Here is a 57,671-nt window from a genome sequence, read left to right as displayed (position 1 = left end):
TCGGGGAGCGGGCGAGCCTGCGCACCGTGCTCGCCGCCGTCACCGCCGCCTTCGGCGTCGGCATGGTGGTCCTCACCGCCGAGGCCCGGCTCGACCTGGTCGGCGTCGTTGCCGGCGTCGTCTCCTCCGCCTCGATGGGCGCCGGCACCGTCATGACCAAGCGCTGGGGCCGGCCCGACGGCGTGGGCCCGCTGGCCGTGACCGGCTGGCAGCTCACCGCCGGCGGGCTCGTCATCCTCCCGGTCGCCGCCCTCGTCGAGGGGGCCCCGCCCGTCCTCGACGGCGGCGCGCTCCTCGGCTACGGCTACATGATGCTGATCAACACCGGCATCGCGTACTGGCTCTGGTTCCGCGGCATCGGCCGCCTCACCGCCACCTCGGTCACCCTGCTCGGCCCGCTCTCCCCGCTCACCGCCGCCGTCATCGGCTGGGCGGCCCTCGGGCAGGCGCTGGCGCCCGTACAGCTCGCGGGCATGGCCATCGCCTTCGGCGCCACCGTCGCCGGGCAACTGGCCGCCGCCCGCTCGGCCCGGGCCGCTGGAACGTTCACTTCCCCTGAAAGGAACGATCAGAACATTTCGATGGACCTGACCGATCCTCCGGTGCGACGGTAGTCCTCCGCCCGACGACAACCCACCCCGAGGGGACACGCCCAGTGGCCGTCATGGACCGCGCCCGTACCGCTGCGCAGGCACAGCAGCACCGCACCACGGGCAGGAGGGGAGCCGCAGCCGGGCTCGGCGCCGGCGTCCTCCTCGCCCTGCTCGCGACGGTCGTCTGGTCCGGCAGCTTCGTCGCCACCCGGGGGATGGCCGGGACCGTCCCGCCCGTCCAGGCCGTCTTCTGGCGCTGGATCATCGCGCTGGCCGCCGTCGCCCCGTTCGCCGGCCGCCAGGCGTGGCGGCAGCGGGCCCTGATCCGCGGGCACCTCGGCTACGTCGCGCTCGCCACGCTGTTCGGCGTCACCCTCTACAACACCCTCGTGCACCAGGCCGGACTCACCACCTCCGCCTCCAACATGGGCATGATCATGGCCGCCTCGCCCGTGATCATGGCGCTCTACGCCCGGCTCGGCGGCGAACGGCTCGGCGCCCGCCGCACCGTCGGGATGCTGCTGGCCGCCCTCGGCGTGCTGCTCCTGGTCGGGGACGGCTCCCTCGGATTCGACTTCGGCGCCGGCGACCTGTGGATGTTCGGCGCCGCCCTCTCCTTCGCCACGTACAGCGCCCTGCTCAAACGCAAGCCCGCCGAACTGGGCGGCCCGGCCTTCCTGGTCGCCACCTTCGTACTCGGCGCGCTGATGCTGGCCCCCGCCTACGCCGTCTCCCTCGCGGTCCAGGGCGGCTTCGCCCTCACCCCCGGATCGGTCGGCCCGCTGCTGTACGTCGGCGTGTTCTCCTCGGCCGTCGCCTTCTTCGCCTGGAACAAGGCGGTCTCGGTCATCGGCGCCGCCCGCGCCGGAGTCGTGTACTACCTCCAGCCGGTGTGCGTGGCGGGCTTCGGCCTGCTGCTGCTGGGCGAGCGGACCGGACCGGCGCAGCTCCTGTGCATGGCGCTGATCCTCGGCGGCGTGGGGCTGGGCGCCCGGCGGTAGGTTCGCTCCCATGACCGAGTGGGACATCAAGAAGCTGCGGATCCTGCGCACCCTGGCCGACCGGGGGACCGTGACCGCGACGGCCGAGGCGCTGCACATGACGCCCTCGGCCGTCTCGCAGCAGCTCACGAACCTCGCGCGGCAGTTGGGCGTGGCCCTGCTGGAGGCCCAGGGCCGCCGGGTCCGGCTCACGGACGCGGCGCACCTCGTACTGCGGCACACGGAGGCGGTCTTCGCCCAGTTGGAGCGGGCCGACGCGGAGCTGGCCGGATACCTCGCCGGGGACACCGGCGAGGTGCGGATCGGCGCCTTCTCCACCGCCGTCCCGGCCCTGGTGGTCCCCGCGGTGGCGGCGCTGCGCGCGAGCCGCCCGGGCGTGGAGGTCCGCGTCCGCGAGACCGAGGCCGCCGAGTCCTACGAGCTGCTGTCCGCCGGGGTGGTGGACCTGGCGCTGTCGCTGGCGGCGCACGCGCCGACCGCGCGCGACGGCCGCTTCACCCGGCTGGCCCTCCTGGAGGACCCGCTGGACGTGGCGCTGCCGCCGGGCCATCCGCTGGCGGCCGCGGCGGACCTGCGGCTGGCGGACCTGTCCGGAGACCCTTGGATCTACGGCGGCAGCGGTCCCTGGTCCGAGATCACCCGCAGTGCCTGCGAGGCGGCGGGCTTCGTACCGGAACAGGCGCACTCGGCCTCCGGCTGGACCGCGATCCTGGCGATGGTCGGGGCGGGCATGGGCGTGGCCCTGGTTCCCCGGATGGTGTCGCGCCGGGCGTCGGGGCCCGTGGTGCGGGTGCTGTCCTACGAGCGGCCGACCCGGCACGTGATCGCCGCCGTCCGCCGGGGCGCCGAGGCGGGGCCGGCGGTCTCCGGTGTCCTGGACGCCCTGCGCGTGGCGGCGGCCGCCCGGCCGTAGGCCGTCTCCCGGGACCGCTGCCGCCCCTGAGCTGCGGCACCGGACGCCGCGGGCCCGGCACGATCCGAAGAGGGACAGCCCGGACCGCGAGCCCCCTCGGCAGCCCGCCGCGGGGGCTCGCGGCCCCCGCAGCGGCGCCGCGGGTCAGCGGGCGGCCACCGGCGGGCGGGAGGAATCCGGCCCGCCGGCGGGGGTGTCAGGCCCCGGGGGCGGCGGCAGCGGCGGCGGCGTCGGCGGCCTGCGCGCGCAGCGCCCGCTCGACGCCCGCACGCGACTCCGACACCAGGCGGCGCAGGGCCGCGTTCGGCTCGGCCGAGGCCAGCCAGGCGTCCGTCGCGTCCAGGGTCTCCTGCGAGACCTGGAGCGAGGGGTAGAGCCCCACCGCGATCTGCTGGGCGATCTCGTGGCTGCGGGTCTCCCAGACCTCCTTGACCGCCGCGAAGTACTTCGCGGTGTACGGGGCCAGCAGCTCGCGCTGGTCGGTCTGGACGAAGCCGCCGATCACCGCCTCCTGCACCGCGTTCGGCAGGTCGCCGGACTCCACCACGGAGGCCCACGCACCGGCCTTGGCCTCCGCCGTCGGGCGCGCGGCCCGCGCGGTCGCCGCGTGGCGCTCACCGGCCGACGTCGCGTCCCGCTCCAGCTCCGCCGCGATGGCGGGCTCGCCGGCGACACCCGTGGCGACCAGGCGCTCCAGGAACGCCCACCGCAGCTCGGTGTCGACGGCCAGGCCCTCGATCTCGGCGGCCCCGTCCAGCAGCGCCGACAGGTAGGTCAGCTGCCCCTCGGTACGGGCCGTGGCCGCGAAGGCGCGCGCCCACGCCAGCTGGTGGTCGCTGCCCGGCTCGGCGGCCCGCAGGTGCTCCAGCGCGGCCTCCGTCCAGGCGGCCAGGCCCTCCTCGCGCCACGCCGGGTCGGCGTACAGGTCGACCGCCAGCTTGACCTGGCGGTGCAGCGACTGGACGACGCCGATGTCCGACTCCTTGCCGATGCCCGACAGGACCAGCGCGAGGTAGTCACGGGCGGCGAGCTCGCCGTCGCGGGTCATGTCCCAGGCCGACGCCCAGCACAGGGCGCGCGGCAGGGACTCGGTGAAGTCGCCGAGGTGCGCGGTGACGTTGGCGAGGGACACCTCGTCCAGCCGGACCTTCGCGTACGACAGGTCGTCGTCGTTGAGCAGCACCACCGTGGGTCGGGCGCGGCCCACCAGCTGCGGCACCTCCGTCAGCGCGCCGTCGATGTCCAGCTCGACCCGGTCGGTGCGCACCAGGCGCCCGTCGCGGAGCTCGTACAGGCCGATCGCGATCCGGTGCGGGCGCAGGACGGGCTCGCCCTTGGCGCCCGCGGGCAGCGCCGGGGCCTCCTGGCGCACCGCGAAGGCGGTGATGACGCCCTGGGTGTCCGTCTCGATCTCCGGCCGCAGGACGTTGATGCCGGCCGTCTCCAGCCATGCCTTCGACCAGGCGGTCAGGTCGCGGCCCGAGGTCTCCTCCAGGAAGCCCAGCAGGTCGGACAGGCGGGTGTTGCCGAAGGCGTGCGCCTTGAAGTACCCCTGGACGCCCTTGAAGAAGGCGTCCATGCCGACGTAGGCCACGAGCTGCTTGAGCACCGAGGCGCCCTTGGCGTACGTGATGCCGTCGAAGTTGACCAGGACGTCGTCCAGGTCGCGGATGTCCGCCATGATCGGGTGCGTGGACGGCAGCTGGTCCTGCCGGTACGCCCAGGTCTTCATGGAGTTGGCGAAGGTGGTCCACGCGTGCGGCCACTTCGAGCCCTCGGCGTAGGCCTGGCAGGCGATCGAGGTGTACGTCGCGAACGACTCGTTCAGCCAGAGGTCGTTCCACCACTCCATGGTGACGAGGTCGCCGAACCACATGTGGGCGAGCTCGTGCAGGATCGTCTCCGCGCGCACCTCGTACGCCGCGTCCGTCACCTTCGAGCGGAAGACGTACTGGTCGCGGATGGTGACCGCGCCCGCGTTCTCCATGGCGCCCGCGTTGAACTCCGGGACGAAGAGCTGGTCGTACTTGGCGAAGGGGTAGTCGTAGGCGAACTTCTCCTGGAACCAGTCGAAGCCCTGCCGGGTCACGTCGAAGATCGCGTCGGCGTCCAGGAACTCGGCGAGCGAGGGCCGGCAGTAGATGCCGAGCGGCACGGACTGCCCGTCCTTGCCCTCGTACGAGCTGTGCACCGCGTGGTACGGGCCCGCGATCAGCGCGGTGATGTACGAGGAGATGCGCGGGGTCGGCTCGAAGGCCCACACCCGGTCGTCCGGCCCCGTCCCTGCGGACGTGTCGCGCGGGGAGTTCGAGACGACCGTCCAGCCCTCGGGGGCCGTCACGGTGAACCGGAACGTCGCCTTCAGGTCGGGCTGCTCGAAGCTGGCGAAGACCCGGCGCGCGTCCGGCACCTCGAACTGGGTGTACAGATAGGCCTGCTGGTCCACGGGGTCGACGAAGCGGTGCAGGCCCTCACCGGTGTTGGTGTACGCGCAGTCCGCGACGACGCGGAGCTCGTTGGCACCGGCCGCCAGGTGGTTCAGGGCGATCCGCGAGTCCCGGAAGACGGCGGCCACATCGAGCGCCTTGCCGTTGAGCACGGCCTCGTGCACGGCCGGGGCCACCAGGTCGATGAACGTCTCGGCGCCGGCCTCGGCGGCCTCGAAGCGCACGGTGGTCACGGACCGGAAGGTGCCGCCCTCCTGCGCACCGCTGAGATCGAGTTCGACCTCGTACGAGTCGACGGTGAGCAGCTGTGCCCGCCGCTGGGCTTCTTCACGGGTGAGGTTCGTGCCAGGCACGCGGTCATCTCCTTTGATGGTGACGTTGCCCGGCCATCCTTCCACGCGGGCCGTGTCCCCGCGCCGGAGTAATCCACGGGCGAACGCGAGGGGGCGGGCGCCCTCCGGCGCCCGCCCCCTCCGTGTCCGCCGCAGCGGGATCAGCCGCGCAGCTCCTCGGCCACCAGCTCCGCGATCTGCACCGCGTTCAGCGCCGCGCCCTTGCGCAGGTTGTCGTTCGAGAGGAACAGCGCGAGGCCGTTCTCCGCCGTCTCGTCCAGCCGGATGCGGCCCACGTACGAGGCGTCCTTGCCGGCCGCCTGGAGCGGGGTCGGGATCTCCGAGAGCTCGACGCCCGGGGCGTCCTTGAGCAGCTCGTAGGCGCGCTCGACGCTCAGCGGGCGCTCGAAGCGGACGTTGACCTGGAGCGAGTGGCCGGAGAAGACCGGCACGCGCACGCACGTGCCGGAGACCTTGAGCTCCGGGATCTCCAGGATCTTGCGGGACTCGTTGCGGAGCTTCTGCTCCTCGTCGGTCTCGAAGGAGCCGTCGTCGACGATCGAGCCCGCGAGCGGGAGCACGTTGAAGGCGATCGGGCGCTTGTAGACGCCCGGCTCGGGGAAGACCACGGCCTCGCCGTCGTGCACCAGCGCGGTGGCCTCGCCCGCGACGGCCTTGACCTGGCCGTCGAGCTCGGCGACGCCCGCCACGCCCGAACCGGACACGGCCTGGTAGGTCGTGGCGATCAGCGCGGTCAGGACGGCCTCGTCGTGCAGCGGGCGCAGCACCGGCATCGCGGCCATGGTGGTGCAGTTCGGGTTCGCGATGATGCCCTTGGGGCGGTTCCTGATCGCGTGCGGGTTGACCTCGGAGACGACGAGGGGGACGTCGGGGTCCCTGCGCCAGGCCGAGGAGTTGTCGATCACGACGGCGCCCTGCGCGGCGACCTTCTCGGCGAGGGCCTTGGAGGTGGCGCCGCCCGCGGAGAACAGCACGATGTCCAGGCCGGAGTAGTCGGCCGTCGAGGCGTCCTCGACGGCGATCTCCCGGCCCTCCCACGGGAGGGTCGAGCCCGCGGAGCGGGCCGACGCGAACAGCCGCAGCTCGTCCACCGGGAACTTCCGCTCGGCGAGGATGGCGCGCATGACCGCGCCGACCTGTCCGGTGGCTCCGACGATTCCGACCCTCACGGTGACTCCTCTGGTTGCGTACGGCGCGGGCGCGTGTGGAGCCATCATGCGTTCGACCCCACGAGCCTTGTCCAATCCATTGTCCGAGGAACGGACGGTGTCCGGAATGTGAACCATTCTGGCGCGTCCGCGGCGGGCGTGCCGCGGGCCGCCCGGGGGAAACAGGAGGGGACGGCGCTCTGACGAGCACCGCCCCCTCCGCCGCCCTCGGCGGCCCGGGTTCCTACCGGGTTCCTACCTGGTTCCTACCGGGTTACGGGAGGACCTTCTCGATCTGCACGCTGCCGGTGCCGGCGGCGGTGCCGCGGGCGTTGAGCAGCTGGACCTGGCCGAAGAACTGGCGGCCCTCGGGGGCCGCGCTGTTGACCAGGACGTTCGCCGAGACCTGCGCGGTGGCGCCGTTGGCGAGGTTGACCGCGGCGGCCTCGTCGACCTGGACGGAGCCCAGAGCGGCCGAGAAGTAGACGTCGCGGTAGTCGTACGTGGTGGAGCCGGACGGGACCGCGTAGCCCAGCACCTCGACGGTGTAGGTGCCCGCGGCCGGGTTGGCCAGGCTCACGGCCTCCTCGGAGTCGCCGTCGGCGGAGCTGCCGACCTTGACGCCGTCCTTGTACACGTCCAGGTCGAGGTCGGCGCCCGTGTCGGACGTCTTGCCGATGGCGATGTCGAGGCGGGAGACGCCCTCGCCGATCGTGACCTCGGTGGTGTGGGTCTCACCGGTGGCGATGGTCGGCTTGGCGACCTTCGCGGAGCCGAGCGGGCCGCCCTTGAGCTTGCCGCCGGAGATGGCCGCGGCGTCGTTCTTGACGGTCCACTGGACCGGCGCCGGGGTGCCCTGCTTGACCTCGGGCAGGACCTTGACCGCGGGGTCGAAGGCCGCGCCGAGCACGGAGACGTCGAGCTTGTACGGGTTGTCCAGCAGCGGCGACGTACGGCGCGACTCGACCTCGATCTCCCAGACGCCCGGCTGCGGGTCCGCGTAGGAGCGCAGGTCGGGGCGGCAGGTGTTCGCCGGGTTGTCGTAGTTCGGGTAGCACTGCGTGGTCGCGCTGTCCTCGACGCCCAGACCGTACGGGTGGATCGAGATGAAGCGCGTCTGGCTGCCCGGCTGCAGGCCGCCGAGGGCGACCTCCAGGGTCTTGGCGCCCTGCGGGACGGTGACGAAGTAGGACTTGTGGCTGTTGCGCTGCACGGAGGAGGTGTCCGACAGCGTGAACGACGGCTTGGCCAGCGGGGCCGCGGCGACGACCGTCGCGAGGACCTGCTTGTCGATGCCCTCGGTGGTCGCGTCGTCCAGCTGCAGGATGCCGCTGTGCACACCGGCCGACGTGGCCTTGGCCTCGACCTTGATGGTGACGGGCTTGTTCAGCGGCAGGGTGACGTAGTCGTAGCCGCCGATGACCTTGAAGGTCCCGTCGTTGGTGCGCCAGCTCAGGTCGTGCCGGGTGCCGTACTTGACGCCCGTGGTGCGGGTGACGACGACGTTGTAGACCTTCTTCTGGCCGACCTTGAGGCCGCCCTCGCGGTCGTAGAGGCCGGTGCCGAAGCCCGGGGTCTTCAGGAACTGGTCGATCGCGGTGTCGACCGGCGCCTTGACGGAGAACTGGTTGGCCTTGGCGCCGCGCTGGATGGACTCCCACGCGCCGACGACGTCGATCAGACCGGAGCCCTGGGCGTGCGCCGGGACGTCGGCGATCTTCTTCGCGGTGCTGGTGAGGGCCACGCGCAGACCCGCCGGGTCCAGCGCGATCTTCTGCTGCTTCGCGGCCGAGATCAGCAGGGCGCCGGCGCCCGCCGCCTGCGGCGAGGACATCGAGGTGCCCTGGAGCATCGCGTAGCCGGGCGGCAGGGCGTAGCCCGCCTCCTTGACCGGCGAGCCCGGAATCCAGGTCTGTGCGGTGTTGATCGCGGCGCCGGGGGCGGTGATGGTCGGCGTGAAGCCGCCGTCCTCACGCGGGCCGCGCGAGGAGAAGTTGAACATGTTGTACTTCTTGGCCACGCCCGAGCCGTAGTTGGCGGCCCACGTCTCCTTGGAGACCGCCGCGCCCACGGAGATGACCTTGTCCGCCAGGGCGGGGTCACCGATCGTGTTGACGCCGGGGCCCTCGTTGCCCGCCGAGATGACGAGCTGGACGCCGTACTTGTCGATCAGGTTGGAGTAGAGCTCCGAGCGGGCGTTGTTGCCGTCGTTGAGCGCCGGCAGGCCGCCGATGGACATGTTGACGATGTCCACGCCGCGGTTGACGACGAGGTCGATCATGCCCTCGGTCAGCGCGATGTTGGTGCAGCCGCCGGTCCAGGTGCAGGCGCGCGAGGAGACGAGCTTGGCGCCGGGGGCGGCGCCGTTCATCTTGCCGCCGAAGAGGCTGTGGGCGGCGGTGATGCCGGCGACGTGCGTGCCGTGCGTGCCCTCGATGATGCCGATGTTGACGAAGTCGGCCTTCTTGCCGACCCAGTCCCCGCCCAGCGGGTCCATCGGGACGTCCTTGCGGATCTCGATCACGAACGGGATGCGCTCGACGACGGGGGTCGCCGGGTTGTCCGTGCCGAAGTAGCCGACCTGGTAGCCGTCCTTGTACGGCTTCATCGGCTCGTTGTTCGTGAAGTCGAGGTCCTGGTCGGTGTCGACGCGCACGGTGCCGGTCGCCGGGTCGTACAGCATGCCGAACCGGTCGGTGGTGTCGCCGTCGCGGTTGACGTCACCGGCCATGTCGCCGTTCGCGGTGATCGACTCGGTGAAGCGGCTCCACTGGAACGAGCCCTCGGGCGCCTTCCACGTCGAACCGCCCGCGGCGAACGAGGCGCCGGCGACCGGGGTGATCTGCGCCCGCCAGGTGCCGTCGTTGTCCGTGATCGGGTCGGTCGCCGTGACCCAGTCGACGATCTTGCGCTCGCCGGTCGTGGTCGTCTGCAGCGCGGGGTGGCCGAGGTCGACGCCCGAGTCCATGATGCCGATGGTCACACCGCGGCCGTCGGCCTGCGGGTTCTTCGCGACGAAGTCGACCGCGCCGGTCTCGAAGGACGGGTTGTACGGGTTCTTCGCCGGGGTGTTGGCGTCCGGCGCGGGGTAGGCCTCGGCCGCGGTCTTCTTGGCCGTGCCGCTCGCGCGGTCCGCGTCCGGGCGCGGGTCCGGCAGCTGGATCTCGTGGCGCAGGTCGATCCCGTGCACCGAGTTCAGCTTGACGGCCGCCTTGAGCGCGGCGTCCGCCTTCCCGGTGGGAAGCGTGGCGCGCACGTAGCCGAGGTCGTCGTACGTGCGGCCCACGGAGGCACCCTCGACGGCGCCGAGCTGCTCGGCGACCTGCTTGGTCTGGCCGGGCGCGGTGGCGACCATGACGGTGACGGTCTTGTCACCCTTGGCCTTGGCCTCCTGCAGCAGCTCGGCATCGGCGGAGCCGAGCTTCTGGTCGGCGGACTTCACGGCCGCCGTGGCTCCCGGGGTGTCCGTGCCGGTGGCTGCGAAAACGGGCGCGGAGCCGGTGGCCGCGAGGGCGGCAACCAGGCCGGCCGCGGCCGCGACGCGCACGGCGCGTCTGGCCCCGGGTATGGAGCTGGGGGATTCGAGGGTCATCTGCATCCCTGGTCAGTGGAAGAAATGGTCCGGAATTCGGTGCCGGATGACCGGTCAGCTTTGCGCAAGAGCAAGGTCTTTGGGGAGAGTTGTCATCGACTGAGACCTGCCATGGCGGACTCTCGCCAGTGCAGAGCATGCGCCAGCACGGCCGTACCGGGACAGACCGGGACGGACGAGAGGGCGGGGGAGTGGATTTGTCGACTCTCTGACGGCGGGTCAAGGGTGACGTGAGACGCGGCGTCAGATCAGGTGTGACAACTTTCGTGCTTTCAGCGCTCGCGCGTGCGCGCGTAGTGCCGGGAGGCCTTCGCCCGGTTTCCGCAGGTGGACATCGAGCACCAGCGCCGGGTGCCGTTGCGCGAGGTGTCGTGGAAGTGCAGCACGCAACTCCCTGAGGCGCACCCGCGGATCCGGTCGGGCGCGGAGTCCAGCAGTTCCAGGTAGTTCCGGGCGGCCGTCCAGGCCGGACCCCAGGTCGGGTCGTCGAACTCGGTGCGCTCGGCCGGGCCCCGGTCGGTCAGCGTGGGCCGGATCCGGCCGTGCTCCAGCACCGCGTCGACCAGGGCGCGCGCGCTCCGGTCGGCCGGGTCGGCCACCGCGCGGGCCAAGGCCTCGCGGGCGGTGAGCAGGTGGACGAGGGTCGGGGCGTCCGCGCGGAAGCGGTCGGCCAGGCCGGTGGTCTCCAGCCAGACGGCGAGCCCTTCGACCCGGGACAGGCCGGCGGCTCCCGCGAAGAGGTCGAGCGGTCCGCCGTCGGCGACCCAGCGGGTGTTCAGCAGGTCGAGGGCGACCGGCTCCCCGGTCAGGGGTCGTGGGTCCGCCGCCGCCATGTCTCCACACCTTCCCGCCGCCCCGCCGCTAACCCCTCAAGAATACGTGACCGGTTGACACCTCCGCCCCTAACTCCTAATCTCAGATTAGAAGGTTAGATGAATCCTCTGGGGAAGGTACTTCCATGACGAGCGTCATCAGCGGGCTCCGCACCGGCCACGTGGGGCTGAACGTCACCGATCTCGACCGGTCGCTCGCCTTCTACCGGGACGCCCTCGGCTTCCCGGTGCTGGGCGAGGGCAAGGAGGAGGGGCGCCGCTTCGCCTTCCTCGGCCAGGGCGGCGAGCTGGCCCTCACCCTGTGGCAGCAGGCCGACGGCGCCTTCGCCCCGGCCTCGGCCGGGCTGCACCACCTGGCCTTCTCGGCCGGCACCGTCGAGGAGGTGCGGGAGTACGAGGAGCGGCTGCGGTCGCTGGGCGTGGACTTCGCCTACGAGGGCGTCGTCTCCCACGGCGAGGGCGCGGCCTCCGGCGGCATCTTCTTCCACGACCCCGACGGCACCCGCCTGGAAATCTCCGTACCCGTCGGCGCCGAAGGCGCGCCCGCCCCGATCGCCGGGGCTCCGACCTGCGGATTCTTCTAATGGGCCGCGGCGTCTACCACTGGGGCTCGCTGGCCGTGCAGGAACGGGTCGGCGTACGGGACGCGGCCGAGCACGTCGGCCGCTCGATCGGCACCGGCATCCGGGACGTCGCCGCGGCGTTCCTCGGCCTCCAGCCCCACCTGGTCGTCGGCGCCGCCGACGGTGCGGGGCGGGTGTGGGCCTCGCTGCTCACGGGGGCGCCCGGTTTCGTACGGGCCACCGGGCCGGACCGGATCGCGGTCGCCGGCGGACTACCGCAGGGCGACCCGCTCGCGGAGGCGCTGGCCACCGCCGGAACCAGGGTCGGCACCATCGCGCTCGATCCCCGCACCCGGCGCCGGATGCGGCTGAACGGAACGGTCGAGGTGACCGGACGCGGGTTCGCCGTCCACGCCGAACGGGTCTTCTCCAACTGCCCGAAGTACCTGCAGAAGCGGCAGCCGCTGGACCGCGCTGCCGAGGGAGCCGGTGTCGTGTGGCGCGGGGACGTGCTCACCCCGGACCAGGAGCGGGCCGTCCGCGCCGCGGACACCTTCTTCGTCGCCACCACGGCGGAGGCGGACGGGGCGGACGGGGCGGACGGGGCGGGCGGGGTGGACGCCAGCCACCGGGGCGGGCTGCCGGGCTTCGTGGAGGTGTCCTCGCCGGGGGAGCTGACCTGGCCGGACTACGCGGGCAATGCCATGTTCCTCACCCTGGGGAACCTGGCGGCCGATCCGCGGGCCGGGCTGCTCTTCCCGGACTGGGAGAGCGGGGCGCTGCTCCAGCTCAGCGGCCGGGCGGAGACCGAGTTCGGGGCCGGCGGGGAGCGGCGGGTCCGCTTCCGTGTCGAGTCGGTGGTGGAGAGCCTGCATCCGGGGCGGCTGAGGTGGAGCGTCCCGGAGTACTCGCCTCACCTCGGGAGCACCACCACGTAGGCGGCCGGCTCGCGGTCGCCGGCCGCCGTCAGGGCGGTCCGCAGGACCGCGGCCTGCTGCTCGGGCCAGTCGCGGAGCTTGCGCGGGGTGACGTGCAGGACGGTGATCCCGAGCCGCTCAAGGGTCTCCCGCTTGCGGACGCACTCCGACCACTGCTCGTCCTCGCCCTGGCGCGGGGCGCGGGTGTCGATCTCCAGGGCCACGGCCTGCTCGGGCCAGAAGGCGTCCACCCCGCCCAGGTGCGGTCCGTCCGGCAGTCGCAGGTCCACGTTCCAGACCGGCTCGGGGAGGTCGAAGCCGTGTACGAGCCGGTACAGCCGGTCCTCGGCGATCGCGCGCCCCTCGGCCAGGAGCGACTCGACGGCGCCGACCACGTGCGGGCGGTCCAGCAGCCGGGCCACCGTCAGCTCCCTTACGACGGCGGCCGGTTCGCAGTGCCCGTCGCGGACAGCCTCGCTGAGCACGCGGCGCACGGCGGCGGCGTCCGAGAGCTGGGCGACGGCGTCCGCCACGGCCCGCGCCACGGGGGCCACCGGGAGCCCGGTCACCTCCTGCGGGCGGGGCGTGGTGTGTGCGCGCACGATCCGCACGTCCCCGGTGGACCGCAGCCGGCGGGTGCCCGGGACGAGCACGTCGACGTGGGAGAGGGCGAGCAGCGCGGGTACGGAGGCGAAGCGGTACAGGGCCAGCGCCGCCAGGCCGGTGATCATGGACTCGCCGTTGCCGCGCCGCTCGGCGTACAGCAGCGCGGCGTGCAGCCGCTCCTCGCTGGTCGCGGGTCCGGAGTGGAGCAGGAACACGCCGGGCAGGACCTGCTGCCAGGGCCGCTCGGCGGCGTCGGCGGCGGAGACGCCGTGCTCGCGCAACTGGGCGAGGGTCAGCACGCGGGGGCGGCTGCCGGTGAGGTGGGCGAGGGGGAGGGGCGCGTCGTGGTTCATGACGCGGTGATTCCCTCAGGCCATGGCCTTGCTAACCCCTGTTACACGCTCGTCGACAAACCGGGACAAGCCAGGGCTAAAGTACGGGCGTTCGACTGCCGATGAGGGGTACTCGTCTCCGGCTGGCCGCCGGGGCCCGGGAGAGCCGCCGGGGGGCCGAGGGGTCGGCCCCCCGGCCCCTCGCCCCCCCGGCCTCCCGCCCCCGGCTAACCGCCGCGGGACCGGCCCGGCGTCAGGCGCCTGCGGCCGCGTCGCACCGCTGGGCGCGCAGGGCGCGGGCCAGGTCGTCCCGGGACTCCAGGACCAGCCGCCGCAGCGCCGGCGGAGCCGACGGGTGGGCCGCCAGCCAGGCGTCGGTGGCTTCCACCGTCGCCTGAGAGTCCTGGAGCGAGGGGTACAGGCCCCGCACCACGTGCATCGCGATCTGGATCGAGCGCTGCTCCCACACCCGTTCGAGCACCTCGAAGTACGGCCCGGTGAAGCCGGCCAGCAGCTCCCGCTGCGAGGGCTGCTGCATGCCGGCGATCGTCGCCTCCACCAGGGCGTTCGACAGGGCGTCCGACTCGACGACCGCCGCCCACGCCTGGTCCTTCACGGCGGCCGACGGCCGCGCCGCCAGGCACCGCACCTGGTGCCGCTTGCCCGACGCCGTGTCGTCGCGCCCCAGTTCGGCCGTCAGCACGCCCTCGTCCACCGCCCCGTGCGCGGCCAGCGGCAGCAGGAAGTCCCAGCGCAGCTCCTGGTCCACCTCCAGCCCGTCGATGCGCGCCGACCCCTCCAGCAGCCCCAGCAGCAGCTGGAAGTCGCCCTGGGTCGCCGCGCCCGCCGCGAAGAAGCGGGCCCACGTCAGCTGGTGCTCCGAACCGGGCGCGGCCAGCCGCAGCTCGTGCAGCGCACCCGCCGCGAGGTCCCGCCCGCCCTGCTCGCGCCAGTCGGGCGCCGCGTAGTGGCCGACCGCGGTCAGGGCCTGTGCGTGCAGCATCTGGAGCACGCCGACGTCCGTCTCCCGGCCCGCGTGCGCCAGCACCAGCGACACGAAGTCCCGCGCCGGCATCAGGCCGTCACGCGTCAGGTTCCACATCGCCGACCAGCACAGGGCACGGGCGAGGGGGTCCGTCAGGCCGCCCAGGTGGGCCCGCAGCGTGGCCAGCGAGCCCTCGTCGAAGCGGACCTTGCAGTAGGTGAGGTCCTCGTCGTTGACCAGGATCAGGTCGGGCCGCTCGCGTCCGGTCAGCTCGGCCACCACGGTCCGTGCGCCCGCCACGTCCACCCCGGCGCGCGCGTACCGCACGAGGCCGCCGTCCGGCTCCAGCCGGTAGAGGCCGACCGCGACCCGGTGCGGCCGCAGCTCCTCGCCCTCCTGGACCACGGCGAGCTCGGTCACCCGGCCGCCCGCGTCGTAGGTCACCACCGGGGTCAGCACGTTCACGCCCGCGGTCTGCAGCCAGGCCCGCGACCACTCGGCCATGTCCCGCCCGGACACCTCCGCCAGGACCGACAGCAGGTCGTCCAGGGTGGTGTTGCCGTAGGCATGGGCCTTGAAGTAGCGCCGCGCGCCCTCGACGAACGCCTCCCGGCCCACGTAGGCGACGAGCTGCTTGAGCACCGCCGCGCCCTTGGCGTAGGTGATCCCGTCGAAGTTCAGCTTCGCGTCCTCCAGGTCGCGGATGTCGGCCGTGACCGGGTGCGTGGACGGCAGCTGGTCGGCCCGGTAGGCCCACGCCTTGCGGCTGTTGGCGAAGGTCACCCACGCCTGGTCGAAGCGGGTCGCCTCGACCAGCCCGAAGGAGCCCATGAAGTCCGCGAAGGACTCCTTCAGCCACAGGTCGTCCCACCACTTCATGGTGACCAGGTCGCCGAACCACATGTGCGCCATCTCGTGCAGGATGACGTTCGCGCGCCGCTCGTAGGAGGCCTGCGTGACCTTCCCGCGGAAGATGTACTCCTCCCGGAAGGTCACCATCCCCGGGTTCTCCATCGCACCCAGGTTGTACTCCGGCACGAAGGCCTGGTCGTACTTGCCGAAGGGGTACGGGTAGTCGAACAGCTCGTGGAAGAGGTCGAATCCCTGCTTGGTGACGAGGAAGACGTCGTCGGCGTCGAAGTGCTTCGCCAGCCCCTTGCGGCACATCGCGCCGAGCGGGATCGTCAGGTCGCCGCGGGTGTAGGAGTCGGTCACGTAGTGGTAGGGCCCCGCCACCACGCAGGTGATGTACGTGGAGATCGGCCGGGTCTCGGCGAACCGCCAGACCCCGGCCTCCCGGGACTCCTCGGCCCCGTTGCTCCACACCTGCCAGTCCTCGGGAGCGGTCACCTCGAAGCGGTACGGCGCCTTCAGGTCCGGCTGCTCGAAGTTCGCGTACACCCGCCGGGCGTCCGCCGGCTCGTACTGCGTGTAGAGGTAGACCTCGCCGTCCTCCGGGTCCACGAAGCGGTGCATGCCCTCGCCGGTCCGGCTGTACGCGCAGTTCGCGTCCACCACCAGGACGTTCTCGGCGGCCAGCCCGTCCAGGGCGATCCTCGCCCCGTCGAAGACGGCGCCGGTGTCCAGCGCGCGCCCGTTGAGGGTCACCGAGTTCACCGAGGGGGCGATCAGGTCCGCGAAGGTGGCGGCGCCCGGAGCGGAGGCCCGGAAGCGGATCGTCGTGACCGACCGGAAGGTCCGGGGACCCTCGGCGGGTTCGGCCTCCTCCACCGCGGACCTGAGGTCGAGGGCGACCTCGTACCCGTCGACGGACAGCAGCCGGGCCCGGGAACGGGCCTCGTCGCGGGACAGATTCTCTCCGGGCACCTGCACTCCTTCGTGCGTGATCGCGTTCGTGCGACGAATCCTCGCACGGGGGAATGCGCGCGACTCCGGACTGGTTGCCGACGGAGGAACGCGGTCCCCGTGATGCCTTTGCCAGACTCGAGGAGAGACATGACCGACACCCAGGTGCGCGAGAAGACCCCCGTCGACTTCTGGTTCGACCCGCTCTGCCCGTGGGCCTGGATGACCTCCCGCTGGATGGTGGAGGTCGAGAAGGTCCGCGACGTCGAGGTCCGCTGGCACGTGATGAGCCTGGCCGTGCTGAACGAGAACAAGCTCGACGAGCTGCCCGAGGTCTACCGCGACCTGCTCGGCCCCAAGGGCTGGGCTCCGGTGCGCGTGGTCACCGCGGCCCAGCAGAAGCACGGCGAGGAGATCACGGGCAAGCTGTACACCGCGCTGGGCACCAAGATCCACAACGAGGGCCAGGGCCCGACCCGCGAGGTCATCGCCGCGGCCCTGGACGAGGTCGGCCTGCCGGCCGAGCTGCTCGCCTACGCCGACTCCGACGAGTACGACGAGGTGCTGCGGGCCTCCCACAACGACGGCATCGACCGGGTGGGCCAGGAGGTCGGCACCCCGGTCATATCCGTACCCGGCGCCGACGGCGACGACGTGGCCTTCTTCGGCCCGGTCGTCACCCCGACCCCGCGCGGCGAGGCCGCCGCCCGGCTCTGGGACGGCACCCTGCTCGTCGCCGCCACCCCGGGCTTCTACGAGATCAAGCGCAGCCGCACCCAGGGCCCCTCCTTCGAGTAGCCCCGCGTCCTGCCCCCCCTGACGCCCCGGTGGACACCGGGCGGGCCGGGGGAGGGCGCGCGGGACACAGGAGACCCCCGCGAGTCACGTCCTCGCGGGGGTCCTCCGTCACACACGCCCGCACGTGAAGGGTGAGAAGACGATCACGGGGCGGACGGGCTGGTGGCGCCGATCAGGCCTTGGAGGCGGGGATCAGCAGCGGGGTGTTCGCCTTGGCGTCGGCGTAGCGCCGGGCCACGTCCTGCCAGTTGACGACCTTCCACATGGCCTCGATGAAGTCCACCTTCTGGTTCTTGTACTGAAGGTAGAAGGCGTGCTCCCAGGCGTCGAAGACCAGGATCGGCACGGATGCCTGGCCCACGTTGCCCTGGTGGTCGTAGACCTGCTCGACGATCAGACGGCCGCTGAGGGGCTCGTACGCGAGCACGCCCCAGCCGGAGCCCTGCGTCGCGGAGGACGCGAAGGTCAGCTGCTTGCGGAAGGCGGCGAAGGAGCCGAAGGACTCGGTGATCGCGGCCGGCAGGTCGCCCAGGCCGTCCTTCTCGTCCGGCACGCCGCCGCCGTCGCCGGTCTTCGGGCTGGCCATGTTGTGCCAGTAGATGCTGTGCAGGATGTGGCCGGAGAGGTGGAACGCGAGGTTCTTCTCCAGGCCGTTGAGGGCGCCCCAGTTCTCCTTGTCGCGCGCCTCCTCCAGCTGCTCCAGCGTGGTGTTGGCGCCCGCGACGTAGGCCGCGTGGTGCTTGTCGTGGTGCAGCTCGATGATCTGCGGATTGATCACGGGCTCGAGCGCTGCGTAGTCGTAAGGAAGCTCAGGAAGCGTGTAGATGGCCATGCGTGTATCCGGTCCCCTCGGCATGCGAAGTGCTTATTGCAATCAATGCGCAACTGCACGCTAGCAGTATCTATTCCGGCTCACATGTAAGGCTTGCCTCTCTTCCCCAGGCCCGCGGAACGGCGAAGGCCGGTCCCGCGCGCTCGCGCGGGACCGGCCTCTGACGTTCCGTCCGGCGGGGGTGTCGCGCCGGACGGGAGCTCGGGATCAGTGCGGCCGGGCCGCTCCGCGCGCCGCGGCCCGGCGCTGCAGCACGTACCCGGTCGCCGCGAGGGCCGCGGTCAGTCCGCCGGTGAAGACCACCTGCACCCGGGTGTCCTCGCCGAGCGCCATCAGCACCAGCACCCCGACCACCCCGGCGAGCGCCGCCCACGTCAGGTACGGGAAGCCCCACATCCGCACGACCAGCTTCCCGGGTGCCTCCCGCTCCAGCCGGCGGCGCAGCAGGAACTGCGAGACGGCGATGAAGCCCCAGACGACGAGGATGACCCCGCCGACCATGTTCAGCAGCCAGGCGAACAGCGTCTGCGGGTACCAGTAGGAGAGGAGCACGGTGACGAAGCCGAAACCGGAGGAGGCGAGCACCGCGCGGCGCGGGACCCGGCCGGTCACCTTGCCCAGTGCCTTCGGTCCCTGGCCGCGGGAGACGAGGGAGTAGGCCATCCGGGAGGAGCCGTAGATGTTGGCGTTCATGGCGGAGAGCAGCGCGATCAGGATGACCACGTTCATGATCTCACCGGCGGCCGGGATGCCCAGGTGGTCCAGGGTGGCCGCGTACGGGCCGTCGGCCGTGACGGCCGGGTCGTTCCACGGGAGCAGGGTCACGATGACGAGCATGGAGCCGACGTAGACGATCGCGATCCGCCACATGGTGGTCCTCACGGCCGTGGCGACGCCCTTGACCGGGTCCTGCGACTCCGCGGCGGCGATGGTCACGGTCTCCAGTCCGCCGTAGGCGACGACGGAGGCCAGCAGTCCCACGAGCAGGCCGTCCACGCCGTTGGGCAGGAAGCCGCCGTCGTGGAGGAGGTTGGCGGCGCCGGGGGACCCCGTGCCGGGCAGGAGATCCAGGACGGCCAGCACGCCCAGCGTGAGGAAGAGCCCGATCGCGCCGATCTTCAGGGCGGAGAACCAGAACTCGAACTCGCCGAAGTGCGAGACGGCGGCCAGGTTCGACCCGCAGAAGACCGCCATGAAGAGCAGCACCCACATCCAGGAGGCGGTGCCCGGGAACCAGCCGGTCATGATGTGCGCGGCGCCGATCGCCTCGATGGCCACGCCCACGCACAGCAGCGTCCAGAACATCCACCCGGCGGTGAAGCCGGCCCAGGGGCCGATCGCCCGCTCGGCGTGGACGGAGAAGGAGCCGGACGCGGGATCGGCGGCGGACATCTCGCCGAGCATCCGCATCACGAACATCACCAGCAGGCCGGACGCGGCGTACGCGAGCACGATCGAGGGTCCGGCGGCGGCGATGCCGGCGCCGGAGCCGACGAAGAGGCCGGCGCCGATGACCCCGCCGAGGGCGATCATCGAGAGGTGGCGCTGCTTGAGGCCGTTGCCCAGGGGGGAACCGGCGTCGCCGTGCGGGGAACCGGGCGCGCCCTGCGGGGGCGTCTGCCGATCGGGGGATGTCGTCGTGCTCTGGCTCATGGGGCCAGTCTGCCGATCGTCCGATAACCGGACGTTACGTGTCCATCATGCGGACACCGGTTCCACCGGCAGCGGTCCCCCTCCCACGGCGGCCCCGGCCCCGCCCGTGTCAGGCGGCCCGGCGCTCGCGGATCTCCCTCGCCCACGCCACCAGCAGGACGAGGGCGGCGGCCCCGGTCGACCACAGCAGCTGCGGCCGGGCCGCGTCGTCGAACAGCATCAGGACCAGCACCGCCGCCATGCCGAACAGGGCGGCCCACGTCAGGTACGGGAAGAACCACATCGGCAGGGTGAGCCGCTCCGGCATGTCCCGCTCGATGATCCGGCGCAGTTTCAGCTGCGAGACCGCGATGAGCGCCCACACGAACAGCAGTACCGCGCCGACCGCGTTGAGCATGTACAGGAAGATCGTGTCCGGCCACAGCAGGTTCAGCACCACCGAGACGAACCCGAAGGCCACCGAGGCGAAGACCGCCCGGCGCGGTACCCCGCCGCCCGAGACCTTCAGCAGCGCGCCCGGCGCCTCGCCCCGCTCGGCGAGCGAGAACACCATGCGCGAGGACCCGTACAGGTTCGCGTTCAGCGCCGACAGCAGGGCCACGAAGACCACGATGTTCATGATCTGGCCCGCCGCCGGAATGCCGATGGAGTCGAGGACGGCGACGTACGGGGACTGCCCGGGCTCCAGCGAGTCCCACGGCAGCAGCGTCACGATGACCACCATCGAGCCGACGTAGAAGAAGAGGATGCGCCACACCGCGCTGCGCACCGCTCGGGCCACGGACCGGGCCGGGTCGTCCGACTCGGCGGCCGCGATCGTGACGACCTCCAGGCCGCCGAAGGCGAAGACGACCGCGAGCATGCCCGCGACCACCCCGCCGAGACCGGCCGGGAAGAAGCCGCCCCGGCCGGTCAGGTTGGCGGTGCCGACCGGGTCCGTGTCGGGGAGCAGGCCGAAGACCGCGAGGGTGCCGAGGATCAGGAAGAGCACGATCGCGCCGACCTTGAGGGCGGCGAACCAGAACTCGAACTCGCCGAAGTTCTTCACGGCGGCCAGGTTGGCCACGGTGAAGACCACCATGAAGATCAGCACCCAGACCCACTGGTCCACCGACGGCACCCAGCCGTTCGCGATCTTCGCGGCCCCGGTCGCCTCCACGGCGAGCACCACGACCAGCAGGAACCAGTACAGCCAGCCCGCCGAGAAGCCCGCCCAGCGGCCCAGCGCCCGCTCCGCGTACACGGAGAAGGAGCCCGAGGCGGGCATGGCGGCGGACATCTCGCCCAGCGCCCGCATCACCAGCATCGCGAGGAGGCCCGCGAGCAGGTACGAGCAGATGATCGCGGGGCCGGCGATGCCGATGCCGGCGCCGGAGCCGACGAAGAGCCCGGCACCGATCACGCCGCCGAGGCCCAGCATGGTCAGATGGCGCTGCTTGAGGCCGTGGCTCAGGGGTTCCGCTGCGAGTCCGGGCAGGGGTGCTTGTGACATTCCGACAGTCTCGCCGAGTGGGGAGCGGCGAGGCAAAACGAATGTCGCACGCTTTTCCCGGGGGTGATCCGCATCACTTCGTACGCTCGGGATACCGGGTGGTAGAGCATTTTTGTGCACTCCCCACCACGGTGGGGATCACTGCTTTGTGCCCGCGCGACGGTGGGGCCGGGGCCGGGCCGGGACTAACGTCGCGGTGTCCCGTCGAACCACCCACCCTCGGAGCCACGATGAGCACCGCTTCCGCCTCGTCCGCCGTCTTCCGGCCCGGCGCCGTCCTCGCCGACCTGCTGCCCGCGAGCCGCGTCCGCGACATCGCGCTCGTCGTCGGCGGAGCCGCGCTCACCGGGCTTGCCGCCCAGGTGGCCGTCCCGGTCCCCGGCTCCCCGGTCCCGGTCACCGGCCAGACCTTCGCGGCCCTCCTCGTCGGCGCCTCCTTCGGCGCCCGCCGCGGCTTCCTCGCCCTCGCCCTGTACGCGCTCCTCGGCACGGCCGGGGTGCCGTGGTTCGCGAACGGCACCTCCGGAGCGAGCGGCGCCTCCTTCGGCTACGTGCTCGGCATGCTGCTCGCCGCCACCGTCGTCGGCGCCTTCGCACAGCAGGGCGCCGACCGGTCGGTCCTGCGCACCGCGGGCACGATGGTGCTCGGCTCGGCCGTGATCTACGCGGTGGGCGTGCCCTACCTGATGGCCGCGACCGGCATGTCCCTGTCCGCCGCGGTCGCGGCGGGCCTGACCCCGTTCCTCATAGGCGACGCGCTCAAGGCCGCGCTGGCGATGGGCGCGCTGCCGGCCGCCTGGAAGCTGGCGGGCCGCCGCGGCTGAGCCGACGGCTCCCGTACGACAGCAGCCCCGGACCGCGAGTGGCGGTCCGGGGCTGCTGTCGTCCCGCGTGCGGGCAAGGACGTACGGGGTGGGGGCTAGACGCGCTCGCGCTCGGCGGCCTTGCGGCGCACGTCGCGGATCACGCCGATCGCCACCACCACGGCGGCCACGAGCACCGACAGCAGGACGACCTGGCGGTTGGCGTCGTCGAAGAACATGTAGCCCAGCACCAGGACGATCATCGCGGCCGTGGCCCAGGTCAGGTACGGGAAGAACCACATCTTCACGGTGACCTTCTCCGGCGCCTCGCGCATGAGGATCCCGCGCATCCGCAGCTGCGTCAGGCAGATGACCAGCCACACGAAGAGGGCGATGGCGCCCGAGGAGTTCAGCAGGAAGTCGAAGACCGTGTCCTTGAAGGCGTAGTTGAAGTAGACGGCGACGAAGCCGAAGACCACGGAGCCCAGGATCGCGGCGACCGGTACGCCCCGCTTGTTGACCTTGGCGAACGCCTTCGGGGCGTCTCCGCGCTCACCGAGCGAGAAGGCCATCCGCGAGGCGGTGTAGAGGCCGGAGTTCAGGCAGGAGAGCACGGCGGTCAGGATGATGACCTCCATGATCGTGCCGGCGTGCGCGATGCCGATGGAGTCGAGGGCGGCGACGTACGAGCCCTTCTCGGTGATCGAGGGGTCGTTCCACGGCAGCAGGGTGAGCACGATGAAGATCGAACCCAGGTAGAAGATGCCGATGCGCCAGATCACCGAGTTGGTGGCCTTGGTGACCGCGCGGCGCGGGTCCTCGGACTCGCCCGCGGCCAGCGTGACGATCTCGCTGCCCATGAAGGAGAAGACGACCATCAGCACGCCGGTCAGGATGGAGCCCGCGCCGTTCGGCATGAAGCCGCCGGTGTCGGTCAGGTGGGCGAAGCCCGCACCCGGGTTGTCGGAGCCGGGCAGCAGGCCGAAGACGGCCAGCATGCCGACGACCACGAAGGCGCTGATGGCGACGACCTTGATCCCCGCGAACCAGAACTCGAACTCGCCGTACGAGGCGACGGAGCCGAGGTTCGTGACGGTGAGCACCGCCATCACGATCAGGGCCCAGGCCCACTGCGGGACGGCCGGGATCCAGCTTTCGAGGATCGCCGCACCGGCGGTGGCCTCCACGGCCAGCACCACGACCCAGAAGAACCAGTACAGCCAGCCGATGGAGAAGCCGGCCCAGCGGCCGAGCGCCCGGTCGGCGTAGGCGGAGAAGGAGCCCGAGTTCGGGCTGGCGGCGGCCATCTCGCCGAGCATCCGCATCACGAAGACCACCATCGCGCCGACGAGCGCGTAGGAGATCAGGATGGCGGGGCCGGCCTTGGCGATGCCGCCACCGGAGCCGACGAAGAGGCCGGCGCCGATGACGCCGCCGATGGCGATCATGGACAGGTGGCGGTTCTTGAGACCGGCCTTCAGACCGTCTGACGGCTGGGCGCCCCCGGGTTCACCGGAGGAGTCGCCTGCCTTCTGAAGGGTCGTCGTGGAGCTCATGGACGGATCCTTAGGTTCTCGGGTTGCGAGCCCCGGCATTCAAACCTGAGATGAACGCAGACGGAAGACCTCAATCCGGATCGTTGCGAGGGGGCGAACGTCCCGGACCCGGCCCTGCCGTGTCCCATCTGCGTTCTTTGGGTTTACTTGAGCTTTAGACGTGACTTACGCGACACCCGCCGCCCGCCGCCGGACCCGCCCGTGCCACACTCGACCCATGCGCGTGTACCTCGGATCCGACCATGCCGGCTTTGAGCTCAAGAACCACCTGGTGGACTGGCTCAAGAACAACGGCCACGAGCCCGTCGACTGTGGGCCCCACATCTACGACGCGGTGGACGACTACCCGCCGTTCTGCCTGCGCGCCGCGGAGAAGACCGCCGCGGACGCCGACGCCCTCGGCATCGTGATCGGCGGCTCCGGCAACGGCGAGCAGATCGCCGCGAACAAGGTCAAGGGTGTCCGCGCCGTCCTGGCGTGGAGCGTCGAGACCGCCCAGCTCGGCCGCGAGCACAACAACGCCAACGTGATCTCCGTCGGCGGCCGGATGCACACCCAGGACGAGGCCGTCAGCTTCATCGAGGCCTTCCTGGCGACCCCGTACTCGGGCGAGGAGCGCCACACCCGCCGCATCGAGATGCTCTCCGCCTACGAGCAGACCGGCGAGCTTCCCCCGATCCCCGCCCACCACCCGCAGGGCTGATCCCGCTTCCGGCCGCGCCGTCCCCGCGGGGGGCGGCGCGGCCGTTTTCCTTCCCATGGAGGTTCGCCGTGCCCGAGGGGCATACGATCCACCGCCTCGCCCAGGACCACACCGAGCGGTTCGCCGCCCGCCCGGTCCGCGTCAGCAGTCCCCAGGGCCGCTTCGCGCAGAGCGCGGCCCTGCTCGACGGGCGCGAGCTGGCGGGCGCCGAGGCGCACGGCAAGCACCTCTTCCTCGAGCTCGGCGACGCCTGGATCCACATCCACCTCGGCCTGTTCGGCAAGCTCGGCTTCGGCCCCGCCCCGGCACCGCCCGCGGCCGAGACGGTCCGGCTGCGGCTGCTGAACGAGGAGCACTACGCCGACCTGCGCGGCCCCACCGCCTGCGCGCTGATCGGCGAGGGCGAGAAGAAGGCGGTCCACGACCGGCTCGGCCCCGACCCGCTGCGGGCCGGAGACGACCCCGAGCGGGCCTGGAAGCGGATATCCCGCTCCCGCACCACCGTCGCCGCCCTGCTCATGGACCAGAAGGTCGTCGCGGGCATCGGCAACGTCTACCGGGCCGAGGTCCTCTTCCGGCACGGCATCGACCCGTACCGGCCGGGCAGGGACCTCACCCGCGCCGAGTGGGACGCCCTGTGGGCGGACCTGGCCGTCCTGATGCGCCAGGGCGTGCGGAACAACCGGATCGACACCGTCCGCGACGAGCACCTGCCCGAGGCGATGGGCCGGCCGCCGCGGGTGGACGACCACGGCGGCGAGGTGTACGTCTACCGCCGGGCGAACCAGCCCTGTCACGTCTGCGGGGGAGAGATCCGCACCGCCGGCCTCGCCGCCCGCAACCTCTTCTGGTGCCCCGCCTGCCAGTCCCGCTAGCGCTGTGACCGCGGGTGGTGAGCGGCCCGAGGGTGCCGCGGGAGGCCGGGGGGCCTTTCGGAGCGGGCGCCGGAGCCCGGGGGGCGCGGGTGGTGCCGGGCCCGGGGTCGCCCCCGGGGCAGGGACCTAGAACCCGTGCGGGAGCCAGGGGGCCACGTCGCCCGCGAAGGCGCGGGAGGCCGCCGCCAAGGCGCCCGGACGCAGCTCGCGCACCCGGCCGGCCGCCGCCAGCGAGGCGAGGGTGGGGCCGCCCAGGTACGCCGAGCCCAGCTCCCGCGTCGACAGCGCCAGCTCCGCCGGCTCCCCGGTCCGCGCGCAGCGCGCGCCGCCCTTCGCGTCGGCGGTCAGCCGCCAGCGCCCCTCGTTCCACGGACAGAACGCGTCCGACACCTCCAGGACCACGTCCAGCGCGGCCCCGTACGTCCGGGCCTCCAGCGCCGCCGGCAGGTCCACCAGCCGTACGTGCAGGGAGTCCCGCACGCGCGCCTTCGCGCGGCGGACGTCGCTGACCAGGTGCAGCACCGCATCGTCCACCGGACGCTTGCGCGCCCGCACCGACCAGGTCAGGTCGATCCCGCACAGGTAGCGCCACAGCGCCGCGTACGCCGCCGGGTCGAGTGCGTCCAGGTCGCCGACGTCCACCCCGCCGTCCGCGCCGGTCCAGTCCCAGTCGGCCTTGACCCGGTAGCGGGCGTACCCGACCACCTCGCCGTCCGCCCGCTCGGCGACCACGCACTTCAGCGGCGACCCGCCGCCGCGCATCGCCGGCGGGTCCAGCAGCGCCTGCCGCTCCCAGCCCCGCTGCCGGGCCGGCATCCCGGGCCGGCCCGGGACCAGCGCCGCGTACACCCGCTCGCAGTCGGCCAGCGCCTCCCGCGGGTCGACCAGGCGCAGCCGCACCTCGTCCGTGCCCGGCGGCACGTCCAGGCGCACCCGGCTCGTGTCGATGTCCACGCCCAGGTCGTACGCCGCGGTGCCGTAGCCGAAGCGGCTGTAGATCGCCGGGTCCGAGGCCGTCAGCACGGCGAGCGGTTCGCCACCCTCGCGGACGTCGTCCAACTGGCGCCGCATCAGGGACGTCAGGACCCCGCGCCGCCGGTGGGTCGGGGAGACCCCCACCATCGTCACCCCGGCCGCCGGGACCAGCACGCCGCCCGGCACCGAGAGACGGAAGGAGAAGGCACCGGCGGAGCCCACGCACGTCCCGCCGTCCCAGACGCCGAGGGAGCGCTCCGGCTCCGTCAGCGCTTCGTAGAGCGTCCGCTCCTGCGGAGACTCGGGCACACCACCGAACGCCAGTTCCAGCTGGTCGTACCAGACATCCCACTCATCAGGCTGCAATACGCGCATCTCAAGGGCCATGAGGCCATCCCTATCAGGGCGTTCCGGCGCAGTCGAAGCGTTTTCGGGCGCCGCGGGAATCCCAGGTCCGGGGGTACCCCTGCGCATCCACAGCCATGATGGATAAGGTCCCGGAGCAATGGCCGGAGCACGCGTGGAGACCCTTACGGCCCGGATGCGCATGCTGTCGCACCGGGCCCGCACCGCCCTGCGCAAATCCGCCGTCGACTACTTCCGCGGCGACGCCTCCGACTGGCTCGCCTTCGGCGGCCTGCTGCTCACCGTCCCGGCCATAGCCTGCGGCACCCTGATGATGCCGGTGTGGTTCTCGCCCTCGGCGCTCGTCCTGCCGATCGTCGCGGGCGGGCTGCTGCTGCGCCCCGCCAGCCTCCTCGCGCTGTACGCCGCCTCCGCGACCGCACTGATCGTCGAGGCCCTCGTCCTCGGCCCGTACACCCAGGGCCCGGCGCGGGTCACCCCCGGCACCGTGCTGGTCGTCGCCGCCTGCGGGTTCTTCGGCCTCGTCATCGCCCAGTTCCGCAGCCGCGTCGGCGTGCCCTGGCGGCGCGGCGGGACCATGCTCTTCGACCTGCGCGAACGCATCCGGGTGCAGAGCAAGCTGCCCGCCCTGCCGCGCGGTTGGCACCGCGAGATGGCCCTGCGGCCGGCCGGCGGCCAGTCCTTCTCCGGCGACTTCGTCGTCGCCGCCCGCACCAACGGCGGCCGCACCCTGGAGATCGTCCTCACCGACGTCTCCGGCAAGGGCATGGAGGCCGGCTCCCGAGCCCTGCTGCTCTCGGGCGCCTTCGGCGGACTCCTCGGCGCGCTGCCGCCCCACGGCTTCCTGCCCGCCGCCAACGGCTACCTGCTCCGCCAGGACTGGGACGAGGGCTTCGCCACCTCCATCCACCTGGTCCTGGATCTGGAGACGGGGGACTACGAGCTGCTCTCGGCCGGCCACCTCCCCGCCCTCCAACTCTCCGCCGGCACCGGCCGCTGGCAGGAGAAGACCGGCGACGGACCGCTGCTCGGGGTCTACGACGGCGCCGAATTCACCCCGGCCCGCGGGAACCTGCGCCGGGGCGACGTCCTGATGCTCTTCACCGACGGCCTGGTCGAGACCGCCGAGCGGGAGATCAGCGAGGGCATCGACCGGCTCACCGGCGAAGCCGACCGCTACGTCGCCGCCGGCTGGGAGGGCGCCGCCTGGCACCTGATCGAAAAGGTCGCCAAGGACGTCAACGACGACCGCGCCCTCCTCCTGATCCGCCGCTCGGCCTGACCCCCCCTCGGACCTGCCGGGTGCCCCGCACCGCGCACCGCGCACGCCGCGCGCCGGGCGGCACGCGGCCGGGCGTGCGGTGCCGTGTACGCCGGGCGGTGCCCTGTGGGACGTGCGGGATGTGCGGTGCGTTGTGGGTCGCGGGGTACGTCGCGCGGCCGCGTCGACAGGGGCCGCGACGGCAGCGGCGACGCCGGCCGGGGCCGGTCCGTAACCGGCTCCGAATCCGGGCCCGTCTGATTGCCCCGGCCCGTAACCCGTCCGCTCGCCCCGCCGCGGCCCTGGCCCGTACGGCTCAGCCGACCGCAGGTCCCGCCGCGGGAGCCCCGGACTCGCCCTTGCCCCTCAGGAGCGGCCACCGCGTCCACCCGTCCGAAGGCCGGCGAGTGGCGACAGGCCAGACAGGCCGGCAGGCCAATGGGTCGCTGGGTCGACGAGTGAGCGGGTCAGTAGGCCAGCGGGTCGGCGGATCGGCGGGTCGGCGGGTCAGCGGGTCAGCGGGTCAGGGGCTGCCACGCACCCGTACCCAACTGCCCGGTGTTCCCGAGATCGACGGGCCGGCTCAGCCGCAGCGACACCCGGGGCGCGCCCGGCCTCGGGCGTACGTCCAGCACCCAGCCCTCCACCGCCGGCACGGTCACGTCGGTGACCCGGTTGCGCCACACCATCGTGACCGAGGCGGCTGCTCCCGGCGCGAGCACCACCCGTACCGGCGGCGCGTCCACGGAGGGCACCTCAGAGGTGACGGGAGCCGAGCCGTTCCCCACCTCCACCGCCACCGGCCGGTTCTCCCCGTCCGACAGCCGGACCTCCGGGTAGCCGTTCAACTCGTACACGTCCGAGCCGCAGTTGACCAGTCGGAAGCTCTGCAACCGCAGTCCCATCGCCGCATCCCCCGGGCCGTCCTCCAACAGCCGTACCCCGCCCTCGGGACACACCGACGTGGGCCGCTCCGGCTGCGTACCCCACAGCCCCGCGTCCGGCGTCCCCGATGCCGATGCCGACGCCGACGCCGTCGACTCGGGCACCCGCACCGGACCGGGCGCCGCAGCAGGCGGGGGAGGCGTGGCACACCCCGCTGCCCCCGCCAGCACCCCTGCCGCGACCCAGCCCCCGACCATGCCCCGCACCCGCCGCTTCACTCTCACCCGCCGACCCTACGGCCACCCCGCCCCGGGCTCCAGGAGTCCCCAGCGGATGCGCAGAGCAGCGCCGAGGCCGCGCCGTCGCCGCCCACCCGACACGGACTGAACGCGGGCCGACGGACCAGGACGTTCGGCACACGGGCCAATCACCCCCGATTGGCCCGTCCGCGCCACCCCCGCGCGGCCTACGGTGCCCCCATGGACCGCACGCTCGCCGCCGACCTCGACCGGCTCCCCGAACTCCTGGACGCCACCCGCCGCGCCGCCGTCGACGCGCTGGCGACCCTCGACGCCCGGCCCGTCGTACCCACCGCCCCGACCCCGACCCCGCTCGGCCCTGAGCCACACCCCGAGCCCGTCCCCGAACCCCTCCCCGAGCGGGCCTCCGGCGCGGTCGCCGCCCTCGCCGCCTTCCAGGACCGCTGGGCACCGCGCCTTTCGGCCTCCGCAGGCCCCCGCTACCTCGGCTTCGTCACCGGCGGAGCGACCCCCGCCGCCCTCGCCGGAGACTGGCTCACCGCCGTCCACGACCAGAACTCCAACTCCTCCCTCGACGGCGGGGGCCAGGACCTCGAACGCGAGACTGTCGGCTGGCTCCGCGAGCTCTTCGGCCTCTCCACCGCTCACGCCGGCACCTTCGTCAGCGGCGCCACGATGTCCAACACCACCGGCCTGGCCATCGCCCGCGAATGGCTCGGCGAACGCCTCGGCGTCTCCCCGTCCGAGGACGGCGCGGCGGCCCTGGGCCCGGTCCGGGTCCTGTCCGGCGCCCCGCACTCCTCCATCGCCAAGGCCCTCTCCGTCCTCGGCCTCGGCCGCGCCGCCCTCGTCCCGGTCCCCACCCTCCCCGGCCGCGAGGCCGTGGACCCCGCCGCCCTCGACCGCGCGCTCGCCGACGCCCCCGGGCCGGCCGTGGTCGTCGCCAACGCCGGAACCGTCAACACGGTGGACTTCGACGACCTCCCGGCGATCGCCGCGCTGCGCCCCCGCCACGACTTCTGGCTGCACACCGACGCCGCCTTCGGCGCCTTCGCCGCCCTCTCCCCGGACCACGCCCACCTCGCCGCCGGCCTCGACGCCTCCGACTCCCTCTGCGTCGACCTGCACAAATGGCTCAACGTCCCCTACGACAGCGCCGTCCAGTTCACCCGCCGCCGCGACCTCCAGGCCCGCGTCTTCCAGAACTCCGCCGCCTACCTCGGCCCCCTCGGCGACCACCCCGACCTGGTCCACCTCACCCCGGAGAACTCCCACCGACTGCGCGCCCTCGCCGCCTGGTTCACGCTCCGCGCGTACGGGCGTCAGGGCCAACGGGAGATCGTCGAACGCGACATCGCCTGCGCCCGCGACCTGGGCGACCGGCTCTCCGCCGATCCCGCGTTCCGGCTGCTCGCCCCGGTCCGCCTGAACGTGGTCTGCTTCACCCTCGCCGCCGGCCCCTCCCCGGACCGGCTCGCCGCCCTCGCGCGCGCCGCCTCCGCGGAGGTGTTCGTCACCCCCACCCGCTACGGGGGAACCCCGGCCCTGCGTGCGGCGTTCTCCAACTGGCGCACCACGCACGCGGACGTGCGGCGCGCCGCCGAGGCCCTCCGCAGGGCAGCAAGGGAGACCGCATGACGCAGCAGCCGCTCACCCTCCTCGAAGTCGAAGCCCTCGCCCGCGCCGCGCACGAGGGCCAGACCGACAAGGCCGGCCGCCCGTACGCCGAGCACCTGGCCGCCGTGGCCGAGGGAGTCCGCCAGCGCGGCGGCAGCCCCGACCAGCAGGCGGCGGCCTGGCTCCACGACGCGATCGAGGACGAGGCCCTGAGCCTCACCTGGCTGGACGCGGCCGCCCTCCCGCAGCCGGTGAAGGACATGGTCCTCGCGGTCACCAAGCGCCCCGACGAACCGGTCGAGCGGTACACGGCCCGCATCCTCGCCACCCCGGGGGCCCTGCTGGTCAAGGAGTCCGACCTCGCGCACAACGCCGACCCCGCCCGCCTGTCCGTACTGGACGCCCCCACCCGGGAGCGACTGTCCGCGAAGTACGCGTATGTCCGCTCCCTCCTCGGCCTCCCCACCCCGTGACCCCCGCGCCGTGCCCGAAATATGCCCGTCGAGGGTGCGGTTGGCGAAAACGGAACGATGGTGATTCGTCACAGAGCGGATAGCCGGGGCACGTTGGTGGGAGGATGAAGCATGTGGGGGCGCGCACGGCCGCGCGCCCCGGGCCGACCAGGGGACGACCGAAGGTGTGATCAGTAGTGGCCATTTCGCTGTCAGTGGTGGTTCTGTTGGCGGTCATCCTGGTGGTGCTGATCCGCGGCAACCACATCAAGGCGGGCCCGGCCATCATCGCCGCCCTCTTCGGCTTCTTCCTGGCGTCCAGCTCCATCGCCGACGACGTCAACCGCTTCCTGAACTCCCTGGCAACCATGATCGCGAACATCAAACTCTGACCCCTCGACCGCGCCCTGCGCACCCCTGCCGCCGTCCTCCACCACGCCCGCACGGGGAGTCCGCCGGTCAGGGTGCCTGTGCGGCGGGCACCCGGGAGAGCCGACCGCCCGGCAGCGCGAAAAGACTCGGCGGGGCTGCGGCACGCGTTCGCGCCGTCGTTGACGCGGCGGCCGCGGCAGCCTCCCTCTCGGGCCAGAACAGGCCCGCCCCCACGAAGTGCCCGTCGTCCCGAACAAGGGGCCCGACCCGCTCCCGGGCGGGGATCACGCCGACCCGGGAACGACGAAGGGCCAGGCGGAAGAAACATCCTCTGACCTGGCCCTTTTCGCTTCAGAGCGGGTGACGGGAATCGAACCCGCGTAGCTAGTTCGGAAGATCGCGTACCTGCCCACCCTGTGACCGTCCACGCCGTTGACCTGCACCTTCCCTGCACTCTTGCCGCAGTTCCCCGCGACACCCCGCCATGCACCCGCGCGACGTCGGTGGGACCGGCCATCATCCTGGCCAGTCCCACCGGCACCCTTACCCGGCCATCCCGCTTGCGTCAGCAGCAGCTAGCGGGCGATATTCCGCACGATTCCCGGGTCACGCATTGGATGATCTTCTCTGCGATCTCATGCCGCCATGGCCAGCAAGTCCGCGACTTCCGGCGGCTTCCTGCTGGCAGGGTCAGCTCAATGTGGCGCATTCCGCGACGGCGCGGAAGGTGGTTTGCTCATTGGGGTCGATGGTCACTTGCCACGAGTTGCCCGTACCCCTCTGGTTCTCAAGGACGAAGAATTCGATGTCCGCCCCCGGCTCCGGAACGACGACGAACCCGCCGCCTGTGACGACACTTCCGGTGGGGCACGTCGCGATGGACGTCGCATTGGTGCCCGATGGCGCTACGACCAGTGTTCCCTCCACCTGGAAGGTGGTCAGAACGGCACCTGGTCCGGGGGGTCCGGGAGGTCCGGGAGGTCCGGGGGGTCCGGGCTTGCCTTTGCACCTGTCTGCGCCACTATCTCCGGTGGAGATCGAGCCGTCACCGTGGGAGTGTCCCGGCCTGTCGCACTTGTCGCCGGCTGACGACAGGCTCGCCTCCTCTGCCGTCCGGTGGGTGGGTGCAGCTGCCAGAGCGGGGCTGGCGAAGCCCAGCATCACAAGAGCCAGTGACGCCATCGCGGTGCCGGTGAGCAATGTGCTCCGCTTCGGAATCGGGCCGAGATCGGCCCCGGCTCTGCTTTCGAGACTCATGAAAGCCCTCTTTCCTGGTGGGTACAACATCCATTCGAGGGTCGGTGAAGCCAGGGAGAACGCCTGCGCGCCTCCTTCCGGCATCATGCGCTTGCATGGTGAGCCAGCATGAGAGGCGCGCTTAGCAATCAACGCATCGGCCGAGCATGAGCGATCCAAAGGGTTTGTTCATCCGGAGAGCCCCTGTCTCCACCGGGCGTAGCGTTTGATTGCTGCTGGTCAGGCATGGTTTCAACGAGGGCGTGGACGGCCTGGTCCGCAATTTCAAGCGCTACACGTCCTTCTTCGAGCGCCTCGACCCGAGTGCGGACAAGAGCAGGACGTGTGGCCGCACGTGGAACCACCGCGTCGGCGCTCGGGGCCGGGGTCGTCTTCGAAGGCGAAGCCGGGTTCTCGATGACGCCGCCGACCTTCCGCACCTGGAGCCGGCACGGAACCGCACCGGTCGTCCGGGTCCGAGGCCGTTCCCAGCGCCGCTTCTCCATCGCAGCCCTGTGCTGCTACAAACCCGGCGAACGCTCCCGCCCGATCTACCGGCCATGAATGCCTCGACGACGCCCATGCCGGCATGCGGTCCACCCGGGCGGTACCACGAGCGTGCCGGCGGTGAGCTCGTACGGCTCCCAACTCGTCGACAGCTGCACCGGTCGGCCATCGGCGAGGAACTCGTACATCGTGCGCACGCACAGCTCCCCAACGGCGATGCCGAGACGTGCCGCGATATCAGCCGGTGCGGGCACCTTCGCCTCGGTCCGGCTCTCCCAGTTCCCCTGCCTGCCCAAGGCCTGCATGTCCGCACGGAACGGAGAACCGCCAGGCTGCTCACGAGCCGACGAACGGACGACCCGCATGCGCTGCCGCGGCTCCGCGATGTACGTACCCGAGCCCGCGCGACCCTCCAACACTCCCTGGGAGATCAAGAGCTCCTGCGCCCGGCGCACGAACGAAGATCCGCAGCGGAAGGGGCACGCCGGGGGCACGGAGGGCTGATCGGGGCCCCGGGAACGGCGAAGGGCCAGGTCGAGGAAACGTCCTCTGAACTGGCCCTTTTCGCTTCAGAGCGGGTGACGGGAATCGAACCCGCGTAGCTAGTTTGGAAGACTAGTGCTCTACCATTGAGCTACACCCGCAACACGCGCGCCGCCCGTCCGGGGACCGGGGCACGAGCGCCATCCTAGCGGGTCGCGCCGGGTCGGTGCACACCGCATTCCGGGGTCCGGGGCGGCGTTCGTCCGGAGGTGCTGTGGAATCCCGCACATCAGAGGGTCTCCGGGCATGTACCCTACGTGTCGCACCGACGGGGTGTGGCGCAGCTTGGTAGCGCGTCCGCTTTGGGAGCGGAAGGTCGTCGGTTCGAATCCGGCCACCCCGACCACCGGCAGCGTCTCGCCAGAGGGCCGCCACAAGATCGCGTTGTGGGCTGATTGCCGCTTGCGGTTACTATGCAAGCTGCGTGCCCGTGTGTCTGATGTACCGGGCCGAAGTCCGCTGAACCGCTGAATCGCAGCGTGACGGCAGAACCCCCAGCAGTCAGCCACAAGGAGACCGAACCGTGAAGAGCGCCGTGGAGACCCTGAACCCGACTCGGGTTCGGCTCACTGTTGAGGTGCCCTTCGAGGAGCTCAAGGACAGCCTCGACGCGGCCTACAAGAAGATCAACCAGCAGGTCACGGTGAAGGGCTTCCGCAAGGGCAAGATCCCGGCCCGCGTCATCGACCAGCGCTTCGGCCGCGGTGCGGTGCTGGAGGAGGCCGTCAACGACGCCCTCCCGAAGTTCTACACCGAGGCGGTCAACGAGGCCGACCTGAACCCGCTGGGCCAGCCCGAGGTCGACATCACGGAGCTGAAGGACGGCGAGCTGCTGGCCTTCACCGCCGAGGTCGACGTGCGCCCCGAGATCGAGATCCCGGACTACTCCGGCATCGAGGTCGAGGTCGACGCCATCGAGGTCTCCGACGAGGACGTCGAGAAGTCGGTCGAGCAGCTGCGCGGCCGCTTCGCGTCCACCAAGGACGTCGAGCGCGCCGCCGAGGAGGGTGACGTCGTCACCCTCGACCTCGAGGCCAAGGTCGACGGAGAGGTGCTGGAGGACGGCGTCGCCTCCGACGTGTCCTACACCATCGGCTCGGGCGAGCTTCTCGAGGGCATCGACGAGGCCGTCAAGGGCCTGGAGGCCGGCGGCGAGGCCACCTTCACCTCCCAGCTGAAGGGCGGCTCCGCCGAGGGCAAGGACGCCGAGGTCACCGTCAAGGTCACCAAGGTCTCCGCCCGCGAGCTGCCGGAGCTGGACGACGAGTTCGCGCAGATGGCGAGCGAGTTCGACACCCTCGACGAGCTCAAGGCCGACAGCCGTACGCGCCTTGAGAACGCGAAGCAGTACGAGCAGGCCACGCAGGCCCAGGAGCGCGTCCTGGAGAAGCTCCTCGAGCTCGTCGAGGTGCCGATCCCCGAGAAGCTCCTCGCGGACGAGGTCCAGACCCGCAAGCACAACCTGGAGCACCACCAGCTCGGCCAGATGGGTCTGACCATCGAGAAGTACCTGGAGTTCCAGGGCAAGACCGTCGAGGAGTTCGACGCCGAGACCTCCGAGCAGGCGGTCAAGGGCATCAAGACCCAGTTCGTCCTCGACGCGCTGGTCAACAAGGAGAAGCTGGGCGTCAACCAGGAGGAGCTCACCGAGCACCTCATGCGGCGCGCGCAGTCCTCCGGCATGTCCCCCGACCAGTTCGCCCAGGCCGTCGTCGAGGGCGGCCAGGTCCCGATGCTGGTCGGCGAGGTCGCCCGCGGCAAGGCCCTCGCGGTCGTCGTCGAGGCCGCCAAGGTCACCGACACCAACGGTGAGGTCGTCGACCTCTCGGACGAGGATGAGGACGAGGCCGCCGTGGAGGCCGCCCCGGCCGCCGACGCTGCCGAGGCCGACGCCGAGGACAAGGCCGAAGAGGCCAAGTAACACCCCGGGCCAGGCCCGCCGAGCAGTGCCCCGAAGGGCCCGGACGCAGCCGCGTCCGGGCCCTTCGGCACGGCCGCCGGAGGGGGTGCGCACCTTGCGCTCCGAGCGAACAGTTCGGGAAGCGGGATGGCGTTGTCCCACCTGCGCGTTAGGGTCCATGAATACGAGGGCACGGGAGTACCCGGAGCCGGCGGACTTGTCCGCACCGGTCGGGCCGCGCCCCAGAACGAGACGCTGAGACGGCACATGGCCGTCGGAGACGAGCAGGTGGATACGTGACGAATCTGAAGCCTTACGCCGCGGGTGAGCCGTCCATCGGTGGCGGCCTCGGCGACCATGTCTACAACCGGCTGCTCGGCGAGCGCATCATCTTCCTCGGCCAGCAGGTCGACGACGACATCGCGAACAAGATCACGGCGCAGCTCCTCCTCCTGGCCGCGGAGCCGGAGAAGGACATCTTCCTGTACATCAACAGCCCCGGCGGCTCGGTGACGGCGGGCATGGCGGTCTACGACACCATGCAGTACATCCCGAACGACGTCGTCACCATCGGCATGGGCATGGCGGCCTCGATGGGCCAGTTCCTGCTCACCGGCGGTGCCAAGGGCAAGCGCTTCGCCCTCCCGAACACCGACATCCTGATGCACCAGGGCTCCGCCGGCATCGGTGGCACCGCCTCGGACATCAAGATCCAGGCCCAGTACCTGCTGCGCACCAAGCAGCGCATGGCCGAGATCACCGCGTTCCACTCGGGCCAGACTGTCGAGGCGATCATCCGCGACGGTGACCGCGACCGTTGGTTCACCTCCGAGGAGGCCAAGGACTACGGCCTGATCGACGAGATCATCTCGGCCGCATCCAACGTTCCGGGCGGCGGCGGCACCGGAGCCTGATCTCCGGCAGCACCGTACGTACCCAGCAGCCGACAGCCCGCAGAACGCCACCAGGATGGTGAACACCTCGATGTACATGAACAACCTCTCTCCCGCCAGCGGCCTGCACACCGGCCCCCAGGTGGACAACCGCTACGTGATCCCGCGCTTCGTCGAGCGCACCTCGCAGGGCGTGCGCGAGTACGACCCGTACGCGAAGCTCTTCGAGGAGCGCGTGATCTTCCTCGGCGTGCAGATCGACGACGCCTCCGCCAACGACGTGATGGCGCAGCTGCTGTGCCTGGAGTCGATGGACCCGGACCGCGACATCTCCATCTACATCAACAGCCCCGGCGGCTCCTTCACCGCGCTGACGGCGATCTACGACACCATGCAGTTCGTGAAGCCGGACATCCAGACGGTCTGCATGGGCCAGGCGGCCTCCGCCGCCGCGGTCCTGCTCGCCGCGGGCACCCCCGGCAAGCGCATGGCCCTGCCGAACGCCCGCGTGCTGATCCACCAGCCCTCCGGCGGCACCGGTCGCGAGCAGCTCTCCGACCTGGAGATCGCGGCCAACGAGATCCTGCGCATGCGGGACCAGCTGGAGTCCATGCTGGCCAAGCACTCGACCACCCCGCTGGAGAAGATCCGCGAGGACATCGAGCGCGACAAGATCCTCACGGCCGAGGACGCCCTGGCGTACGGCCTGATCGACCAGATCATCTCCACCCGCAAGAGCTCGGCCTGATCCTTGCCGTCAGTTGGCGTGAGCACGCAGAAGCATTCGGCTGCGTGAACCACGTCAAGGGGGCCCCGCACGGGGCCCCCGGCAAGGTACCGTCGGATATGAGGCACCAGGAGCGCTGAACCAGGCGTCTCCCAGGCGAAGGGGAAGCACCTCGTGGCACGCATCGGTGACGGCGGCGACCTGCTCAAGTGCTCGTTCTGCGGAAAGAGCCAGAAGCAGGTGAAGAAGCTCATCGCAGGACCCGGTGTGTACATCTGCGACGAGTGCATCGACCTCTGCAACGAGATCATCGAAGAGGAACTCGCGGAGACCTCCGAGGTCCGGTGGGAGGAACTCCCCAAGCCCCGCGAGATCTACGAGTTCCTGGAGAGCTACGTCGTCGGCCAGGAGCCGGCGAAGAAGGCGCTCTCCGTCGCGGTGTACAACCACTACAAGCGGGTCCAGGCCGGCGAGAACGGCGGCGCGCAGGGCCGCGAGGACGCGATCGAGCTCGCGAAGTCCAACATCCTGCTGCTCGGTCCGACCGGTTCGGGCAAGACCCTGCTGGCGCAGACGCTGGCCCGCATGCTGAACGTTCCGTTCGCCATCGCCGACGCGACGGCGCTGACGGAGGCGGGGTACGTCGGCGAGGACGTCGAGAACATCCTGCTCAAGCTGATCCAGGCGGCCGACTACGACGTCAAGAAGGCCGAGACCGGGATCATCTACATCGACGAGATCGACAAGGTCGCCCGCAAGAGCGAGAACCCGTCGATCACGCGCGACGTCAGCGGCGAGGGCGTCCAGCAGGCGCTCCTGAAGATCCTGGAGGGCACCACCGCCTCCGTCCCGCCGCAGGGCGGACGAAAGCACCCGCACCAGGAGTTCATCCAGATCGACACGACGAACGTCCTCTTCATCGTGGGCGGCGCGTTCTCCGGTCTGGAGAAGATCATCGAGTCGCGCGCGGGTGCCAAGGGCATCGGCTTCGGGGCGACGATCCGCTCCAAGCGCGAGATCGAGGCCAGCGACCAGTTCCACGAGGTCATGCCCGAGGACCTGGTGAAGTTCGGGATGATCCCCGAGTTCATCGGCCGCCTCCCCGTCCTGACCTCCGTGCACAACCTGGACCGCGAGGCCCTGCTGCAGATCCTGATCGAGCCGCGCAACGCCCTGGTGAAGCAGTACCAGCGACTGTTCGAACTCGACGGTGTGGAGCTGGACTTCGAGCGCGAGGCGCTGGAGGCCATCGCGGACCAGGCGATCCTGCGCCAGACGGGCGCGCGCGGCCTGCGCGCCATCATGGAGGAGGTCCTGATGTCGGTGATGTACGAGGTCCCGTCCCGCAAGGACGTGGCCCGCGTGGTCATCACCTCGGACGTGGTCCGCTCCAACGTCAACCCGACGCTGGTCCCGCGGATCGTCCCGAAGGACCAGGGCCCGCAGGAGAAGTCGGCCTGACCCGCCGCCACCCGCACAGCCGGTACGCGAAAGGGGCGCCCCCGCCGGGGGCGCCCCTTACGCGTGTACGCGTAAACGCGTGGACGGACTTCCGTGCCGCTCCGGTTACTTCTTCACGCGGGCGGTGGCGTAGAGCTTGGCGCCGAAGTCCGCGGTCTGCTCCAGGGTGTAGCCCTTGTTCCCGCCGAGCACGGCGGCGATGTCCGTGGCCGAGACCACGCCGACGGTGCTGAAGTCACCCCAGATGCACAGGGGCATCGTGAATTCCTTGGGGCCCTTGGCGGTCGTGTCCTTCGAGCTGAGCTTGAGCTCCTGGCACTTCATGACGGCGCCCTTGAAGCCGGCCGGCGTCATCGCCTTGGGCGTGCCGATGAATTCGGCCGTCGCCTTCTTGTTCTCCTCGCCCAGGCCCTTCTTCGCGGCGGCGAAGTAGAGGTCCACGGCCTTCTCCGGGGCGGCGATCTCGCCGTAGATGCCCTGGAAGTTCAGCGACTTGAGCGACAGCGGGTTCGACGGGTCGCCGGACTGGTAGTCCATGCCGGCCTGGGCGGGGTCCTTGATGCCCGCCGCCTCGGCCTCCTTGCGGTCCTCGTCACTCAGGGTCTTCTGCGTGTACTTCGGGTTCTTCTTGAAGTCGCCCACCGCGTCCGGCGGGACGATCTTGTAGCCCTTGGTGGCCGCGGAGACGGCGCCCTCGGAGTCGCCGCCCTGCAGGAAGTACCAGCTGCCGCCCGCGATCACCGCGACCGCGACGACCGCGGCGATGACGATGCCCGTCTTCGACTTCTTCGGGGGCTGCTGCGGCGGCATCCCGCCGTACGGGGCCTGCGGCGGCACGCCGGGCTGCTGCGGGTAGCCGTAGCCGGCCTGCGGGGCGCCCTGGCCGTAGGGCGCCTGCTGCGGGGGCTGCTGCGGGTGTCCCTGCGGCGGCACGCCGGGCTGCTGCGGGTAGCCGTACCCGGGCTGGGGCGCGCCCTGGCCGTACGGACCGGGCGCGGGGGGCTGTTGCCCGTACGGTCCGGGCTGCTGAGGCTGCTGCCCGTACGGCCCTGGCTGGTTGTTGCTCATCCCGCGTCCCCCAATGAGGTGGCTTATACGTCTCACACATCCTGACGGAAGCCGGAGGCGGGCAGGGCGGCGGGCCCCTGGATTACCGGTTTCATGACTGGACTGTTACCGCTCTAAACTGTGCCCCGTGACCGAGAACACGCAGACACCCAGCGCCCCCGACTCAGAACTGCCGACCCAGTACGCGCCGGCCGAGGTGGAGGGGAAGCTCTATGAGCGCTGGGTAGAGCGTGGGTACTTCACGGCCGACCCGGCGAGCGAGAAGCCGCCCTACACCATCGTCATCCCGCCGCCGAACGTCACGGGCTCCCTGCACCTGGGGCACGCCTTCCAGCACACGCTCATGGACGCCCTGACGCGCCGCAAGCGCATGCAGGGCTACGAGGCCCTGTGGCTGCCCGGCATGGACCACGCCGGCATCGCCACCCAGAACAAGGTCGAGCAGCAGCTCGCCGAGGAGGGCAAGTCCCGCCACGACCTGGGCCGCGAGGAGTTCGTCGAGCGGGTCTGGCAGTGGAAGGAAGAGTACGGCGGCAGGATCCTCGGCCAGATGCGCCGCCTCGGCGACGGGGTGGACTGGTCGCGCGAGCGCTTCACCATGGACGAGGGGCTGTCCCGCGCCGTCCAGACGATCTTCAAGAAGCTCTACGACGACGAGCTGATCTACCGCGCCGAGCGCATCATCAACTGGTGCCCCCGCTGCCTGACGGCCATCTCCGACATCGAGGTGGAGTACCAGGACGACGCGGGCGAGCTCGTCTCGATCCGGTACGGCGAGGGCGAGGACACCCTCGTCGTCGCCACCACCCGCGCCGAGACGATGCTCGGTGACACGGCCATCGCCGTCCACCCGGACGACGAGCGCTACAAGCACCTGGTCGGCCGGCTCGTCAAGCTGCCGCTCACCGACCGCTCCATCCCGGTCGTCGCGGACACGCACGTCGACCCGGAGTTCGGCACCGGCTGCGTCAAGGTGACGCCCGCCCACGACCCGAACGACTTCGCCATCGGGCAGCGCCACGGCCTGCCCAACATGACGATCATGGACGAGCGCGGTGTCATCACCGTCCACGGCCCCTTCCTCGGCCTGGACCGCTTCGAGGCCCGTTCGGCCGTCGTCGGCGCGCTGCGCGAGCAGGGCCGGATCGTCGCCGAGAAGCGCCCGTACCAGCACTCCGTCGGGCACTGCTCGCGCTGCAGCACGACCATCGAGCCCCGTCTGTCCCTCCAGTGGTGGGTCAAGGTCGAGACCCTCGCCCAGGCGGCCGGTGACGCGGTCCGCGACGGCCGGGTCGCGATCCACCCGCGGGAGATGGAGAAGCGCTACTTCGACTGGGTCGACAACCTCAACGACTGGTGCATCTCGCGCCAGCTGTGGTGGGGCCACCGGATCCCGGTCTGGTACGGCCCGGACGGCGAGGTCCTCTGCGTCGGACCGGACGACGAGGCGCCCACCGGCGAGGGCTGGACCCAGGACACCGACGTCCTGGACACCTGGTTCTCCTCCGGCCTGTGGCCCTTCTCGACGCTGGGCTGGCCGGAGAAGACCCCGGACCTGGAGAAGTTCTACTCCACCGACGTCCTGGTCACCGGCCACGACATCATCTTCTTCTGGGTCGCCCGGATGATGATGTTCGGCCTGTACGCCATGGACGGCGAGGCGCCCTTCAAGACGATCGCGCTGACCGGCCTGGTCCGCGACGAGCGCGGCAAGAAGATGTCGAAGTCCTTCGGGAACGTCGTCGACCCGCTCGACTGGATGGACAAGTACGGCTCCGACGCCGTCCGCTTCACCCTGGCCAAGGGCGCCAACCCCGGTACCGACGTCCCGATCGGCGAGGACTGGGTCCAGGCCTCCCGCAATTTCGCCAACAAGATCTGGAACGCCACGCGCTTCGCGCTGATGAACGGCGCGACGATCGAGGGCGGTCTGCCCCCGGTCGAGAAGATGTCGGCGACCGACCGCTGGATCCTGTCCCGTCTGAACAAGACGGTCGCCCAGGTGGACGCGTACTACGAGGACTTCCAGTTCTCCAAGCTCAGCGAGGCCCTCTACCACTTCGCGTGGGACGAGGTCTTCGACTGGTACGTCGAGCTGTCGAAGACGACCTTCTTCGCGGGCGGCGAGGGAGCGCAGGTCTCCGGCCGGGTCCTCGGCGAGGTCCTGGACACCACCCTGCGGCTGCTGCACCCGGTGGTCCCCTTCGTCACCGAGACCCTGTGGACCACGCTGACCGGCGGCGAGTCCCTGGTCGTCGCCGACTGGCCGAAGGACAGCGGCTTCCGCGACGAGGCCGCCGAGGCGGAGATCGAGAACCTCCAGGCCGTGGTCACCGAGGTCCGCCGCTTCCGCGCCGACCAGGGGCTCCAGCCCGGCCAGAAGGTCCCGGCCCGCCTCGACCTGGCCGGTACCGCGCTGGCCGCGCACGAGGGCGCCATCCGCCAGCTGCTCCGTCTGCTGCCGGCGGGCGAGGACTTCAGCGCCACCGCGACCCTCCCGGTCGCCGGCGCCACGGTCGCGCTGGACCTGTCGGGCACCATCGACGTGGCCGCCGAGCGCAAGCGCCTCTCCAAGGACCTCGGCGCCGCCGAGAAGGAGAAGCAGCAGGCCGAGGCGAAGCTCGGCAACGAGGCCTTCCTGGCCAAGGCCCCCGACAACGTCGTGGACAAGATCAAGGGCCGTCTTGCCAAGGCCGAGGCGGACATCGCCCGGATCAAGGCCCAGCTGGACGGGCTGCCGCCCGCCTAGCAGCCCGTAGCGGTACGAAGAAGGCCCCCGCGCCGGCCGGCGCGGGGGCCTTCGCCGTGTGCCCGCCCCGTGCGGGGCCGGGCGCCACAGGGCGCGGCCGCTGAAGTCCGCCAGGACCCGCGCGGCCACCAGGCGTACACGGGCGATGGCGCCGACCCCGTGAAGCGCGGCCCGGCGGGGGCAGAACGGGAGGACCCGCGCACGCGGGGTCGTCCGCTCACTGTCCCGGGATGTCCGGAGTGCCCCACATCACGTGCCCCGGGGTCCGCGCGGCCCCGATCCGCTCCGGCGAGCACGGATGATGGAGGACATGCACGTCAAGCCCGTCGCCTCGGCGCCCCACCGGGCCGTGGCCGCCGGCCGCCGGCTCGCCGAGGGCTGGGCGGGCTCGCCGAGGGCGCTGGACGTGCTCACGGCCCTGGGCTGCCTGGTCCTGATGTCGCTGGACCTGCCGGGCCTGGCCGCCGCGGACAACTCGCTGGGTGGCCCGCTCGCCGCCTGCGTCCTTGCCGCCGGCTGCGCGACCCTGCTGCTGCGGCGCCGGATGCCCTGGCTGTCGTTCCTCGCGGCGCTCCTGTTCATCGGCTGGCTGCACGAGCTGACCCTGATCCAGTTCGCGCTGTACTCGGTGGGCCGCTACCGCGGGCGCCGGGCCGGGATTCTGGCCACGCTGGCCTACGTGGGCTTCGCGCTGGTGGTGTTCAGCGTGCCGGGCTGGCCCGGGCCGCGGGTCGAAACCCTCAGCTCCTTCCTCAGCCTGGTGGTGCCCATCGGGGTGCTCGCCTCGGCCGTCGGCATCGCCGCGTACCGGCACGACCTGGTGGCGGAGCTCACCGCGCGGCGGGCCGAATCGGCCGTGCTCCAGGCGGTCCAGCAGGAGCGCACCTCGGTCGCCCGCGACGTCCACGACTTCGTCGGGCGTGAGCTGACGCTGCTGACGGTGCGCTCCGAGGTGCTGTCGGTGCGGGCGCGGGAGACGGCCCACGCGCAGGACTTCGAGGAGCTGGCCGACACCGCGCGCCGGGCCCACCTGGTGCTGAACGACATCATCGTGCAGCGCGGGGAACGGGCGGCGACCCCCGGCGTCGACGGGCTGCCCCCGCTCGCCGAGGCGAGCGGGCGCGCCGGGTCGCCGGTACGGCTGCTCCTGGACCGGGAGGCGCACGCGCTGTCGCCGCTGCGGCAGGCGGCGGTCTACCGGGTGGTGCAGGAGTGCCTGACCAACGCCGCCAAGCACGCGCGCGGGGAGACCGTCGACGTGTCGGTCGCGGTGGAGGGGCCGCGGGTGCGGATCGCCGTGCGCAACGGGCTGCCCGAGCGGACCCCGGGCCGGGCCCCCGTGTCGGCGGGCTCGGGCACGGCGAGCATGGCCGAGCGGGTGCGCAGCCTGGGCGGAACCCTGAGCACGACGCGCACCGAGGACGCGTACGTCGTCGTCGCGACGCTGCCGCGGCGCTGAGGCAGCCGGCCGCCCCCGGACCGCTCCGGCCGGGTCCCCCGGACCGCCCGGGCCGGCCCCGCGGACCGCCCGGGCCGGACCCCCGGACCGCCCCCGCCCGGACCCCCGGATCGCTCCCGCCCGGACCCGCGGACCGCTCCCGCCCGCGGCCCGCTCCGCCGTCCGTAGACTGGGCCCCGTGAGTGAGCAGCAGCCCGAGAGCCACGGCCCCGACGATCTTGACCCCGTCCACGACGAGTTCGACCAGATCGTCGCGGAAGAGTCCGACCGCGATCCCGACCTGGCGGTGATCGAGGCCGGAAGCCGCACCCTGCGCGCCCAGGCCGGGCCGCCGCAGGGCGACCCGGTACCCGCCCACCCCACCGACCCGGAGGTCGCGAAGGCGCTCCTGGAGGTGGAACAGGAGCTCGCCACCCGCTGGGGCGAGACCAAGCTGGAGCCGTCCGTGGCGCGCATCGCCGCGCTGATGGACCTGCTGGGCGACCCGCAGCGCGCGTACCCCTCGATCCACGTGACCGGCACGAACGGCAAGACAAGCACGGCCCGCATGATCGAGGCCCTGCTGAACGCCTTCGAGCTGCGCACCGGCCGCTACACCAGCCCGCACGTGCAGTCGGTCACCGAGCGCATCAGCCTCGACGGGGCGCCGATCTCCGCCGAGCGGTTCGTGGAGACGTACCGCGACATCAAGCCGTACGTGGAGATGACCGACGCCGCCCAGGAGTACCGGCTGTCGTTCTTCGAAGTGCTCACCGCGATGGCGTACGCGGCCTTCGCGGACGCGCCCGTCGACGCGGCCGTGGTCGAGGTCGGCATGGGCGGCACCTGGGACGCGACCAACGTCATCGACGGCTCGGTCGCGGTGATCACCCCGATCAGCCTGGACCACACCGACCGGCTCGGCTCCACGCCCGGCGAGATCGCGCAGGAGAAGGGCGGCGTCATCAAGCAGGACGCCACCGTGATCCTGGCGCAGCAGCCGGTGGACGCGGCGCAGGTGCTCCTGAAGAAGGCCGTCGAGGCGGACGCGACGGTGGCCCGCGAGGGCATGGAGTTCGGCGTCGTCTCGCGCGAGGTCGCGGTGGGCGGGCAGCAGCTGACGCTGCGCGGTGTGGGCGGCGAGTACGACGGCATCTTCCTGCCGCTGTACGGCGCGCACATGGCCCACAACGCGGCGGTGGCGCTGGCCGCGGTCGAGGCCTTCTTCGGCATCGGCCAGGAGCACGCGCGGGTGCTGGACGCGGAGACCGTACGGAAGGCCTTCGCCTCGGTGACCTCGCCGGGCCGGATGGAGGTCGTACGGCGCAGTCCGACGGTGGTCCTGGACGCGGCCCACAATCCGGCGGGCGCGGCGGCCACCGCGGAGGCGGTCACCGAGTCCTTCGGGTTCAGCCGCCTGGTCGGGGTCGTGGCCGCCAGCGAGGGCAAGGACGTCCGCGGGGTGCTGGAGGCCTTCGAGCCGATCTTCGCGGAGGTGGTCGTGACGGAGAACTCCAGCCACCGGGCGATGGGCGCGGACGAGCTCGCGGGCATCGCGGTCGAGGTCTTCGGCGCGGACCGGGTGCAGGTGGAGCCGAGGCTGGACGACGCCCTGGAGGCGGCGATCACCCTGGCGGAGGAAGAGGCCGAGTACGGAGGGGCCGGGGTCCTGGTGACCGGTTCCGTGATCACGGTGGGCGAGGCCCGCCTGCTGATGAAGAGGGGCTGAGGATGCGCACGCTGTGTGCGAGCACGCTGATCGGCGAGTTCTTCGTGATCGGCTTCGCGGGCCTGGTGGCCATGAAGGACCCGGACCTCACCCAGGCGGAGGTCTGGACGGTCTGCGGCGTCACGATGCTCCTGTCGGTGCTGCTGTGCGGGATGCTGTCGCGGCCCGGGGCGGTCCCGCTGGGCTGGGCCCTGCAGATCGGGCTGATCGCCAGCGGGTTCGTCGTCCCGACGATGTTCTTCCTCGGCGCCGTGTTCGCCGGCCTGTGGTGGTGCTCGGTGCACTACGGCCGCAGGATCGACGCGATCAAGGCCCGCTGGGCGGCCGCCCAGGAGCCGCCCGCGGCGCCTGACGCTGCGTGACGGCTCCCCCCGACGGCCCTGTAGATTCGTCCCACCGCACCCGTATGCCGCAAGGAGCCGCACCATGACCCAGCGCACCCTCGTCCTGCTCAAGCCCGACGCCGTCCGGCGGGGCCTGGTCGGCGAGATCATCGGCCGGATCGAGCGGAAGGCCGGCTGGACCATTCCCGCGCTGGAGCTGCGCACGCTGGACCAGGAGACCCTGGAGACGCACTACGGCGAGCACAAGGGCAAGCCCTTCTACGAGCCCCTCATGGGCTTCATGGCGAGTGGCCCCGTCGTCGCCCTGGTGGTGGAAGGGGAACGTGTGATCGAGGGTGTCCGCCAGCTGGCCGGACCCACCGATCCGATCGCCGCGGCGCCCGGCTCCATCCGGGGGGACTTCGGCACCGTCACCCGGGAGAACCTGATCCACGCGTCGGACTCCGAGGAGTCCGCGGAGCGCGAGCTGAAGCTTTTCTTCCCTGCTCTCTGAGCTGTCCGGGCACTCTTTCCTGACGTGACATCAGCCAAATAGCGCTCATGACCTGGGGCGACCGAAGTAATTTCGGTCGCCCTACGGTATATCCGGCCACGACCGGGAACGACTGGGCAGAACACGACGTCACCACTAGGGGGGCGGGTATCCGCTCCGGCGGGATTGCCGGAGTCCCGTCGCGCGGTGTCCGTACCCACGGCACTACGATGGGGCCTCCACCCACACACCCACCTCGCCGACCTGACAGCAGCCGCTATCAACTGGAAGGCCAGACGCTCCTCATGGGGAACAAGGGGAACAACATGTCGTTCATCGGCCGTGACATGGCGATCGACCTCGGGACCGCCAACACGCTGGTGTACGTGAGGGGCCGGGGAATCGTCCTGAACGAGCCGTCCGTGGTCGCCATCAACACGAACACCGGCGGCATCCTGGCGGTCGGCTCCGAGGCGAAGAAGATGATCGGGCGCACGCCCGGCAACATCGTCGCCGTACGACCCCTCAAGGACGGCGTGATCGCCGACTTCGAGATCACCGAGCGTATGCTCCGGTACTTCATCCTCAAGATCCACAAGCGCCGCTACCTGGCCAGGCCGCGCGTCGTGGTCTGCGTACCCTCCGGCATCACCGGAGTGGAGCGCCGCGCCGTCATCGAGGCGTCCACGCAGGCCGGTGCCCGCCAGGTGCACATCATCGAAGAGCCGATGGCCGCCGCCATCGGCGCGGGGCTGCCCGTCCACGAAGCCACCGGAAACATGGTCGTGGACATCGGCGGCGGCACCACCGAGGTCGCCGTCATCTCCCTCGGCGGAATCGTCACGGCACAGTCCATCCGGGTGGCCGGGGACGAGCTCGACAACGCGATCATCCAGCACATCAAGAAGGAGTACTCGCTCCTCCTCGGTGAGCGGACCGCCGAGCAGATCAAGATCACCATCGGGTCGGCCTACGACCTCGACAAGGACGAGCACACCGAGATCCGCGGCCGCGACCTGGTCTCGGGCCTGCCCAAGACCGTGGTCATCTCGGCCGCGGAGGTCCGCAAGGCCATCGAGGAGCCCGTCAACGCCATCGTCGACGCCGTGAAGACGACCCTCGACAAGTGCCCGCCGGAGCTGTCCGGCGACATCATGGACCGCGGCATTGTGCTGACCGGCGGCGGCGCCCTGCTGCGCGGCCTCGACGAGCGGCTGCGCCGCGAGACGGGCATGCCCATCCACATCGCCGAGGACCCGCTCGACTCCGTCGCCCTCGGCTCCGGCAAGTGCGTGGAGGAGTTCGAGGCGCTCCAGCAGGTCCTGGACGCCCAGCCGCGCCGCTGAGGCGGACTCCCCAGGCCGGGGGCCGTGCGGAACACAAGAATCCGCCGTACGGGTGCTACCGCGCCCGTGCGGCGGATCGTTGATATACAGGCAAAAGACCTGTGCGGGCTCCGGCTCCACGGGAGCGGCTCCGCCGCGAAGATCTCTACGAGGAAGGCACGCCGCCGCACGTGAGGGACACACGAGAGAGCCGGCTGCTCCTGGTACTTCTGATCGCCATCGCGTTCGCACTGATCACGGTGGACATCAGAGCAGGAGAGGATTCTCCGGTCGACGGTGCCCGGCAGGCCGCCGCAACGGTCTTCGGCCCGGTCGAAGAGGGCGTCGCGACCGCCGTCGACCCCGTCGCCAACGCCATAGGCGCGGTACGCGACTCCGGTGACCGCCACGACCGCATCGCCGGCCTGGAGCGCGAGAACGCCCGGCTGAAGGTCAGCCTGGGCAGCGAGGACCAGACCCGCAGCCGCGTCCGCGAGCTCGACGAGATGCTCAAGCGGGCCGGCGCCGGGCAGTACGGGATCAAGGGCGCCGAGGTCATCGCGATAGGAGCGGCCCAGGGCTTCTCCTGGACCGTCACCATCGACGCCGGCAGCAAGGACGGCATCGAGCGGGACATGACCGTCCTCAACGGGGACGGCCTCGTCGGCCGGGTCTCCACCGTCGGCCCCGACACCGCCACCGTCGTCCTCGCCAACGACCCCGACTTCACCGTCGGCACCCGTCTGGAGAAGACCGGCGAGCTCGGCTTCGCCACCGGCCAGGGCGACCGCGCCATGTCCGTCCAGATGCTCAACGGCAAGGCCAAGATCAACCCCGGCGACCGGCTCGTCACCTTCGGCTCGCGCGGCAACAAGCCGTTCGTGCCCGGCGTTCCGATCGGTGAGGTGATCAAGGTCGACCCCTCGCGCGGCGACCTGACCCGCACCGTCTGGGTGAAGCCGGCCGTCGCCTTCTCCCGCCTCGACATCGTCGGCGTCGTGGTGATGCCGCCGCGCGAGGACCCGCGCGACGCCGTCCTGCCGCCCAAGCCCGAGGCGCCCAAGCCCACCCCGACCGTCACCGTGACGGTCACCCCGTCCGCGTCCGCCGGTGTGGCCGGCAAGCCGGCCGACGAGTAGGAGCAGACCGCCCATGCGCTTCAACCGGATCCTGCTCTCGGCCACCCTCGTGGTCGTCGCCCTCGTCGTCCAGGTCACCGTCCTGGGCCGGCTCCAGCTGCCCGGGGCCGTCCCCGACCTGCTCCTGCTCACCGTCGTCGCCCTCGCGCTCGTGTACGGGCACGTCAGCGGCGCCCTGATCGGCTTCGGCGCCGGGCTCCTCGCCGACCTGGCCCCGCCCGCGGACCACGCCGCCGGACGCTACGCGCTCGTGCTCTGCCTCATCGGGTACCTCGTCGGCCTGGTCCGCCCCGACAACGGGCGCTTCCGCTCCGCCTGGGGCCCGATGCTGGCCGTCGTCGGCGCCGCGATCGGCTCCACCCTGCTGTACGCGGGCGTGGGCGCCCTCGTCGGGGACACCGCCGCCCGCCACGTCGGCTTCACCGGCCTGCTGCTGACCGCGATCTTCTACGACCTGCTGCTCGCGCCCTTCACCGTGCCGTTCATCATGGCCCTGGCCCGGCGCGCCGAGAACGACCCGATGGCCGTCGAGGCCGGCGGCGGCCCCGCCCAGGGCAAGGACGTCTCCTCCGGCTGGCTGGCCGGCGGCACCGGCCTGCGCATCGGCAGCCAGCGCGGCGGCCTGCGGCTGAAGACCGCGCGGGGCCGGGCCGCCCGGGCCGGCCGCATAAAGGGCGTCAAGGTCGTGAAGAGCGTGAAGAGCGTCAAGAAACTGTGACGAGGGAGCAGCGGTGACCAACACTGCGGAAACCGGCCGCACCTCCCGGGTGCGCATCAGGCTCGTCATGATCCAGGTACTCGTCCTCTCGATGTTCCTCACCCTCGCCGGACGCCTGTGGTACCTCCAGGTCCGCAACGGCCAGGAGTACTACGACGAGGCCAAGAGCAACCACGTCCAGCAGGTCGTCCAGCCGGCCGTGCGCGGCTCGGTCCTCGACGCCCGCGGGGTCGCGCTCGCCGACAACGAGACCCGCCTGGTCGTGTCCGCCAGCCGTACGGCCCTGATGAAGATGCCGGACAAGGGCAAGGGCGTCATGACCCGCCTCGCCGGCGTCCTGGACATGAGCCCGCGAGAGGTCATGGACAAGGTCCGGCTCTGCGACTCCCAGACCCCCAGGCCCTGCTGGAACGGCTCCCCGTACCAGCCGATCCCGGTCACCCTCGAGGCCACCACGCAGCAGGCGCTGCAGCTGCGCGAACGCCCCGAGGAGTTCCCGGGCATCACCGCCGAGCCCACCGCGGTCCGCCGCTACCCGGCGCCCGGCGGGGCCCGCACCGCGCAGGTGCTCGGCTACCTCTCGCCGGTCACCGACGAGGAGATCCAGAAGGCCAAGAACACCGACTCGCCGCACCTGCGCTCCGACCAGGTGGGCCGCTCCGGGATCGAGCGCACCTACGACAAGGAGCTGCGCGGCAAGGCGCAGGTCACCTCGTACGAGGTCGACAACCTCGGCCGGGTCATGGGCCAGACCAAGTCCGACCCGGGCGTGGCCGGGTCCACCCTCGTCACGAGCATCGACGCCCGGGTCCAGGCCGTCGCCGAGTACGAGCTCCAGCAGGCGATGAAGACGGTCCGTCAGGAGACCGACAAGATCACGGGCCGCAAGTACGAGGCGGACTCGGGCGCCGTGGTGGTCATGGAGGTCAAGACCGGCCGGGTCGTCGCGATGGCCTCCCAGCCCGACTACGACCCCAATGCCTGGGTCGGCGGCATCTCGGCCACGGACTACGCCACGCTCACCAGCAAGAACTCCAACTACCCGCTGCTCAACCGGGCCATCCAGGGCCAGGCCCCCGCGGGCTCCATCTTCAAGGTGGTGTCGGCCAGCGCGGCCGTGCGGGCCGGCTACGCCTTCGGCGACAAGTACAACTGCAGCAGTTCCTACAGCCTCGGCGGCCGGAGCTTCGCGAACTTCGAGTCCAAGGGACACGGCCCCATCACCCTCGGCGACGCCCTCAAGTTCTCCTGCAACACCGTCTTCTACGCCCTCGGGCACAAGGAGTGGCAGCGAGACGGGGGCCTGAGCCCCAAGAAGGACGCCCACGACTGGTTCTACCGGACCGCCCGCGAGTTCGGGCTCGGGTCCGAGACGAAGATCGACCTGCCGAACGAGGTCACCGGCCGCATCCCCGACCGCCGGTGGAAGAAGAGCTTCTGGGCGGCCAACAAGAACTCGTGGTGCAAGCAGGGCAAGAAGGGCGGCACCTACGTCGAGCAGATCGCCTACGAGAGCTGCCTGGAGGGCAACCAGCTCAAGGCGTTCGACAGCATCAACTTCGCCATCGGCCAAGGCGACGTGCTCGTCACCCCCATCCAGATGGCCACCGCCTACTCGGCCATCAGCAACGGGGGCACCCTCTACAACCCCACCGTCGGCAAGGCCGTGATCAGCCCCGACGGCAAGCACGTCAAGATGATCAAGCCCCGGTCCCACGGCAGGCTGCCGATCGACGCCCAGACCGTCCGCAACCTCGACAAGGGCCTGCGCTCCGTCGTCGAGCCCGGCGGCACCGCCGCCTGGCGCTTCGGCGGCTGGCCCCTGGACAAGATCCCGATGCGGGCCAAGACCGGCACCGCCCAGGTCTACGGCAAGCAGACCACCTCGTGGCTGGCCACCTACACCGACGACTTCGCGATCGTCATGACCATCTCCCAGGGCGGCACCGGCTCCGGAGCCTCCGGCCCCGCCGTCCGCACCATCTACAACGCCATCTACGGGCTCGACATGGAGGGCAATCAGGACCCGAAGCGGGCCCTGCTGCTCAAGCCGGAGGCGAAACTGCCCCGGATCCTGCCCGACGGCTCCATCGAAGCCCCCGACATCAAGCCGTACGTGCCGCCGTCCCCGGAGGAGCTCGTGCCGCCCGCACTCGCCGGACCGCCCCCCGCACGGCAGGACTGAAGGACATGCAGACCGCGAACAAGTTCTCCGTATCCCGCTACGCGCCCGAGCGCGGCGGGCTGGCCAAGCTCACCGCCCGCGACTCCATGGTGCGCAGGCTTGACTGGCCGATACTCCTCTCGGCGCTCGCGCTGTCCCTCCTCGGCTGCCTCCTCGTCTGGTCGGCGACCCGCAACCGGACCTCCCTGAACCAGGGGGACCCGTACTACTTCCTCTACCGGCACGCGCTGAACACCGGCATCGGCCTGGTCCTGATGATCGGCACGATCTGGCTCGGCCACCGCACCCTGCGCGGCGCCGTGCCCGTGCTGTACGGGATCTCACTGCTGCTGATCATCGCGGTGCTCACCCCGCTCGGCGCCACCATCAACGGGGCCCACGCGTGGATCGTGATCGGCGGCGGATTCTCCCTGCAGCCCTCCGAGTTCGTGAAGATCACGATCATCGTGGGCATGGCGATGCTGCTGGCCACCCGGGTGGACGCGGGAGACCTCGCCCACCCCGACCACCGGACGGTCGTCAAGGCGCTCTGCCTGGCGGCCGCCCCCATGGGCATCGTCATGCTGATGCCCGACCTCGGCTCCGTGATGGTCATGGTCGTCATCGTGCTGGGCGTACTGCTCGCCTCCGGCGCCTCCAACCGGTGGGTGCTGGGCCTGCTCGGAGCCGGCGCCGGCGGAGCCGTCCTGATATGGCAGCTCGGCGTCCTGGACGAGTACCAGATCAACCGCTTCGCCGCCTTCGCCAACCCCGAGCTGGACCCGGCGGGCGTCGGCTACAACACCAACCAGGCGCGGATCGCGATCGGCTCCGGCGGCCTCACCGGCTCCGGACTCTTCAAGGGTTCCCAGACCACCGGCCAGTTCGTCCCGGAGCAGCAGACCGACTTCGTCTTCACGGTGGCGGGGGAGGAGCTCGGCTTCATCGGGGGCGGCCTCATCCTGTTCCTGCTGGGCGTCATCCTCTGGCGGGCCTGCATGATCGCCCGCGAGACCACCGAGCTGTACGGGACGATCGTGTGCGCCGGCATCATCGCCTGGTTCGCCTTCCAGTCCTTCGAGAACATCGGCATGACCCTCGGGATCATGCCGGTGGCCGGACTCCCGCTGCCCTTCGTCTCGTACGGGGGGTCGTCGATGTTCGCCGTGTGGGTGGCCGTCGGACTCCTCCAGTCGATCAAGGTGCAGCGGCCCTTGTCGGCCTAATCCGCCGTTCACCCTGGAGTCGTGATCCGTTCGGTACTAAATTCGGTCCATGGCGGACACGAAGCGCGAGATCGAGCGGAAATTCGAGTTCACGGGGAACGGCGGGAAGCGGTCCGGGAAGGCCCGGCGCTCCGTGCCCGACCTGACGGGCACGGCCGGCATCACGGCCGTGGCCGACCGGGGCACCGTCGAGCTGGACGCCGTCTACTACGACACCTCCGACCGGCGGCTCGCCGCCGACGGCGTCACCCTGCGCCGCAGAACGGGCGGAGAGGACGCCGGCTGGCACCTCAAACTGCCCGTCTCCCCGGGGGTCCGCGACGAGATCGCGGCCCCGCTCGGCGACACCGTCCCGGCCTCCCTGGCCGACCTCGTACGCTCCCGCGTCCGCAACTCCGCCCTGCTCCCGCAGGTCCGGCTGGCCTCCTCACGGCGCATCAGTCACCTGCTCGACGCCGACGGCGGCCTCCTCGCGGAGCTGGCCACCGACACGGTCCGCGCGGAGCGGGGCGAGGCCACCGCCGCCTGGACCGAGGTCGAGGTGGAGCTCGCCGACGGCGTGGACCCCGAGCTGCTCGACGCGGTCGAGGAGGTGTTCCGCAAGGCCGGCCTCACGGTCTCCGACGCCCCCTCCAAACTCGCCCGAGCCCTCGCCGAGACCGGCGCGGCGCCCCCCGCCCGCACCGCGTACCCCGGCCACGACGGCACGGCCGGCGCCCACGTGCTCGCGTACCTGCGCGCCCAGCGCGACAGCCTGGTCGCCCAGGACCCGGCCGTGCGGCGGAACCTGCCGGACTCCGTCCACCAGATGCGGGTCGCCACCCGCCGGCTGCGCAGCGCCTTCAAGACCTACCGCAAGGTGCTCGACCGCGACACCACCGACCCGGTCGGCGAGGAACTGCGCTGGCTTGCGGCCGAACTCGGCGTCGACCGCGACCAGGAGGTGCTGCTGGAGCGGATCCAGGGCCACCTCGACGAGCTCCCGCGCGCCCTGGCCATGGGCCCGGTCCGCACCCGGCTGCGCGTGTGGCACACCACCCGCCGCGCCGGGTCGCGACGCCGGGCCATGGCCGTGCTCGACGGCAAGCGGTACGCCGCCCTGCTGGACACCCTCGACGCCCTGCTCGACGGCCCCCCGCTGCTGGAGTCCGCCGCCCGGTCCGCGCGCGACGTGCTGCCCCGCGCGGTGCTGCGCGACTACGAGCGGCTCGCCGGACGGGTCGAGCGCGCCCTCGCCTTGGAGGGGGGAGAGGAGCGGGACGTGGCCCTGCACGAGGCCCGCAAGGCGGCCAAGCGCGCCCGCTACGCGGCGGAGGCGGCCGTCCCGGCGCTCGGCAAACCCGCGAAACGCCTGGCCAAGGCGGTCAAGTCGGTCCAGACCCTGCTCGGCGACCACCAGGACGGAGTGGTGGCCCGGGAAGCCCTGCGCGGCCTCGCCGTCCAGGCCCAGGGCGCCGGGGAGCCGGGCTTCACCTGGGGCGTGCTCTACGCCCGCGAGGAGGCACTGGCCGAGCGGAGCGAACGCGAGCTTCCGGACGTATGGGCCGCCGCGGCGGACCCGGAGCTGCGGGCGTCCCTGCGGTGATCACGCGGGCGGGGGGCCGCTGTGCCTCGGGGTACGCTTGAGAGTCGCCCCCTGCCCGCTTCATGAAAGTCGCGTGATGACCGAGTCGGTCTTCCCTCAGCTAGAGGCCCTGCTTCCGCACGTACAGAAGCCGATCCAGTACGTCGGCGGGGAGCTGAACTCCACCGTCAAGAACTGGGACGCATGTGACGTCCGCTGGGCGCTCATGTACCCGGACGCGTACGAGGTCGGGCTCCCGAACCAGGGCGTCATGATCCTCTACGAGGTGCTCAACGAGCGCGAGGGCGTGCTCGCCGAGCGCACCTACAGCGTGTGGCCGGACCTCGAAGCACTGATGCGCGAGCACAAGGTGCCCCAGTTCACCGTCGACAGCCACCGCCCGGTGTCGGCCTTCGACGTCTTCGGGCTCTCCTTCTCCACCGAGCTCGGCTACACCAACATGCTGACGGCCCTGGACCTCGCGGGCATCCCGCTGGAGGCCAGGAACCGCACCGTCGACCACCCCATCGTGCTCGCCGGCGGCCACGCGGCCTTCAATCCCGAGCCGATCGCCGAGTTCATCGACTGCGCGGTCATCGGAGACGGCGAGCAGGCCGTCCTCGACATGACCGAGATCATCCGGGCGTGGAAGGCGGAGGGCCGCCCGGGCGGGCGCGAAGAGGTCCTCCTGCGCCTGGCGAAGACCGGCGGCGTCTACGTCCCGGGCTTCTACGACGTCGAGTACCTGCCGGACGGCCGCATCGGCCGCGTGGTCCCGAACCGCTCCGGCGTGCCGTGGCGCGTGTCCAAGCACACCGTCATGGACCTCGACGAATGGCCCTACCCCAAGCAGCCCCTGGTCCCGCTCGCCGAGACCGTCCACGAGCGCATGTCCGTGGAGATCTTCCGCGGCTGCACCCGCGGCTGCCGTTTCTGCCAGGCCGGCATGATCACGCGCCCCGTGCGGGAGCGAAGCATCACCGGCATCGGCGAGATGGTGGAGCGCGGCCTCAAGGCGACGGGCTTCGAGGAGGTCGGCCTGCTGTCCCTGTCCTCGGCGGACCACACCGAGATCGCGGACATCGCCAAGGGCCTGGCCGACCGCTACACCGACGACAAGGTGGGCCTGTCCCTCCCGTCGACCCGGGTGGACGCCTTCAACGTCGACCTGGCCAACGAGCTGACCCGCAACGGCCGCCGCTCCGGTCTGACCTTCGCCCCCGAGGGCGGCTCCGAGCGCATGCGCAAGGTCATCAACAAGATGGTCTCGGAAGAGGACCTGATCCGGACGGTCGCCACCGCCTACGGCAACGGCTGGCGCCAGGTCAAGCTCTACTTCATGGTCGGCCTGCCGACCGAGACCGACGAGGACGTGCTCCAGATCGGCGACATGGCGGTCAACGTCATCGCCAAGGGCCGCGAGGTCTCCGGCCAGAACGACATCCGCTGCACGGTGTCGATCGGCGGATTCGTGCCGAAGCCCCACACCCCCTTCCAGTGGGCGCCGCAGCTGTCGGCCGAGGAGACGGACGCCCGCCTGGGCAAGCTCCGCGACAAGCTCCGCGGGGACAAGAAGTACGGCCGCTCCATCGGCTTCCGCTACCACGACGGCAAGCCGGGCATCGTCGAGGGCCTGCTCTCGCGCGGCGACCGCCGCATCGGCGACGTCATCCGCGCCGTGTACGAGTCCGGCGGCCGCTTCGACGGCTGGCGCGAGCACTTCAGCTACGACCGCTGGATGACGGCGGCCGAGAAGGCGCTGCCCGCGTACGGCGTGGACGTGGCCTGGTACACGACGCGCGAGCGCACCTACGAAGAGGTCCTGCCCTGGGACCACCTGGACTCCGGTCTCGACAAGGACTGGCTCTGGGAGGACTGGCAGGACGCCCTCGACGAGACCGAGGTCGAGGACTGCCGCTGGACCCCGTGCTTCGACTGCGGCGTCTGCCCCCAGCTCGACCTGGACATCCAGATCGGCCCGACGGGCAGGAAGCTGCTGCCGCTGTCGGTCGTGAAGTAGCCGGTAGCACTGCGCACGCAGAGGCCCCCGCCGATGACGGCGGGGGCCTCTGCGTGCGTCGTGCGGAGCGTGTCCGCCGACACGGAAAAGCGCCCGGAGCGCCCGAAACCCGGCGCGGGCCGGTGTACGACAGGCGCTGTTCGTCCCCCCGCACGGGAACCGTCGAGGTCACGGGCGCGTACTCTGGGTAGTACGACAGCCGCAGGCAACGCGCCCGCCCCCGAGACCTCCCTCCCCGAACGGCAGGGGTGAGCCGGAGGCAGGGCGTGGCCCGCCGGCTCCACGGACACCAGGGCGACGCGCGAGCCGCGAAGCCCCGCACAAGGAGAAGAACCACTGGGCAAGCGACAGCCCGAAGGCCCGCCTCCCGCACCGGTGGTGCAGCGCATCCGACTGCGCTACACCAAGCGCGGCCGCCTCCGGTTCACCAGCCACCGCGACTTCCAGCGCGCCTTCGAGCGGGCCCTGCGCCGCGCCGAGGTGCCCATGGCGTACTCGGCCGGCTTCACCCCCCACCCCCGCGTCTCGTACGCGAACGCCGCCCCGACCGGGACGGGCAGCGAGGCCGAGTACCTGGAGATCGCCCTCGCCGCGCCGCGGGACCCGGAGAAGCTCCGGGCCCTGCTGGACGAGTCCATGCCGAGCGGCCTCGACATCATCGACGCCGTGGAGGCCCGCACCTCGGGCCTCGCCGACCGGCTGACCGCCTCCGTGTGGGAGCTGCGCCTGGACGGCGTGGAGCCCGCCGAGGCCGAGCGGGCCGTGGCGGCCTTCCTCGCCGCCGAGTCCGTGGAGGTCCAGCGCCTTACGAAGAACGGCATGCGGACCTTCGACACGCGCGGCGCGGTGGTCAGCCTGGAAGCGCTGTCCGCCCCGGCTGATAGGCCCCTGGACAGTGCCTGTGCGATACTGCGGCTGGTTGTTCGGCATCTGACACCTGCCGTGCGACCCGACGACGTCCTGTCCGGTCTCCGAGCTGTGGCCGACCTGGCGCCGCCGGTCCCCTCAGCGGTGACCAGGCTGGCGCAGGGGCTCTTCGACGAGGAGTCCGGCACGGTGACCGACCCGCTCGCGCCCGACCGCGACGCTGACACGGCCGCTCCACCCACGGCCGCCGTGACAGCCGACGCGAAGGCGCCGGAAGGTCCCGCCGCGTAGGGATCGTCGTTGTCGCGCAGCCCTGGCACTCGGGAGCCACCTGGGTCGGGCAGCGCATTGACCTGAAGACTTCCGCCAGGCCGTACGGATGAACTCGTACGGAACCGGCGGCCATGGACTACAGCTCCCGTGTGGCGAACGCGCCCCGGAGGCCGGCTCCGCGCTCATTACGCGGAGGCGTGCCGGACCGGACGTCAGCCGCGGCGCCCGGGAGCGTGACGGGAGAACCGCCCGCAATGCTCAACAACGAAAACGACACCACCCCCGCCAACGCCGACAGCGGCAGCCCCAGCGACAACCC

43 protein-coding genes, 2 tRNA genes and 2 pseudogenes (1 of these 47 running past the window's edge) are annotated in these 57,671 nt (G+C 71.4%); 32 read left to right on the top strand and 15 right to left on the bottom strand.

Going from position 1 to position 57,671, the window contains the following annotated elements; all coding sequences use genetic code 11:
- The 3 genes in view from ACFWU6_RS18075 to ACFWU6_RS18065 are tightly spaced (at most 50 nt apart) and all read left to right on the top strand, a layout consistent with a single transcriptional unit that may run on beyond the window.
- Nucleotides 1–614 carry the 3' portion of an EamA family transporter gene (locus ACFWU6_RS18075; protein ID WP_383801908.1) on the top strand. The gene continues 328 nt to the left of window position 1, outside the view, so the window shows 614 of its 942 coding nt (coding positions 329–942); the start codon falls outside the window, past its left edge; its stop codon occupies nucleotides 612–614.
- Nucleotides 615–664: 50 nt separating this feature from the next.
- Entirely contained in the window at nucleotides 665–1,594 is a 930-nt protein-coding gene (locus tag ACFWU6_RS18070) for a DMT family transporter (RefSeq protein ID WP_383981871.1), read from the top strand.
- A 10-nt stretch (nucleotides 1,595–1,604) separates the two neighbouring features.
- Nucleotides 1,605–2,507 carry a LysR family transcriptional regulator gene (locus ACFWU6_RS18065; protein WP_383801903.1) on the top strand — a complete coding sequence of 301 codons (903 nt, stop codon included), beginning with the start codon at nucleotides 1,605–1,607 and terminating at the stop codon, nucleotides 2,505–2,507.
- A 196-nt stretch (nucleotides 2,508–2,703) separates the two neighbouring features.
- Here ACFWU6_RS18065 and pepN (ACFWU6_RS18060) read toward each other — a convergent pair whose 3' ends face one another.
- From pepN (ACFWU6_RS18060) to ACFWU6_RS18045, 4 genes are all read right to left on the bottom strand, one after another.
- Nucleotides 2,704–5,307: an aminopeptidase N gene (gene pepN, locus ACFWU6_RS18060; RefSeq protein ID WP_383981869.1), complete on the bottom strand. Its 2,604-nt coding sequence runs from the start codon at nucleotides 5,305–5,307 to the stop codon at nucleotides 2,704–2,706.
- A gap of 140 nt (nucleotides 5,308–5,447) precedes the next feature.
- Nucleotides 5,448–6,476: an aspartate-semialdehyde dehydrogenase gene (locus ACFWU6_RS18055; protein WP_383981867.1), complete on the bottom strand. Its 1,029-nt coding sequence runs from the start codon at nucleotides 6,474–6,476 to the stop codon at nucleotides 5,448–5,450.
- A 253-nt stretch (nucleotides 6,477–6,729) separates the two neighbouring features.
- The gene (locus tag ACFWU6_RS18050; RefSeq protein WP_383981865.1) at nucleotides 6,730–10,047 is read right to left on the bottom strand and encodes a S8 family serine peptidase; all 3,318 of its coding nucleotides are present in this window, start codon (nucleotides 10,045–10,047) and stop codon (nucleotides 6,730–6,732) included.
- 272 nt (nucleotides 10,048–10,319) lie between these two features.
- The gene (locus tag ACFWU6_RS18045; RefSeq protein WP_383801892.1) at nucleotides 10,320–10,880 is read right to left on the bottom strand and encodes a CGNR zinc finger domain-containing protein; all 561 of its coding nucleotides are present in this window, start codon (nucleotides 10,878–10,880) and stop codon (nucleotides 10,320–10,322) included.
- 125 nt (nucleotides 10,881–11,005) lie between these two features.
- On the opposite strand from ACFWU6_RS18045, the gene ACFWU6_RS18040 reads away from it, so the two are divergent.
- Both ACFWU6_RS18040 and ACFWU6_RS18035 read left to right on the top strand, forming a co-directional pair.
- Nucleotides 11,006–11,464: a VOC family protein gene (locus tag ACFWU6_RS18040; protein ID WP_383981863.1), complete on the top strand. Its 459-nt coding sequence runs from the start codon at nucleotides 11,006–11,008 to the stop codon at nucleotides 11,462–11,464.
- A complete protein-coding gene (locus tag ACFWU6_RS18035; RefSeq protein WP_383981861.1) occupies nucleotides 11,464–12,381 on the top strand; it encodes a pyridoxamine 5'-phosphate oxidase family protein in 918 nt (305 codons plus the stop codon). Before ACFWU6_RS18040 ends, ACFWU6_RS18035 begins: the two co-directional genes overlap by 1 nt.
- Here the strand turns inward: ACFWU6_RS18035 and ACFWU6_RS18030 are convergent.
- Nucleotides 12,357–13,319, bottom strand: coding sequence for a hypothetical protein (locus ACFWU6_RS18030; protein WP_383801885.1), 963 nt, complete (start codon nucleotides 13,317–13,319; stop codon nucleotides 12,357–12,359). The genes ACFWU6_RS18035 and ACFWU6_RS18030 overlap by 25 nt on opposite strands.
- Nucleotides 13,320–13,551: 232 nt before the next feature.
- Nucleotides 13,552–16,110 (bottom strand): aminopeptidase N, encoded by a 2,559-nt coding sequence (gene pepN, locus ACFWU6_RS18025; RefSeq protein ID WP_383981859.1) that lies wholly within the window; start codon nucleotides 16,108–16,110, stop codon nucleotides 13,552–13,554.
- Nucleotides 16,111–16,239: 129 nt separating this feature from the next.
- On the opposite strand from pepN (ACFWU6_RS18025), the gene ACFWU6_RS18020 reads away from it, so the two are divergent.
- Nucleotides 16,240–16,887, top strand: coding sequence for a DsbA family protein (locus ACFWU6_RS18020; protein ID WP_383801879.1), 648 nt, complete (start codon nucleotides 16,240–16,242; stop codon nucleotides 16,885–16,887).
- Between the two features lie 172 nt (nucleotides 16,888–17,059).
- Here the strand turns inward: ACFWU6_RS18020 and ACFWU6_RS18015 are convergent, their stop codons facing one another.
- From ACFWU6_RS18015 to ACFWU6_RS18005, 3 genes are all read right to left on the bottom strand, one after another.
- A complete protein-coding gene (locus ACFWU6_RS18015) occupies nucleotides 17,060–17,719 on the bottom strand; it encodes a superoxide dismutase (protein ID WP_383801877.1) in 660 nt (219 codons plus the stop codon).
- A 207-nt stretch (nucleotides 17,720–17,926) separates the two neighbouring features.
- Nucleotides 17,927–19,372 (bottom strand): amino acid permease, encoded by a 1,446-nt coding sequence (locus ACFWU6_RS18010; RefSeq protein WP_383981857.1) that lies wholly within the window; start codon nucleotides 19,370–19,372, stop codon nucleotides 17,927–17,929.
- Between the two features lie 109 nt (nucleotides 19,373–19,481).
- Nucleotides 19,482–20,864 carry an amino acid permease gene (locus ACFWU6_RS18005; RefSeq protein WP_383801871.1) on the bottom strand — a complete coding sequence of 461 codons (1,383 nt, stop codon included), beginning with the start codon at nucleotides 20,862–20,864 and terminating at the stop codon, nucleotides 19,482–19,484.
- A gap of 230 nt (nucleotides 20,865–21,094) precedes the next feature.
- Between ACFWU6_RS18005 and ACFWU6_RS18000 the strand changes: the two genes are divergently transcribed.
- Nucleotides 21,095–21,688 carry a biotin transporter BioY gene (locus ACFWU6_RS18000; RefSeq protein WP_383981855.1) on the top strand — a complete coding sequence of 198 codons (594 nt, stop codon included), beginning with the start codon at nucleotides 21,095–21,097 and terminating at the stop codon, nucleotides 21,686–21,688.
- Nucleotides 21,689–21,783: 95 nt separating this feature from the next.
- On the opposite strand, the gene ACFWU6_RS17995 is transcribed toward ACFWU6_RS18000, so the two are convergent.
- The gene (locus ACFWU6_RS17995; protein ID WP_383801865.1) at nucleotides 21,784–23,223 is read right to left on the bottom strand and encodes an amino acid permease; all 1,440 of its coding nucleotides are present in this window, start codon (nucleotides 23,221–23,223) and stop codon (nucleotides 21,784–21,786) included.
- A 217-nt stretch (nucleotides 23,224–23,440) separates the two neighbouring features.
- Here ACFWU6_RS17995 and ACFWU6_RS17990 point away from each other — a divergent pair, with 217 nt between their 5' ends.
- A complete protein-coding gene (locus ACFWU6_RS17990; RefSeq protein ID WP_383981853.1) occupies nucleotides 23,441–23,926 on the top strand; it encodes a ribose-5-phosphate isomerase in 486 nt (161 codons plus the stop codon).
- 68 nt (nucleotides 23,927–23,994) lie between these two features.
- The gene (locus tag ACFWU6_RS17985) at nucleotides 23,995–24,801 is read left to right on the top strand and encodes an Fpg/Nei family DNA glycosylase (RefSeq protein WP_383801860.1); all 807 of its coding nucleotides are present in this window, start codon (nucleotides 23,995–23,997) and stop codon (nucleotides 24,799–24,801) included.
- 126 nt (nucleotides 24,802–24,927) lie between these two features.
- Here the strand turns inward: ACFWU6_RS17985 and ACFWU6_RS17980 are convergent, their stop codons facing one another.
- Nucleotides 24,928–26,163 (bottom strand): GNAT family N-acetyltransferase, encoded by a 1,236-nt coding sequence (locus ACFWU6_RS17980; protein ID WP_383981851.1) that lies wholly within the window; start codon nucleotides 26,161–26,163, stop codon nucleotides 24,928–24,930.
- Nucleotides 26,164–26,281: 118 nt separating this feature from the next.
- Here ACFWU6_RS17980 and ACFWU6_RS17975 point away from each other — a divergent pair, with 118 nt between their 5' ends.
- Entirely contained in the window at nucleotides 26,282–27,424 is a 1,143-nt protein-coding gene (locus ACFWU6_RS17975) for a PP2C family protein-serine/threonine phosphatase (protein WP_383801854.1), read from the top strand.
- Between the two features lie 494 nt (nucleotides 27,425–27,918).
- Here the strand turns inward: ACFWU6_RS17975 and ACFWU6_RS17970 are convergent, their stop codons facing one another.
- Nucleotides 27,919–28,545, bottom strand: coding sequence for a DUF4232 domain-containing protein (locus ACFWU6_RS17970; protein ID WP_383981882.1), 627 nt, complete (start codon nucleotides 28,543–28,545; stop codon nucleotides 27,919–27,921).
- Between the two features lie 222 nt (nucleotides 28,546–28,767).
- Here ACFWU6_RS17970 and ACFWU6_RS17965 point away from each other — a divergent pair, with 222 nt between their 5' ends.
- The 4 genes and pseudogenes from ACFWU6_RS17965 to ACFWU6_RS17950 all read left to right on the top strand — a co-directional run.
- Nucleotides 28,768–30,186 (top strand): pyridoxal phosphate-dependent decarboxylase family protein, encoded by a 1,419-nt coding sequence (locus ACFWU6_RS17965; protein WP_383981849.1) that lies wholly within the window; start codon nucleotides 28,768–28,770, stop codon nucleotides 30,184–30,186.
- Nucleotides 30,183–30,638, top strand: coding sequence for an HD domain-containing protein (locus ACFWU6_RS17960; RefSeq protein WP_383801845.1), 456 nt, complete (start codon nucleotides 30,183–30,185; stop codon nucleotides 30,636–30,638). The genes ACFWU6_RS17965 and ACFWU6_RS17960 overlap by 4 nt, the downstream gene beginning before the upstream one ends.
- Nucleotides 30,639–30,814: 176 nt before the next feature.
- Entirely contained in the window at nucleotides 30,815–31,009 is a 195-nt protein-coding gene (locus ACFWU6_RS17955; protein WP_383801843.1) for a hypothetical protein, read from the top strand.
- A gap of 1,633 nt (nucleotides 31,010–32,642) precedes the next feature.
- Nucleotides 32,643–32,786: pseudogene (locus ACFWU6_RS17950) on the top strand (IS630 family transposase); the annotation flags it as partial.
- Nucleotides 32,787–32,796: 10 nt separating this feature from the next.
- Here ACFWU6_RS17950 and ACFWU6_RS17945 read toward each other — a convergent pair.
- Nucleotides 32,797–33,226: pseudogene (locus tag ACFWU6_RS17945) on the bottom strand (UTRA domain-containing protein); the annotation flags it as partial.
- Nucleotides 33,227–33,305: 79 nt separating this feature from the next.
- A tRNA-Gly gene (locus ACFWU6_RS17940) sits at nucleotides 33,306–33,376 on the bottom strand.
- Between the two features lie 168 nt (nucleotides 33,377–33,544).
- On the opposite strand from ACFWU6_RS17940, the gene ACFWU6_RS17935 reads away from it, so the two are divergent.
- The 5 genes from ACFWU6_RS17935 (at nucleotide 33,545) to clpX (ending at nucleotide 38,256) form a co-directional block, all read left to right on the top strand.
- Nucleotides 33,545–33,621, top strand: a tRNA-Pro gene (locus tag ACFWU6_RS17935).
- Between the two features lie 177 nt (nucleotides 33,622–33,798).
- On the top strand, nucleotides 33,799–35,196 hold the full coding sequence (gene tig / locus ACFWU6_RS17930; protein WP_383981847.1) for a trigger factor: 1,398 nt from the start codon (nucleotides 33,799–33,801) through the stop codon (nucleotides 35,194–35,196).
- 275 nt (nucleotides 35,197–35,471) lie between these two features.
- Complete coding sequence (locus tag ACFWU6_RS17925) at nucleotides 35,472–36,089, top strand: ATP-dependent Clp protease proteolytic subunit (RefSeq protein WP_150519636.1); 618 nt, start codon at nucleotides 35,472–35,474, stop codon at nucleotides 36,087–36,089.
- 55 nt (nucleotides 36,090–36,144) lie between these two features.
- Complete coding sequence (locus ACFWU6_RS17920; RefSeq protein WP_383801837.1) at nucleotides 36,145–36,816, top strand: ATP-dependent Clp protease proteolytic subunit; 672 nt, start codon at nucleotides 36,145–36,147, stop codon at nucleotides 36,814–36,816.
- A 153-nt stretch (nucleotides 36,817–36,969) separates the two neighbouring features.
- On the top strand, nucleotides 36,970–38,256 hold the full coding sequence (gene clpX / locus ACFWU6_RS17915) for an ATP-dependent Clp protease ATP-binding subunit ClpX (RefSeq protein ID WP_383801834.1): 1,287 nt from the start codon (nucleotides 36,970–36,972) through the stop codon (nucleotides 38,254–38,256).
- Nucleotides 38,257–38,361: 105 nt separating this feature from the next.
- On the opposite strand, the gene ACFWU6_RS17910 is transcribed toward clpX, so the two are convergent.
- Nucleotides 38,362–39,324, bottom strand: a complete 963-nt coding sequence (locus ACFWU6_RS17910) for a hypothetical protein (protein ID WP_383801831.1) — start codon at nucleotides 39,322–39,324, stop codon at nucleotides 38,362–38,364.
- Between the two features lie 127 nt (nucleotides 39,325–39,451).
- On the opposite strand from ACFWU6_RS17910, the gene ACFWU6_RS17905 reads away from it, so the two are divergent.
- The 13 genes from ACFWU6_RS17905 (at nucleotide 39,452) to ACFWU6_RS17845 (ending at nucleotide 57,370) form a co-directional block, all read left to right on the top strand.
- Complete coding sequence (locus ACFWU6_RS17905) at nucleotides 39,452–42,073, top strand: valine--tRNA ligase (protein WP_383801829.1); 2,622 nt, start codon at nucleotides 39,452–39,454, stop codon at nucleotides 42,071–42,073.
- Between the two features lie 310 nt (nucleotides 42,074–42,383).
- Nucleotides 42,384–43,532: a sensor histidine kinase gene (locus tag ACFWU6_RS17900; protein WP_383801826.1), complete on the top strand. Its 1,149-nt coding sequence runs from the start codon at nucleotides 42,384–42,386 to the stop codon at nucleotides 43,530–43,532.
- Between the two features lie 178 nt (nucleotides 43,533–43,710).
- Complete coding sequence (locus ACFWU6_RS17895; protein WP_383981845.1) at nucleotides 43,711–45,240, top strand: bifunctional folylpolyglutamate synthase/dihydrofolate synthase; 1,530 nt, start codon at nucleotides 43,711–43,713, stop codon at nucleotides 45,238–45,240.
- 2 nt (nucleotides 45,241–45,242) lie between these two features.
- Nucleotides 45,243–45,602, top strand: a complete 360-nt coding sequence (locus ACFWU6_RS17890) for a DUF4233 domain-containing protein (RefSeq protein ID WP_383801820.1) — start codon at nucleotides 45,243–45,245, stop codon at nucleotides 45,600–45,602.
- A gap of 64 nt (nucleotides 45,603–45,666) precedes the next feature.
- On the top strand, nucleotides 45,667–46,077 hold the full coding sequence (gene ndk / locus ACFWU6_RS17885; RefSeq protein WP_030710854.1) for a nucleoside-diphosphate kinase: 411 nt from the start codon (nucleotides 45,667–45,669) through the stop codon (nucleotides 46,075–46,077).
- A 305-nt stretch (nucleotides 46,078–46,382) separates the two neighbouring features.
- Nucleotides 46,383–47,402, top strand: coding sequence for a rod shape-determining protein (locus tag ACFWU6_RS17880; RefSeq protein ID WP_069923827.1), 1,020 nt, complete (start codon nucleotides 46,383–46,385; stop codon nucleotides 47,400–47,402).
- Between the two features lie 170 nt (nucleotides 47,403–47,572).
- Nucleotides 47,573–48,520 carry a rod shape-determining protein MreC gene (mreC, locus tag ACFWU6_RS17875; protein ID WP_383801816.1) on the top strand — a complete coding sequence of 316 codons (948 nt, stop codon included), beginning with the start codon at nucleotides 47,573–47,575 and terminating at the stop codon, nucleotides 48,518–48,520.
- A gap of 13 nt (nucleotides 48,521–48,533) precedes the next feature.
- Nucleotides 48,534–49,238 (top strand): rod shape-determining protein MreD, encoded by a 705-nt coding sequence (gene mreD, locus ACFWU6_RS17870; RefSeq protein WP_383981843.1) that lies wholly within the window; start codon nucleotides 48,534–48,536, stop codon nucleotides 49,236–49,238.
- Between the two features lie 13 nt (nucleotides 49,239–49,251).
- Entirely contained in the window at nucleotides 49,252–51,423 is a 2,172-nt protein-coding gene (gene mrdA / locus ACFWU6_RS17865) for a penicillin-binding protein 2 (protein WP_383801811.1), read from the top strand.
- A gap of 5 nt (nucleotides 51,424–51,428) precedes the next feature.
- A complete protein-coding gene (gene rodA, locus ACFWU6_RS17860) occupies nucleotides 51,429–52,628 on the top strand; it encodes a rod shape-determining protein RodA (protein WP_383801808.1) in 1,200 nt (399 codons plus the stop codon).
- Nucleotides 52,629–52,677: 49 nt separating this feature from the next.
- A complete protein-coding gene (locus tag ACFWU6_RS17855; protein WP_383801805.1) occupies nucleotides 52,678–54,213 on the top strand; it encodes a CHAD domain-containing protein in 1,536 nt (511 codons plus the stop codon).
- 73 nt (nucleotides 54,214–54,286) lie between these two features.
- On the top strand, nucleotides 54,287–56,212 hold the full coding sequence (locus tag ACFWU6_RS17850) for a TIGR03960 family B12-binding radical SAM protein (RefSeq protein WP_383981841.1): 1,926 nt from the start codon (nucleotides 54,287–54,289) through the stop codon (nucleotides 56,210–56,212).
- 378 nt (nucleotides 56,213–56,590) lie between these two features.
- Entirely contained in the window at nucleotides 56,591–57,370 is a 780-nt protein-coding gene (locus ACFWU6_RS17845; RefSeq protein WP_383801799.1) for a TIGR03936 family radical SAM-associated protein, read from the top strand.
- Nucleotides 57,371–57,671: the final 301 nt, after the last annotated feature.

It is taken from the genome of Streptomyces sp. NPDC058674 (assembly GCF_042716505.1).
GTDB lineage: Bacteria > Actinomycetota > Actinomycetes > Streptomycetales > Streptomycetaceae > Streptomyces.
Note: the sequence above shows the minus strand (reverse complement) of the source record. Positions and strands in the feature narration are given on the sequence as shown.

What these genes read in the sequence shown, in the direction of transcription:
- ACFWU6_RS18070 (WP_383981871.1), top strand. Translation starts at nt 665, where the DNA reads ATGGACCGCGCCCGTACCGCTGCGCAGGCACAGCAGCACCGCACCACG.
- ACFWU6_RS18065 (WP_383801903.1), top strand. Translation starts at nt 1,605, where the DNA reads ATGACCGAGTGGGACATCAAGAAGCTGCGGATCCTGCGCACCCTGGCC.
- ACFWU6_RS18050 (WP_383981865.1), bottom strand. Translation starts at nt 10,047, where the DNA reads ATGACCCTCGAATCCCCCAGCTCCATACCCGGGGCCAGACGCGCCGTG.
- ACFWU6_RS18045 (WP_383801892.1), bottom strand. Translation starts at nt 10,880, where the DNA reads ATGGCGGCGGCGGACCCACGACCCCTGACCGGGGAGCCGGTCGCCCTC.
- ACFWU6_RS18040 (WP_383981863.1), top strand. Translation starts at nt 11,006, where the DNA reads ATGACGAGCGTCATCAGCGGGCTCCGCACCGGCCACGTGGGGCTGAAC.
- ACFWU6_RS18035 (WP_383981861.1), top strand. Translation starts at nt 11,464, where the DNA reads ATGGGCCGCGGCGTCTACCACTGGGGCTCGCTGGCCGTGCAGGAACGG.
- ACFWU6_RS18030 (WP_383801885.1), bottom strand. Translation starts at nt 13,319, where the DNA reads ATGAACCACGACGCGCCCCTCCCCCTCGCCCACCTCACCGGCAGCCGC.
- ACFWU6_RS18020 (WP_383801879.1), top strand. Translation starts at nt 16,240, where the DNA reads ATGACCGACACCCAGGTGCGCGAGAAGACCCCCGTCGACTTCTGGTTC.
- ACFWU6_RS18015 (WP_383801877.1), bottom strand. Translation starts at nt 17,719, where the DNA reads ATGGCCATCTACACGCTTCCTGAGCTTCCTTACGACTACGCAGCGCTC.
- ACFWU6_RS18010 (WP_383981857.1), bottom strand. Translation starts at nt 19,372, where the DNA reads ATGAGCCAGAGCACGACGACATCCCCCGATCGGCAGACGCCCCCGCAG.
- ACFWU6_RS18005 (WP_383801871.1), bottom strand. Translation starts at nt 20,864, where the DNA reads ATGTCACAAGCACCCCTGCCCGGACTCGCAGCGGAACCCCTGAGCCAC.
- ACFWU6_RS18000 (WP_383981855.1), top strand. Translation starts at nt 21,095, where the DNA reads ATGAGCACCGCTTCCGCCTCGTCCGCCGTCTTCCGGCCCGGCGCCGTC.
- ACFWU6_RS17995 (WP_383801865.1), bottom strand. Translation starts at nt 23,223, where the DNA reads ATGAGCTCCACGACGACCCTTCAGAAGGCAGGCGACTCCTCCGGTGAA.
- ACFWU6_RS17990 (WP_383981853.1), top strand. Translation starts at nt 23,441, where the DNA reads ATGCGCGTGTACCTCGGATCCGACCATGCCGGCTTTGAGCTCAAGAAC.
- ACFWU6_RS17980 (WP_383981851.1), bottom strand. Translation starts at nt 26,163, where the DNA reads ATGGCCCTTGAGATGCGCGTATTGCAGCCTGATGAGTGGGATGTCTGG.
- ACFWU6_RS17975 (WP_383801854.1), top strand. Translation starts at nt 26,282, where the DNA reads ATGGCCGGAGCACGCGTGGAGACCCTTACGGCCCGGATGCGCATGCTG.
- ACFWU6_RS17970 (WP_383981882.1), bottom strand. Translation starts at nt 28,545, where the DNA reads ATGGTCGGGGGCTGGGTCGCGGCAGGGGTGCTGGCGGGGGCAGCGGGG.
- ACFWU6_RS17965 (WP_383981849.1), top strand. Translation starts at nt 28,768, where the DNA reads ATGGACCGCACGCTCGCCGCCGACCTCGACCGGCTCCCCGAACTCCTG.
- ACFWU6_RS17960 (WP_383801845.1), top strand. Translation starts at nt 30,183, where the DNA reads ATGACGCAGCAGCCGCTCACCCTCCTCGAAGTCGAAGCCCTCGCCCGC.
- ACFWU6_RS17920 (WP_383801837.1), top strand. Translation starts at nt 36,145, where the DNA reads ATGGTGAACACCTCGATGTACATGAACAACCTCTCTCCCGCCAGCGGC.
- ACFWU6_RS17910 (WP_383801831.1), bottom strand. Translation starts at nt 39,324, where the DNA reads ATGAGCAACAACCAGCCAGGGCCGTACGGGCAGCAGCCTCAGCAGCCC.
- ACFWU6_RS17900 (WP_383801826.1), top strand. Translation starts at nt 42,384, where the DNA reads ATGCACGTCAAGCCCGTCGCCTCGGCGCCCCACCGGGCCGTGGCCGCC.
- ACFWU6_RS17890 (WP_383801820.1), top strand. Translation starts at nt 45,243, where the DNA reads ATGCGCACGCTGTGTGCGAGCACGCTGATCGGCGAGTTCTTCGTGATC.
- ndk (WP_030710854.1), top strand. Translation starts at nt 45,667, where the DNA reads ATGACCCAGCGCACCCTCGTCCTGCTCAAGCCCGACGCCGTCCGGCGG.
- ACFWU6_RS17880 (WP_069923827.1), top strand. Translation starts at nt 46,383, where the DNA reads ATGTCGTTCATCGGCCGTGACATGGCGATCGACCTCGGGACCGCCAAC.
- mreD (WP_383981843.1), top strand. Translation starts at nt 48,534, where the DNA reads ATGCGCTTCAACCGGATCCTGCTCTCGGCCACCCTCGTGGTCGTCGCC.
- rodA (WP_383801808.1), top strand. Translation starts at nt 51,429, where the DNA reads ATGCAGACCGCGAACAAGTTCTCCGTATCCCGCTACGCGCCCGAGCGC.
- ACFWU6_RS17855 (WP_383801805.1), top strand. Translation starts at nt 52,678, where the DNA reads ATGGCGGACACGAAGCGCGAGATCGAGCGGAAATTCGAGTTCACGGGG.